Raw genomic sequence first — 44,262 nt, forward strand, 5'->3', positions numbered from 1 at the left:
TTTCTGCCCCTCAAATGTATGTGCCGTAGCCCGGCGCCAGGGCGGGGGGTTTTTGGGGGGCTTGGGGCCTGATGGGTTTTGGGTGGGGCCCCCGCGGGGCTTGGCCGGGCGCTACCGGTGGTGGTGGGTGCCGACCGATCCTGGTGGGTGCCGACCGTTGGTCGGCACGGACACGCCACCCGCTCATGACCCCGCACCACCGGTCACGGTATCCTGCACGACGGAATCGAGTTCAGAGGTAGTCCATGGCGGGAGCCAAGCGCGGGTGTCTGTTCGTGGTAACGCTGCTGCTGGTGCTGGTCGCCGTTGTGGCCGGCGCGGGCGCTTGGTTCTTCTACCAGCAGACCCAGTTCGCCGATCGCCACATCACTCCCTCCGCCGAAAGCATGGTCATCGCCAGCGGCGATGGCATGAACACGGTGCTGCGCAAGCTGCGCGATGCCGGCGTGGATGAAGGCCAGGATGCGCAGTGGCAGCTGCTGGCGCGCCAGCTGGATGCCGCCGGCAAACTGAAGGTGGGCGAGTACGCGCTCAGTGGCGAGCTGACACCGCGCGAACTGCTGCTGCGCATGCGCGCCGGCAAGGTGCTGCAGCACCGCGTCACCATCATTGAAGGCTGGAACATCCGCCAGCTGCGCGCCGCGCTCAAGCGCGCCGAGCCGCTGCTGCACACCACCGACGCGCTCGATGACGCTGCACTGATGGATCGCCTCGGCTTCGGCGGCCAGCACCCGGAAGGCCGCTTCCTGCCGGAAACCTACGTCTACCAGCGCGGCGACAGCGACCTGGACGTGCTCAAGCGCGCCCACGGCGCCATGGAAAAGGCGTTGGACGAGGCCTGGGAAAGCCGCGCGCCGGACCTGCCGATCAACACGCCGTATGAACTGCTGACGCTGGCCTCGATCATCGAAAAGGAAACCGCGCTGGCCAGCGAACGCCCGCAGATTGCCGGGGTGTTCATGCGTCGCCTGAAGATCGGCATGCGCCTGCAGACCGACCCCACCGTGATCTACGGCATTGGCGCAGCGTATGACGGCAACATCCGCCGCCGCGACCTGACCACCGACACGCCGTACAACACCTACACCCGTTCCGGCCTGACCCCGACCCCGATCGCCATGCCCAGCCGTGACGCGCTGATGGCCGCCGCGCAACCGGCGCCCGGTGACGCGCTGTACTTCGTGGCCGTGGGCGATGGCAGCGGCGCACACGTGTTCTCGCCCAGCCTGGAAAAACACAACGCCGCCGTAGCCCGCTATCTGCAGCAGCTGCGCCAGCAACGCACCAAGGAGACCCCGGCGCAATGAGTCCCGCGCTGCTTCGCCATCCCCGATTCGTCAGCCTGGAAGGCGGCGAAGGCGCGGGCAAGACCACTGCCATCAACGCGGTGCGCGAGTGCCTGCGCCGGCACGGCCACGAGGTGGTGCTGACCCGCGAGCCGGGCGGTACGCCACTGGCCGAGCGCATCCGCGGCCTGGTGCTGAAGCCCGATGCCGAGATCGCCGCCGAACCCCTCAGCGCCGAAGCCGAGCTGCTGCTGGTGTTCGCCGCACGTGCCCAGCATGTGCGCCAGGTGATCCAGCCGGCGCTGCAGCGGGGTGCCTATGTGCTGAGCGATCGCTTCACCGATTCCAGCTACGCCTACCAGGGCGGCGGCCGCGGCCTGGACCCGCAGTGGATTGCCGACCTGGAACGCCGCGCCGTGGGCCTGCTGCCGGGCCTGACCCTGCTGCTGGATGTGGACGTGGCGGTGGGCCGTGCGCGTGCCAATGGCCGCGACCTGTGGCCGGACCGCATCGAGAGCGAGCAGGACGATTTCTTCCAGCGTGTGCGCGCGGTGTTCCGCAGCCGCGCCCAGCAGGACCCGCAGCGCTTCGCGCTGATCGACGCCGGCCAGGTACAGGAACGCGTGGCGGCCGATGTGGTCGCGCAGGTCGAGCGCTGGCTGCAGGACGGGGAGGGCGCATGAGTACCTTCACGCCCTGGCAGCAGCGTGCGTTTGATCAGACCGTTGCGGCGCTGGATGCGGATCGGCTCGGCCATGGCCTGCTGATCTGCGGCCCGGCCGGGCTGGGCAAGCGCGAGGTGGCGCTGGCCCTGGCCGACCATGTGCTGGCGCGCGGCGATGCCGCGCATGCTACCCGCACCCGGCAGCTGATCGCCGCGGGCACCCATCCGGACCTGCAGCTGATCAGCTTCATTCCGAACAAGAGTGGTGACAAGCTGCGCACCGAGATCGTTATCGAGCAGGTGCGCGAGATCACCAACAAGCTGGCACTGACCCCGCAGTACGGCGTGGCGCAGGTGGTGATCGTCGACCCGGCCGATGCCATCAACCGTTCGGCGGCCAACGCGCTGCTGAAGACGCTGGAAGAGCCGCAGCCCGGCCGCTATCTGTGGCTGATCAGCAGCGACCCGGCGCGCCTGCCGCAGACCGTGCGCAGCCGCTGCCAGCGCCTGGAATTCAAATTGCCACCGCGCGAGGAAGCCATGGCGTGGCTGCAGCAGCAGGGGCACAGCGAAGCGGCCGCGCGCGAAGCGCTGGACGCGGCGCGCGGGCACCCCGGGCAGGCCGACAACTGGCTGCGCGAAGACGGTCTGAGCCTGCGCCGCGAGGTGGCACAGCAGCTGGAACAGTTGGCTGCGGGCAAGACCGGCGCGGTGGAGCTGGCACAGAAGTGGTGTGGCGATGACAACGCGGCGCTGCGCCTGCGCTTTGCCGCCGACCTGGCACTGGCCCAGGCCAGCACCGATGCCTTGACCACGCCGGAGCGATTGCACAAGCTGGCAGCCTGGTTCGATGCGGCCAACCGCACCCGCGACCTGCTGCGCACCACGGTGCGTGCAGACCTCGCAGTGGTCGAGTTGCTGCTGGCCTGGAACAAGGTGAACGAGCGGCCTGCCGCAAGGGGAAATCGATGAGTGCCAGCAACGCCCGCCAAGGCATCCTGTCCTTGGCTGTGAAGGACAAAGCCGCGCTGTACAGCGCGTACATGCCATTCGTGAAGAACGGCGGAATCTTCGTGCCCACGCCCAAGCGCTATTTCCTGGGCGATGAGGTGTTCCTGCTGCTGACCCTGCCCGATTCCAGCGAGCGCCTGCCGGTGGCCGGCAAGGTGATCTGGGTGACGCCGGCGGGCGCGCAGGGCAACCGCGCGGCCGGCATCGGCGTGCAGCTGGCCGACGGCCAGGAAGGCGAGACCGTGCGGCACAAGATCGAGACGATCCTGGCCGGCCTGACCGGTTCGGACAAGCCGACCCACACGATGTGATTCCGGTAGCGCCGGGCCATGCCCGGCGGCGTGTGGAAACGCGCGTGAACACGAATGTGAAAACTGTTGACGACCTCTGAAAAGCCCCTATAATGAGCGGCTCAGCAACACACCGGGCGGTTAGCTCAGCGGTAGAGCATTGCCTTCACACGGCAAGGGTCACAGGTTCGATCCCTGTACCGCCCACCATGTTGCAGAACGAAAGAAGCCTCCAGCAATGGGGGCTTTTTTGTTGCCTGCGATTATTTCGCCCTTCAGCCATCGCTGCCCAGCAGTTCGCGCGCGATCATCGCCGCGCCATCCAGCAGGTCATGGCCACTGCCGGCGTGCACCACCACACTCAGCAGGCTACGGCCCACATCGGCATTGCCGCCGCTCAGTTCCATCTCGCCTTCAAAGCACAGATCGCCCAACCATTCGTGCGCCTGCAGCAGCCCGCGCTTGCGGACGCGGCGGAACTCCGAAAGCAGCTTGGTCTGACCGGCTTCGTGCTCGCCATCGGCAAGCAAGCCGATGGCACCGCCGTGCGCCGCGCGCCAGACGGCTGGCAGCGGACGACCGTTCGCGTCCACGGCCTCCGCTGCAAACTGCGCGCAGTACATTTCGTAGCGTTTGCCGGCCGTGCTGGCCGGTACCACGCCGGACTCGGCGAGCAGGCGCTCGGCTTCATCGAGTTTGCTGAACTTCAAGCGCAGCAGCGCAGGGCGGCTCAGCTGCTGGGCCAGCCGCGGCTGGTTGGCGGCGAACCAGATGTTCCAGCCCACCTGCGCGCGGCCTTCCAGGGCGGCTTTGAAGTACTCCAGGTGTTCGGCGTCCATGGCGGTTTCCTCCGTTCCCTGCCCGATTGTAGTCAAGCCAGTGAGGCTGCGCCGCCTGTCAGGCAATGGCTGGCCTCGCGCACCAGTTGCCGCGCCGCCACGATCAGGCCGTCGGTGTGGAAGTCGCCCAACTGCTGGTCCGCCCCACCGCCCACGCGTACACGTTCGGCAGCGTGCAGGAGGTCCAGCACCACGCCCAGCGCGGATAGCGAACGGCTGAGGGACGCGTGGTCGCTAGTGCCAAGTACGAGACCACGACAGGGCTGTCCGTCTTCGCCATCAGCGTGGTGGATGGCGTTGAGGCAGGACAGGAACGTGGACGACTGCGAGGGCAGTCCTTGTTCCTGCAATGCGCATTCGAGTTCGCGTGCGATGGCTGCGGGAACCTCATGCATGACGTCGCCGATCAGGGCATGCAGGCGCGGGTGGGAGATGCTTCTGTTGGTCATGGTGTAACCCTCACTGGCGTGGGGCCACCTTCCGAAGCGAAGGTGGCGGACGGTGCGGGTTGGCGTGCCGGGCGAAAACACACCCATGTGAGAAACACCCGGCGGATCTGGTGATCCCCACGCACCGTCCGCCATGAAGGCCGTCGATGCATTCTTTCGGCTGCACTGAACTTGGCAACCATATGGGTGTGTTTATTTGTACGAGACGCCAATCCCGGCCCAGGCAAGCTGCCTCGGCGAAGCGATCATCAAGCCGGGTAATCACATCGGTCTGTAAGGAAAGTTCTCAACTGTCCCTAGGCAGGTCAGACGTTTCCCGTTGTGTGCCGTCCAACACCTGCGAGTAGTGCCGCCCATCACTGATGGCGTAAATCGCCGTCCATGCTGATCGTGCGCATGACGACTCCAGGGCGGCGGCGGTACGGCAATCGCGTCACCCCGCGCAACGCGGGCGGGATCATGCCACGGGTGGAGGCAGAGGGTTCCATCCCTGTGCTGTCCCGCCGCCCTGGGCAGGCGTAGTCTCAGCCCGTTGCCGTGCCCATCCACTGTGGAGTGCCACCATGCCGCTCGCCCGCATCGATCTTCGCAAAGGTAAATCCGCCGACTACCTGCAACGCGTCGGCGAAACCATCTACCAGGCCATGCGCGCAGTCGGCGTGCCGGAAGACGATCGCTTCCAGATCTTCCAGGAGCACGAGCCGGGCACGCTGATCTACGACCCGGGCTACCTGGGCGTGGACCGCACCGACGACTTCCTCTGCATCCAGATCACCTGGAACGAAGGGCGCACGCTGGAGCAGAAGAAGGCGCTGTACCTGGGCATTGCCGATGGCCTGCATGCGGCAGTGGGTATCCGCCGCGAGGATGTGTTCATCAACCTGGTGGAAGTGAAGCGGGAAAATTGGTCGTTCGGTAATGGTGTGGCCCAGTACGTGAGTTGATGGGCGAAAAGCATCCACGCATGGCGTGGATCTACTGAATGGAGGGCGTGCGCGGGGGAGGGCAGCCCTGCGTCACCGTGTCGCAGGGGGCCAACCCTGAACGCGGTCCAAGGTTGGCCGTGGCCCCGTAGAATGGCGGCGTGCGTCGTTCTGCTCTCCACCGCCGGTTCCAGGCCCTGGCATGGCTTGCCATGCTGCTGGTGCTGCTCGCCCCGCTGGTGAGCCGCTGGCTGGCGCATGGTCACGTGGCTGCCGCTGCGGCGGTGGCGGCGATGGACCACGCAATGCATGCAGAGCATGCGCAGCACGCGATGGACGGGCACCACGACCATCACGCGATGGCGATGCCGCACGGCGAGGCCGCAAAGAAGCCGCCTGCCGATCCACATGCCGATCATGAGATGGGCGTGGACTGCGATTACTGCCTGATCGCTGCACGGTTGATTACCCTGCTGGTGGCCGCAGTGCTGCTGTTGGCGCCGATGGCACCGGTGTGCCGCGCGCTGCGCGGTGCGGTGCGGGCGTTGCCGCAACGGATCAGCGGCACATTGGGAGCGCGTGGGCCGCCGGCCTTGATGGCCGTCTGAGCCGCACGCGCGTTGCATTGATCTACCTTCCATGAGGTTGCCGGCCACGGCCGGTGCCCGCACGCGCGTGTTTGTCCCTTTCTGATTGCTGCCCTGCCATTGCGGGGTGGCCTTGCATGCCGTGAACAAATGAAAACGAACCCCAACTCCGCGCACCTGCGCCGGGCGACGCTGCCTGTTCTGTGCGCGTTGCTCCTGCACGCCGCGCCCCTGCTTGCCGCCGACGCCGCACCACCCACCACGCTGGATACCGTGCACGTGGTCGACACCCGCAGCGGTGAACTGTCTGCCACCGCCAGCGCCGGTTCGGCACTGGGCCTGAGTGTGCTGCAGACCCCGGCCAGCCTGACCGTGATTTCGCGCGAACAGCTGGAGCAGCGCGGCGACACCAACCTCAACGATGCGATCAGCCGGGCCGGCGCGATCAGTGCGATGCCGCACCCCGGTAACGGGCTGAGCGCGCTGTCCAGCCGTGGCTTCACCGATGGTGCCTCGGTGATGCGCCTGTATGACGGCCTGCGCCAGTACGGCGGCGTGGGCATCACCTTTCCATTCGACACCTGGTCGATCGAGCGCATCGAGGTGTTGCGCGGGCCGGCGTCGGTGATCCATGGCGATGGCGCCATCGGCGGGGTGATCAACATCGTGCCGAAGAAGCCTTCGCGCGGTGCCATCGAGAACGAACTAAGCGTGACTCTGGGCAGCGAGGACACCGCGCGTCTGGGCGTTGGCAGCGGTGGCGCGTTGACCCCGGAGCTGGCCTACCGGCTGGATGTGAGCGGCAACTACAGCAGTGGCTGGGTCGACCGTGGCCGCAACAGCGACGCCACGTTCTCCGGTGCGCTGCTGTGGCAGCCGCGCACCGATCTGCAGCTGACCCTGACCCATGCGCAGGGCTACCAGCAGCCGATGCGTTACTTCGGCACGCCGCTGGTGGACGGGCGTCAGCTGGACGCGCTGCGCCGCCAGAACTACAACGTGGCCGACAGCCAGATCCGTTTCCGCGACCGCTGGACGCAGCTGGATGCACTGTGGACGCCGAACGCGAACCTGGAATGGCGCACGCGCGTCTACCAGATCGACAGCCAGCGCGATTGGCGCAATGCCGAGGCGTATGTCTACAACGACCGCACCGGTCTGGTCGACCGTTCCGGCAATACCCAGATCACCCACAACCAGGACCAGACCGGACTGACCTCGACGCTGCGTATGCAGGGCAATGTGGGCGGTTGGGCGAACAGCTTCGCGGTGGGGCTGGATGCCAACCGTGCGCACTTCAAGCACACCAACAACACGTATGCGGGCAGCTCAGGGCCGGTGGATCCGTTCCATCCGGTGCCGGGGCAGTTCACCAGCGATGCGCCGAACCTGCCGCGGTATCGCAACAGTGCGGAGCAGGTGGCACTGTTTGCGGAGGATCGCGTCGCGCTGAGCGAACGCTGGTCGCTGTTGGCCGGTCTGCGCCATGACCGCGCGCGCATCGACCGTACCGATCTGATAAGCGGACAGCCTGCGTTCTCCAGAACCTACAACAGCACCGGCTGGCGCGCGGGCACCGTGTTTGCCGTGCAACCGTCGCTGACGCTGTACGGGCAGTATTCGCAGGCCGCCGATCCGGTCAGTGGTCTGTTGATGATCAGCCCGGCCAACGGTGCGTTCGATCTGGCCAAGGGCCGGCAGATCGAGGTGGGCATGAAGCAGGCCTTCACCACCGGCGAGTGGACGCTGGCGGCCTATCGCATCCGCAAGACCGGCCTGCTCAGCCGCGATCCGTTGCAGCCTGACCGCCGCGTGCAGGTTGGCGCGCAGACCTCCAAGGGCATCGAAGCCTCGCTGAACTGGAACTTCGCGCCGCACTGGACGCTGGACGCCAACGCCACCGTGTTGAAGGCCGAGTTCGAGGACTTCCTGGAACCCACCGGTTCGCCAGCGATGCTGGTCTCGCGCGATGGCAACGTGCCGCCGAACGTGGCCGAACGCCTGGCCAACGTGTGGCTGAGCTGGCAGTTCCTGCCGGATTGGACCGTGGCCAGTGGCGTGCGGTACGTGGGCAAGCGTTATGCCGACAACGCCAACACATTGGAGCTGCCCGGCTACAGCAGCACCGATCTGGCACTGAGCTGGCAGGCGGCACCGCGCACGCGGCTGACCGCGCGCATGTTCAACGTGTTCGACAAGGCGTACTACGCCACCGCGTACTACACCAGCACGCAGTGGCTGCTGGGTGCGGACCGTCGCGTCGAGTTCACCCTCGACCAGCGCTTCTGAGGGCACCGGCCATGTCGCTGCGATCCACCGCCAAGCGCTGGACTTACCTGGTGCACCGTTGGCTGGGTATCGGGGGCTGCCTGTTGATGCTGCTGTGGTTTGCCAGCGGCATGGTGATGCTGTTTGTCGGCTACCCCAAGCTGACGCCGGGCGAACGCCTTGCTGCATTGCCTGCGTTGCAGGACGGCGGTGACCTGCGCGGGCTGACGGTGCTGCCGACGCGCCTGCAACGGGAACCGGAAGCGCTGGCGCTGACCACGCTGCGCGGTGAGCCGACCTACGTGGTGCGCAGCGGCAGCAGCCCGGGTGCGTGGTCGGCGCGGACCGGCCAGGAACTGCTGCCTGTTTCGGCGCAGCGCGCTGAAGCGGCGGCGGCGCAGTTCGCTGGCGGCCCGGCCTTCGTGGGCGCGACGCAGGTAGACGAGGATCGCTGGACGCATTCGCGCGCGCTGGATGCGCACCGGCCGTTGTACCGGGTGGGCGTAGGCGGCACACAGCCGGGCGATGTGTATGTGTCCTCGCACACCGGCGAGGTGGTACTGGATGCACCGCATGCGCAGCAGCGCTGGAACTACGTGGGTGCATGGCTGCACTGGTTGTACTTTCTGCGCATGCAGTCGGTGGACCCGGTGTGGACGTGGGTGGTGATCGTGCTGTCGGCGCTGTGCACGCTGGCAGCGGTCAGCGGCATCGTGGTGGGTGTGTGGCGCTGGCGCTTCCGTGGGCACTACCGCTCGGGCGCGAAGACACCGTATGTGGAGCCGTGGATGCGTTGGCACCACTTGATCGGGCTGGTAGCTGCGGCGTTCGTGTTCACCTGGATCTTCAGCGGGCTGATGTCGATGAACCCGCTGGGGGTGTTCAATAGCACGCGCGCGGCGATGGATACCGCGCGCTACCGCGGTGGTCCGGTGGCGGTGGATGGTGGGCTGGGTGATCCTTCCCGGCTGCTGGCTGCGTCGGCCGAGGTTGGCTTCGTACCGGTGGAGATCCAGTGGCGACGCATCGGCGGTGAACTGTTTGCCGTGCTGCTGGACGCGCAGGGCGATACCCGCATCGTGTCCGGCAGCGACGGGCACCTGCACATTGCACGGCTGCTGCCGGGGGCATGGCTGCAGCAGAAGGCCAAGGCGATGTCCGCTGCGCCGATGCAGCACTTCACGATCCTTCAGGCAGCGGATGCGTACTTCTATCCGCGCGCGCCGGAGGCGATGAACGGCGCGGCGGTGCGGCGCTTTCCGGTGGCGGTGGCCCGGTTCGGCGATGGTGAAGCCACGCGGGTGTACTTCGACCTGGCGACGGGCGATCCAGTGCTGACGATGGGGAAGCGTGAGCGGGTCGGGCGCTGGCTGTTTTACTTCCTGCACAGCTGGGACCTGCCCGCCATGCTGCGCCAGCAGAACATGCGGCTGGGTGTGCTGCTGGTGCTGAGCGCGGCTGGCACGGCACTGTGCGCCACCGCTACGGTGATCGGTTACCGGCGCCTGCGGATGAAGGTGCGGCGTCGGCGGCCTTAGCACGCTGACGCTGGCCTGGCGCGTATGAGACCATCGGGCGTTCCTGGCCATGAAGGCTGCGGCCCGATGTCGACGGCCAGGGAAGTGCAGGGGCTCAACGCTTGCAAGGGTGCAACGGAGTCCCTGGATAGGATTTCCACACAGCGTAAATGGAGCAAGGATGAATTACGTTTCGATGGGTGTTCTCGCAATTGGAATTGCAGCGGCGTCTTCAAGCGTTCAGGCCAAATCATTGCCGCGCCTGTACAGCTTTCCAACCACAACGACCGCGTCTGTTTCCAATGCGCTGCCGGCACCGGGGCAGGTGATCCAGCTGTCTGCGCAGGTCGATGGCCAAGCACTCGGGCTGTATCACATTCCGGGCAATGAGCAGATCGGCGGCTTCGTCGAGTTCAAGGTAAATGGCCAGGCGGTAGGCAAGGTGCAGGTCAGTACCGCCAATACACCGGTGGTCGGTCTGGTGTCCGATCTGGACAAGAATTGCTGGGGCGCGGTCCGCGATGTGCAGTTCTGTACGCACAAGTACGCCTACGGTCAGCCGGGCCGGGTCGCAGTCAACTACACCGTCCCTGCGGGCTTCACCACGGCCTCGATCACCGCCACCTTCAGCGGCGATGGCCAGTTCGCGCTGGGTTCGGTATCGGCACCGGTCAACCTGCGCAACATTCCCACGTTTGGTGAGATCCGCGGCATGGGCAACAAGTGTCTGGATGCCGAGGGTGCCAATACCGCCCCCGGCACTGCCATCCAGGTGTGGGACTGCACACCGGGCACCCCGCAGCAGCTTTGGACGGTGAAGCCCAACACCTCGACCATCACCGGCGTGCCCAGCAACCGCGTGCTCGATATCGTCGGCTATGGCACCAGCGACGGAAGCCGGATCCAGCTGTATGACGCGCACGGTCAATGGAACCAGTCGTGGAAGTTCTCCAATACATCCATCGTCGGCGTGGCCGACAAGGTGCTTGATGCCACCGGCGCGTCCAGTGCCAATGGCACCAAGATCCAGCTGTACAGCAACGCGCAGACCAGCAACCAGAAGTGGGAGTTCAATCCGGCCAATGGTTCCGTCGTTGGCGTAGGTGGCAAGTGCCTGGATGTTGAAGGCGCCAACACGGCAGATGGCACGCGCGTACAGCTGTGGGACTGCACCGGCGTGCCGCAGCAGCGCTTCGAGCTGGGTGCCGATGGAACGATCCGCGGGCTGGGCGGGAAGTGCCTGGAAGCGGCTGACGGTGCGAGCCATGACGGCAATGCGATCCGGATGTGGTCGTGCAATGGCGGCGCGCACCAGTCCTGGCGACTGATCGGCGAAATCCGCAACCCGCAGACCAACATGTGCCTGGACGATCCGGCCCTGGGCAACACCAATGGCTCCAAGGTGCACATGTGGATGTGCCATGGCGGTGACAACCAGCGTTGGGAGTTCTCTTCCTACTGAGCCCTGCCGGGCTTGATATGCCGTCGTGAAACCGTGCGCCTTCGGGCGCACGGTTGTTTACGCGCTGGGCGGCAGCCGCAGGCTAGATCCGCAACCAGCGCGTAGACACCGCCACCAGCAACAGCGCCACCGCCACGCCGATGAAGGCGGCGATCAGGCCGAAATGATTGGCAGCAAAGCCGATCAGCGCCGGGCCGGCGAGGATGCCGGCAAAGCCCAGCGTGGATACCGCGGTGATTGCCAGTGCACCGGGCATGCGGGTCTGGTGCCCGGCCAGCGAGAACAGCGCCGGTGCGATGTTGGCGCAGCCCAGGCCGACCAGCACATAGCCCGGCAGCGCCGCCTGCCAGGGCGTAACCAGGGTCAGCAGCAGCACGCCAGCGGCGGCAAGCAATGCGCCGAACACGATCGCACGCTGCCGGCCGATACGCTGCACCAGATGGTCACCGAACAAGCGGGCGACAGTCATGGTCAGGGTGAAGATGACATAGCCGATGCCGGCCAGACTGGCGTCAACCCGACGCACGTCGCTGAGGAACACCGCGCTCCAGTCCAGCATTGCACCCTCGCCGAGGAAGGCAACGAAGGCGAGCACACCGATGAACAGCACGATGCCGTGCGGCAATGCCAGCATCGGCGTGTCGTGCGGCATGCGCTCGCGGTGCCAGTACGCGGCCGACAGCAGCATCGCCAGCAGCATGCCTGCCACGCCGATCAGCACCGCCACCAGCGGAGGCACCTGCGCGGACAGCAGCACGGTCATGCTGGCTGCGCCGAGGAAACCGCCGATGCTGAAGAACGCATGGAAGCCGGACATCATCACCCGCCGCGCGTCGCGCTCGACGGCCACCGCCTGCACGTTCATCGTGCAATCCATCGCGCCCACGCCGGCACCGAACACGAACAGCACCAGCCCCAGCATTCCTGCCGAACCGGCCCAGGCCGGGCCCGGTACCGTCAGGCAGATCAACAGCGTGCTGGCGATCATCACACTGCGGCAGCCCAGGCGCGCGGCGAGCACGCCGGACAACGGCATCGCCAACAACGAACCTGCGCCCAGGCACAGCAGTACCAGCCCGAGTGTTGCGTCGTTGATGCCGGTGCGGGCCTTGGCAAAGGGCACCAGCGTGGCCCACAGCGCGGTGGCGAAACCGGGAATGAAGAATGCGGCGCGGGTCGCGTGCTGTTCGGCACGCGCGCGGGAAGCGGAGGACATGGGGCGTTCCGGAATCTGTCAGGGCGGGGTGGGGTGCACTGCGATGCCAGCGGCGCGGAAGCGGGCTGCCAGTGCAGGGGGGGCCGAGGTGGTCAGCACCAGATCGTCGATCTCTTCCAGGCTGGCAATCTGCCAGTTGCCGCGGGCGCCGAGTTTTTCGCTGGTGGCAGCGACGATGACTCGGCTGCTGCACGCCACCATCGCGCGCTTGAGCGTGGCTTCTTCCGAATCCATCGCCCACACGCCGGTATCGCCGTCCACCGCGCACGGGCCGGGCAGGTAGACGTCGGCGCGCAGGCGCTGCACCTGCGCCAGTGCCTCGGCACCCACCGCGCCGCCGCCGCTGGCCAGGCGGCCACCGATCAGCAGCACCGTGGTGGCCTCATGCAGGCTGGCGGCGGTGGCGATCTGCGGCGCATTGGTGATCACCGTCAGCCCGAGCGCGGCAGGAAGCTGCTGGGCGATGGCCAGGTTGGTCGAACCGGCATCGAGCAGCACCACCTGGCCCGGCTGCAGCAGCGCGCAGACACGGGCGGCCAGTTCGGCCTTGTCACCGCGGTCGCGGGTCAGGCGCTCACGCAGCGGGCGCTCCTTGGGCGGGGGCAGCACCGCACCGCCATACACGCGCTGGCACAGGCCCTGCGCGGCCAGTTCACGCAGGTCGCGGCGGATCGAATCTTCGGAGACGGCATAGCGGCGCGCCAGTTCGGCGGCGACAACGCGACCCTGTTGGCGCAGTTCCTCAAGGATCTGGCGGGTGCGCTGGGCGGGGAGGGGGCTGGGACCGGAGCTCATGACGACAAGTGTGCATGTTCGTGCATAAACGTGCAATAACGGGCAGTCTCCCTGTGTGTACACAGCACGGCTGGATCCGTGGTGAATCATTCCCCGTGCAGGTCTATGGAACACCCCGGCAGCCGGGCATCATGGCGGAGCCCCCGGCATGGATCTGCAGATGTCCTCCAACGTTCACCGCGCGCTGCGTATCGGCGTGGATCAGTACACCGGCCACACAGTGGTTGACCAGCAGTTCCATGACTGCGACTTCTCCGGCACCGACCTGACCGCCACTGAGTTCATCAACTGCAGCTTCTACGATGCCGACACGCGCAGCGGCTGCCGGTTCAACGGTGCCACGCTGAAGGAGGCCAGCTTCCGCAACTGCGACCTCAGCCTGTGCCAGTTCAACTTCATCAAGGCGCTGGGCCTGGAGATCAGCGAGTGCCGTGCGCAGGGCGCCGACTTCAGCAATGCCAGTTTCATGAACCAGATCACCACGCGCAGCTGGTTCTGCAGCGCCTTCATCAAGAAGTCGAACCTGCGCTATGCCAACTTCTCGCGGGTGACACTGGAAAAGTGCGAGCTGTGGGAGAACCGCTGGGACGGTGCCAATGTGAGTGGCGCCAGCTTCGCCGGTTCGGACCTGTCCGGTGGCCAGTTCGAGGGCATCGACTGGAACAGCGCCAACTTCACCGACTGCAACCTGAGCAACTGCGAGCTGGGCGAACTGGACGTGCGCACGACCAATCTGCGCGGCGCCACGCTGGATGTGCAGCAGGTGGCGCTGCTGATGCAGCGGATCGGCATCACCGTGGTGCCGTGATGCCGCCGTGCGTGTTGCATCACGCTGCGTAAGCCACCCAGCCCCTGAAACTGAAGCCGGCATAGAACAGCTCCACATTGGCGAAGCCGGCATCCTGCAGCAGCGCGACCTCCTGCTCGGCTGACAGCAGCGGCAAGCGTTCGGCGATGGCTGCGGCCGCGCGCTGCGTATCGGCACGTGCAATGCCCGAAGCCTCGCCGAACGCGGCATAGCGCTGCAGCCAGCGATGCTTGCCGGCGGCATCCTGCGGCACGCAGTGGTGGGCCACCACCAACGGTGCACCGGGATGCAGGCGCCTGTGCAGCTCGCGCAGGGTGTGCAGGCGCTGCTGCGCATCAAGAAGATGCAGGGTCAGCAGGCAGCTGGCGCCATCGAAGCGCAGATCGGGTGCATCGTCGATGTAGCCCTCCAGCAGCGTGACCTGGGCCATCAACGGCCCCAGTGTCTGCTCGGCCAATGCCAGCATCGGCGCGGCCGGGTCGACGCCCAGCAGCTGCCAACCGGGGTGCGCCCCGGCGAAGGCTTTCAACTCCAGCCCGCCACCCGCGCCCAGCACCAGCACCTGGCCATCATCGGGCACGTGCTCGGCCAGCAGCAGGTGGGTCATCTGCTGCAGCCCCAGGAAACCGGGCACCTGGCGTAGCGGGCCTTCGGCGTAGTGGGCGACAGACTGGGGATCGGAGAAGGACATCGGTGGGTTCCTGCAGCAGCGGCCAACATCCACTGTACCGTGCCGCGCAAGGGGGGCGATTGCAGCGCGGCACGCCATTGCCTAACGTTGGCGTTTGCCTGTACTGCCGGATGCCGAGAATGAAACATCGCCCACTACCCGCACCCTCGGCGGAGAGCGTTGAACGCGCGCTGTTCCTGCTCGGCCGGGAGGATGTGGACCAGGACCAGGCCGAGCAGGATCTGGCCGAACAGGGCATCGGCGAAGACGTGGCGCGCCGCCTGCTGCTCTGGCTGCCGGAAGCGTTCGCCATGACCCTGGTCGGGCACATGGACCTGGGTCTGGTGCTGCCGCGTACCTTCACCGCACACGATGCGCAGGGTGACCTGCATGAATTGCCATTTGACTGCGAGCCGGTGTTCGCCGAAGGCGTGCGGCGCGCGCAGGTGATGTACCACCAGGGGCCGCGCGCCGCGTTCAAGGCGATCTGCGAACGCAGTTCCTCGCTCAACGCCATCGACAATGCGCTCAATGCCGGCGCCGATCTGCACGGGGCCACGTTGTCGGGCCCTGAGCTTCTGGACATTCCGGCCGAGACCTATCTTCCGGAATGAACGCCAGCCATCCTGCCGCTCAGCCGGGCTGCTGCAGGGCCTTTCCCAGCACCTGCCAGATACGCCGGTCCTGGCACTGCGAGACGTTGAAGCGCAGGTAGTCGGCCGCGCTCTGTGACTGGCTGAAGGCATTGCCCGGTGCCAGCACGATGCCTTCGCGTAGGCACTGCCTGGCCAGGGCCGCCGCGTCGCGGCCATCGGGCAGGCGGCACCACAGGAACAGTCCTGCGTCCGGTTGCAGCCACGGTGTGATGCCCAGCGTGTGCAGTTGCCGCAGTGCGTGCCTGCGTGCGTCGGCAAGACGCGTGCGCACCGCCTGCATGTGGCGGCGGTAGCCGCTGTCGGTCAGTGCGATGTGCATCAGCTGCGCGGCCAGATGACCGCCGCCGAAGCTGGTGGCCAGCTTCAGATCGGTCAGCGCTTCGATCCAGTCGCCGCGTGCGGCGATGAAGCCGCAGCGCGAGGCGGCCGAGAGCGTTTTGGAGAAACTGCCGACGTGGATCACCCGCGACAGGCCATCCAGTGCTGCCAGGCGCGGTGCTGGCTGCAGTTCGAAGTCGGCGAAGATGTCGTCCTCGACGATCACCAGTTCGCTGCGCTCGGCCAGGCCCAGCAGGCGGTGCGCGGTGCTGGCCGAGAGCACCGCGCCGGTCGGGTTGTGCAGGCCGGAATTGGTGATGTACAGCCGCGGCGAATGTGCCTGCAGCGCGCTGGCGAACGCGTCCAGATCCGGACCGGTGGCGGTGTAGGGCACGCCGATCGCCTGCACCTGGTGCGCCTTCAGCAGTGCGTGGTAATTGAAGTAACTGGGGTCATCGACCAGCACGCAGTCACCGGGCTTGAGCAGGAAACGGCAGATCAGATCGACCGCATGGGTACCCGATTCGGCCAGCAGCACCTGTTCCATCGGCGCATCGATGCCCAGCGTGGCGGCGCGCCGCTGCAGCAGTTGGCGCAGCGGTGGCAGCCCGAGCGGGCTGGCGTAGTCGACCAGATGCGAGGCATCGACACGTGCCAGCCGACGCAGGCCGCGGCGCACGCCGTCCTGGTACAGCCAGTCGCTGGGCATCCAGCCGCAACCCGGCTTGAGATGGCCTGCCGGCGTTTCCAGCGATTGCCGCGACACCCACAACGGATCGACCGCGCGTTCCAGTCGTGGCTCCATCGCCGACAGCGCCAGCGGTGCAGCCGGGCCACTGACATAGAACCCCGAGCCGGCCCGTGCGCTGATCACGCCTTCGGCGGCCAGCCGTTCGTAGGCTTCCACCACGGTGGAGACCGACACCCCCATCGACGCCGCCTGTGCGCGTACCGAAGGCAGGCGGGAGCCGGGGCCATCGACGCGCGCACTGATGCGCGCGCGCACGCGCTGGATGACCGAATCAATGCGGGTAAGCGGGCGGGACATGGCGGACTGTAGTGGAAGTGTGGGCAGTACAGTTACTTGCGACTGTACTGGATTGTAGCTGGGGCAACCGGCGGTGCGGGTGTTTCCATGGCTGCATCCGCCGGGCGCCGCCCGGCATTACAGGAGCGCAGGCGTGGAACGGTCGGCAAGCGGGTGGATCAATGGCTTCATCGGTGTGGTGATCTTTGCCGGCTCGCTGCCGGCCACCCGGGTGGCGGTGCAGCAGCTGGATGCGGGTTTCGTCACTGCCGCGCGCGCCAGCATCGCCGCGCTGCTCGGGCTGGCACTGCTGCTGATGCTGCGACAGCCGCGCCCGCTCCGGCGCGATCTGCCCGGCCTGGCGCTGGTGAGCCTGGGGGTGGTGGTGGGATTCCCGCTGCTGACCGCGCTGGCCCTGCGCCATGCGTCATCGGCGCACACCATCGTGTTCCTTGGCCTGCTGCCGCTGAGCACAGCTGTATTCGGCGTGCTGCGCGGTGGCGAGCGCCCGCGCCCGGCGTTCTGGCTGTTCTCGCTGCTGGGCAGTGCCTGCGTTGTCGGCTATGCCGCGCGCAACGGCATCGAGGCGTCGCTGCAGGCCGACCTGCTGATGCTGGCCGCGATCGTGGTGTGCGGGCTGGGCTATGCCGAAGGTGGTCGACTGGCGCGGCATCTGGGTGGCTGGCAGGTGATCAGCTGGGCGCTGCTGCTGGCGTTGCCGGTGATGCTGCCGTTGATGATCGTGATGCGCCCGGTGTCCTTTGCGGCGGTGCCAGCGCCGGCGTGGTGGGCGCTGGGCTACGTGGCGGTCTTCAGCATGCTGATCGGCTTCCTGTTCTGGTACCGCGGCCTGGCCCAGGGCGGCATCGCTGCGGTCGGACAGCTGCAGTTGCTGCAACCGTTCTTCGGGTTGGCACTGGCCGCGCTGCTGCTGCACGAAACTGTCAGTGCCGGCATGTTGCTGGTCACCCTGACCGCGGTGGCGTGCGTGGCAGGCGCGCGCCACTTCAGCCGCGCGTGATACCGCCTGCGTATCGTGGCGATGCCTCAATGGTATTGGCCGCAGGCACGCGCCGTGGCTGATGCTGGGCCGATGAAACCGAATGCGAGTATTACCTTCGAAGGCCAGGTTGGCCTGATCACCGGTGCCGCGGGCGGCCTCGGCCTGGCCTACAGTCGCCTGCTGGCCGAGCGTGGTGCGCACGTGGTGATGCATGACGTCGGTGCCGGCACCGATGGCCGTGGCACCGATCCGCAGCGCATCCTGGGCAGCGTCGCGGCGCTGCAGGTGCAGGGCTTGTCAGTGCAGGCCGCCAGTGGCCCCATCAATCATCGCGCGGGTTGCCATGCGCTGGTGCAGCAGCTGCTGCAGCAGCATGGCCGGATCGATTTCCTGATCCACAACGCGGGCTGGGTCGAGTACCAGGCGCTGGAAGCCATCGAGGACGACGCGCTGGAGCAGATGCTGTGCCTGGCCGCGAAGGCGCCGCTGTGGTTGGCACAGGCGGCGTGGCCGGCGATGCGCGAAGCCGGTGGTGGGCGCATCGTCATCACCACGTCCGACCGCGCGCTGTACCCACAGTACGCGCAGCGTGGATTGTCTGCCTACGCGATGGCGAAGCTGGCGGCGCAGGGCCTGGTCAACGTGCTGGCGTTGGAAGGCGCCGAGCACGGCATCGTGGTCAACGCGGTTTCGCCGGTGGCCAAGACCCGCATGTGGGGCGTGCAGGGTGAGCCTGATGAGCTGCATCCGGATACGGTGGCACCCGGGGTGGCGTTCCTGGTGTCCACCCGCTGCCAGCAGGGCGGCTGGACCCTGCGTGCCAGCAACGGCCAGTTCCATGCACTGCGCCTGCAGGAGGCCGAGCACGTTGCCTATCCGCGCGATCTGCGTGCGGTGGCTGCCGACAGCATTGAATCGGTGGCCCTGCAATGGCCGGTGATCGCACGGCCGAGTGTCGACGCGCGCGGCTGAGCGCGTACCCTAGGCAGATCTTCCGCTGCCTGCATTGACATGATCGACCTGCGCCTGCTCCGCCAGTTCGTGGCGGTGGCCGAAGAACTGCACTTCCATCGCGCCGCCGCGCGCCTGCATATGTCGCAGCCACCGTTGACGGCGGCAATGCGGCGCCTGGAAGACGCCATTGGCACCGGACTGATCGTGCGCGGCAACCGCACGCTGGGCCTGACCACGGCCGGACAGACGTTGCTGGTGGAGGCGCGCGCAACGTTGCAACAGGCCGAGCAGGCGTTGCAGCGCACGCGTGAATCGGCGGCAGGACAGACCGGCAGCCTGCGCGTGGGCTATGTGGGCAGCGCGCTGTATGGCCGACTGCCAGGCCTGATCCGCCGCTTCCGCCACGCGTTTCCCCACGTGCAGCTGCATCTGCAGGAAGCCACGTCACGGCAGCAGCAACAGCGGTTGCGCGATGGCGGGATCGACCTGGGCGTGCTGATTCCACCGATCGTGGCAACCGATCTGCACCTTCAGGCGTTCGACCACGATCGTCTGGCGATCGCCTTGCCACGTGCGCATCGGTTGCTGGAACGTGCGCACCTGGACGTTGCCGCATTGATCGATGAACCCTTCGTGTCGTGGCCGTCGGTCGAAGGCATCGGCTTCCACGCCCAGGTGCTGGGGCTGTGTACCGCCGCCGGATTTACCCCGCGTGTGGTGCAGGAAGCGCAGGGCATGCACGCGGTGTTGTCGCTGGTGGCGGTGGAGGCGGGCGTTGCGATCGTCCCCGCCAGCATGGCCGGTTTCCGCCCGGACGAAATCGCCTATCGGCCGATCGATGGTGAACAGGCGACGTTCGAGCTGCAGTTCTGCACGCGCCCGGAATCACCGTCGCCGGTGCTGCGCAACTTCATTGAAGCGGCAGCGGCCGCGAACTGAACCCATGGATGCGCTACGCCTCGGCGCCACCGAACAGATGCGCAACGGCGTAGTCGATGAACACCCGCAGACGTGCGCTGGGGTGGCGACCACCGGGCCACAACAGTGAGAACTGGCCTTTGTGTGCGGGCAATGCGGGCAGCACCTGTTGCAGGCGGCCATCGGCCAGCGCGTCGGCCGCGAGGAAGTCAGGCATCCAGGCCAGGCCCATGCGACCGATCGCAGCGGCCAGCACTGCTTCCATGTTGTTGCAGGTCATCGCTGTTGGTAGGCGCGCTCCGGCATCGCCGTCGATACCCGGTAGCTGCCACGGATGCAGCTTTCCGGTGGTCGGGTAACGGAAGCGCAGTGCGGAATGCATGCGCAGCTCGTCCACATCGCCGGGCGTGCCATGCGCCTGCAGATAGGCCGGCGCCGCACAGAGCATGAATCGAAAGCCGCCCAGCCGCCGTGCGGTCAGGCTGGAATCGGCCAGTTCACCACTGCGTATCACCGCATCGAGGCCTTCGCTGACCACGTCGACGATGCGGTCGTTGAAGTCCAGTTCCAGCTGCACCTGCGGGTAGCGCTGCTGGAAGCCGGGCAGCACCGGCAACAGGAAGCGGTAGCCGATGGTGGGCAGGCCGATGCGCAGCAGTCCACTGGGGGCGTGCTGTCGTTGCGCCAGATCCGCCTGCGCTTCGGAAAGTTCATCCAGTGCCCGCCGGCAACGCTGCAGCAGCAGTTCGCCTTCGTCGGTGAGATGCACGCGGCGGGTAGTGCGCTGGAACAGGCGTGTGCCGAGTTCCTGTTCAAGGCGGACGATGCGCTTGCCGACCGCCGATGCGGACAGGCCGAGCACGCGAGCGGCGCCGACGATGCTGCCAGCTTCGGCGGTACGGACGAAGGCGAGCAGGGCAGAGATGGAGTCCATGTGGGACATGATTGCGGAACATGTGGCCGCAATCAACGTCCATCGACCCTGTTTTTCAGAGATAGCGGCCTATCCATCATCAATGCCCCTGATGGATGGAGGCCCACATGGCCCCGGTTTCGATGCTCCCTGTACGTGTCCACACGCAGCGGCGCTGGACGCTGCTTACCGTCTGCCTGGCCGCCCTCGCGTTGCCGTTGTCCTTCTCGGCCGGTGCGGTCGCGGTACCGGCGCTGGCCCGTTCCGCGACGGCGTCGCCCACTGCGCTGGCCTGGGTAACCAATGCCTTCATGCTCACCTTCGGCAGCCTGTTGCTCGCTGCCGGTGGCCTGGCCGACCGCTACGGCCGGCGGCGGCTGTTCCTGCTGGGTACGGCGGGCTTCACTGCCGCCACGGTCGTCGTTTGTCTTGCCCCTACGCTGCTGTGGCTGGATCTGGCGCGCGGGCTGCAGGGCGTTGCCGCTGCAGCGGCGCTGGCATCGGGCACGGCTGCGCTCGCGCATGCTTGGCAGGGGCCGGCGCGTGGCCGTGTGTTCGCCCTGCTGGGCACGACGTTCGGTGCGGGGTTGGCGCTGGGGCCGCTGATGGCGGGTCTGCTGTTGCAGGCACTGGGATGGCGCAGTGTGTTTGCCGCCGGTGGTGTGCTGACGTTGGCGGCCTTCGCGCTGAGTGCGCACGTGCTGCCCGAAAGCCATGGCGAGCGCGCAGGACTGGATGTCGGCGGCATGCTGGGCTTCAGCCTGATGCTGGCGGCGTTGACCCTGGCCCTGCTGTGGCTGGGTGAATTCGGCCTGCATGCCATGCGCGTGCAACTGGCGCTGCTGGCCACGCTGCTGTCGGGCGTGGCGTTCGTCTGCATCGAGCGCATGCACCGTTCACCGTTGCTGGACCTCTCACTGTTCTCGCAACCCGCGTTTCTGGGCGTACAGCTACTGCCGGTGGCGACCTGCTTCGGCTACGTGGTGCTGCTGGTCGTACTGCCTCTGCAACTGCTGGGCGTGCATGGACAAAGCGCGACCTTGGTCGGGCTGCAGATGCTGGCCCTGTCCGCGCCGATGCTGGTGCTGCCGATGCTGGCCGCACACTGGGCACAACGCGTCGGAAGTGCACGGCTGTGCACGTTGGGGCTGCTGGTCTGCGCGTGCGGGCTTCATCTGTTGTCGCACCACGCGTCGCACCCTTCACCCTCGCAGTGGGTGCCGTTGCTGATGCTGATCGGCGCAGGAACGGCCTTGCCGTGGGGCTTGATGGATGGGCTGTCGGTGAGTGTGGTGCCGGTGCAACGCGCGGGCATGGCGGCCGGCATTTTCGGAACCGTGCGGGTGGCCGGCGAGGGCATCGCGTTGGCTGCGGTGACTGCCTTGCTCGCGTTGCTCATTGGCCACCAGCTGCAGGGGGCGTCCTCCGCGTCGCTGGCGCGTGCCAGTGCTTATCTGGCGACAGGGGCGCATGCTCAGGCGCAGGCACTGCTTCCGGCGATGAGCGGCGCACAACTGCAGCAGGCCAGTGCCGAGGCGCTGGCGATACTGCTGCGTGTGCTGGCGTTGCTGACCGCCGCATGCGCTGTGATGTTGCACCTGCTGCTGCCGCGGTCGTCGGTGGTTGCCACCAGGAGCAATAGCTGATGCTGCCGGGCCAGCGTCGATGTCGCCAACAGCTACACGTGTGCCGCGGTGATGCGACATACGTACCGGTTCCTCAGGGAGAGAAATCGAGCTTTCCCCGTTCCTGACAAACAACTGGGGAAACCACCGATGGTGCGCGTCATCCACAATCGCGACCATGACGCCCTGCCAGCCATCCTCGGTTGGCGGGGATTGGCGTCTCGCAGGTAACGCTGTCGCACTCTTCGATAAACGTCATGGAAGGCGCTATCGATCAGCGCGACCCGTTGTCCGTGGCGGGCGAAGTATGGGGATCACACTGGTCCGCCCGACATGTCCAGCGTTGCCTGGAGTGCCAAACCGCATCGCCCGTCACCGGTCCGCGTTTACCTCGGGGGTTGGGCGCAGTGCGCCAGCAGATCGGCGGCGGGCGATGCATCTACGTCTTCAGGCCGGGCAGGGAAATGCCCGGCAGGGGCCGCGTTCAGAAGCGATAGCTGAGGGTGCCGGTAACCACGCGTGGGTGGCCGGCAAAGCAGTCACCGCAGTTCCGGCACGGCGCAAAGCAGTGCTTGCCGGTGAGACTGGTGATGTTCAACGGCATCGTCTGATGCCCAAGTGCGGTTGTGTTGGACCGGCCGGCGTCAGGGCAGGCCGTCTGCCGCAGCGCGGATGCTCATCCAGGCGCCGCCCTCGGGGCTGCTGCCGGCGCGCACCCGGAAGCCGTGCAGGCCGGCGATGGCGGCCACGATCGACAGGCCGAGCCCGAACCCGGGGCCCTGGCTGGCGCTGCTGCTGCCGCGGTAGAAGCGCTGGTAGATCAGGGTGCGGTCCTGCGGTGGAATGCCGGGTCCGTTGTCGATCACATCGATCCTGGGGGCGCCGTGGTCGTCCACCGCGCGCAGCAGGATGCGCCCGTGGGCAGGGGTGAACTGCAGCGCATTGGACAGCAGGTTGGCCACTGCTTCGAACAGCAGCTCGCGGTCGCCACGCAGCAGCCCGACCTGCGGCTCCACCTGCAGTTGCAGCAGTTGCTGCTTCTCTTCGGCCAGTGGCAGGTAGAACTGGTGCAGCTCCTGCAGCAGGTCGGCGATGTCGACCGTATCGAACGCCGAGCGGCGCTGGTGGCTTTCCAGCTCGGACACACGCAGCAGCGCGGCGAAGCGCGCCATCAGCATGTCGGTCTCGACCAGTGCCCTGTCCAGTGGCTCGGCATACGCGTTCTGTTGGTCCAGGCCCACTCGCATGCGGTACAGATGCGCGCGCAAGCGGGTCAACGGCGTGCGCAGATCGTGGGCGATGCTGTCGCAGACTCCTTTGACTTCAGTCATCAGCTGTTCGATGCGATCCAGCATCGCGTTGACGATGCTCGACAGGCGGTCGATCTCATCGCGGCGGTTGGATACCGGCAGGCGCTGGCCGAGGTCGCCGGCGATGATGCGATTGGTGGCCGCTTCGATCTGCTGGATCCGCTTCAACGGGCGCCGGCGCAGGATGTGCCAACCCACCAGCCCGGGGATGACGGTCAGCGACACGCCCCACAGCAGTGCATCGAGGATGATGCTGTTGACCGCCATGAGCTTGCCGTTCTGGCGCACGAATACCAGCGTCCGCCCATCCCGGGTCACCACGCCGAGCGCACTGCCACCGTTCTCGTGCCGGCCATCGGCAAGCGTCCAACCGTCCACCGCATGCGAGTTGCCATCCAGCGGCAGTCCCCCGGGGATCGCTGTCAGCGGGCCCGCCATCGGCATGCCGGCCTTGTCGAACAGTCCATAGGTATAGACCTGGTGCAGGTCGAAGCGCTGGCTGTCGCGCAGTGCGTCGTCCAGTGCCTTGCCCTCGAAGCTCATGAACAGATGGGCGCGCTGCTGCAGGCCCGATTCGGTCATGTCGGTCAGGTAGTCCGAAATGCGCCAGTACATCACCCCCAGCAGCAGGCTCGACCACGCCACGAACAGGATGCAGTACAGCCCCAGCAGGCGGCTGCTGGAGGAGCGCCACTGGTCAGGCGTGCGCGTCGAAGACATAGCCGGTTCCACGTACGGTGGTGATCGGCTGCGGGCGGCCGGGTTGTTCGATGCGCTTGCGCACGCGTCCGATATGCACGTCGATCAGGTTGGTGCCGGGGTCGAAGTGGTAGCCCCAGACCTCCTGGAACAGCATGCTGCGGGTGACCACCTGGCCGGCATTGCGCACCAGGAATTCGAGCAGCTTGAACTCGGTGGGCAGCAGCGCGATCTCCTGGCCGCCACGGCGTGCCGAGCGGGTCATCAGGTCCAGTTCCAGATCGCCGGCGCGCAGCACGTTGTCCACCGCGCCGGCCTGGCCCTGGCGCCGGATCAGCACTTCCACGCGCGCGGCCATCTCGTCGGAGGCAAACGGCTTGGTCAGGTAGTCATCGCCGCCGGCACGCAGGCCACGCACGCGTTCATCCACATCCGACAACGCGCTGATCATCAACACCGGGGTGGTGATGCCTTCACGGCGCAGCGCGGTGACCAGTGCCAGGCCATCGAGGCCGGGCAGCATGCGGTCCAGGGTGATCACCGCATACTCGCCGCAGCGGGCCAGGACCAGGCCGCTGCTGCCGTCGGCCGCCACGTCGACCTCGAAGCCGTGGCTGCGCAGTTCGGTGGCGATTTCCTCTGCGGTGACAAGGTCGTCCTCGATGGTGAGTACGCGTGGCATGGGCCATTGTGCAGAGTGGGACACGGCCATCCTCGCAACCGCGGCCACCGACTGCAAATGAAAAATGTTTCATGCGGCATTTAGCGGGATCGTACCGCTGCGTCTTCTATATTCGGCGCCGAACGCTCCCCCACGCGTGGAATCCCATCGCCGATGATCCTGCCCAACTCCCCCCGCCGGTGCCGTGCCTGGCCGTTGCCGCGAACCGCTGGCCTGCTGCTGGTGCTTGCCGTGGCCGGCCTGCTCAGTGCCTGCGGCAAGGACGCGCCCAAGCCGGGCAGTACCGTGCCGGAAGTGACCGTGCTGACCCTGCGCAGCCAGCCACTGGCGCTGCAGCAGGAACTGCCCGGGCGCACCGTGGCTTCGCAGGAATCGGACGTGCGCCCGCAGGTCGATGGCGTGCTGGTAAAGCGCCTGTTCGAACAGGGCCAGTGGGTGAAGGCCGGGCAGCCGCTGTTCCAGATCGAGCCGGCGTTGTACCGGGCCGCGTTGAACGAGGCGCAGGCGAACGTGAAGACCGCCGAGGCCGCTGCGGTGACCGCCCGGCTGCGCGCGCAGCGCATGCAGGCGCTGGGCAAGGACCAGCTGGCCGCGCGCCAGGACGTGGATGATGCGGTGGCCAGCGACCAGCAGGCGGCCGCTGCAGCGCAGGCGGCACAGGCAGCCCGCGATACCGCCAGCACCCGGCTGGGGTTCGCCACGGTGACCTCGCCGATTGCCGGGCGCATCGGCCGCGCGCTGTTCACGCCGGGGGCGCTGGTCACCTCCGGCCAGGCCGATCCGCTGGCACGGGTGCAGCAGATGGACCCGATGAACGTGGACATCACCCAGTCCAGCAATGAGTACCTGGCACTGCGCCGCGCCATCGCCGACGGTGGCGTGCAGGCCGATACTGCGCCGGTACGGCTGCGCCTTTCCGATGGCACCGATTACCCGCTGACCGGCACGCTGGAATTTGCCGATGTCGATGTGCAGCAGGAAACCGGCAGCATCACCCTGCGCGCGCGCTTCCCCAATCCTGACGGCCAGCTGTTGCCGGGCATGTACGTGCGTGCACAGGTGGGGCAGGGCACCCGTCAGCAGGCGCTGCTGGTGCCGCAGGCGGCGGTGGACCGCAGCGCCAAGGGCGAGGCGCAGGCATGGCTGGTGGACAAGGACGGCAAGGCACGGCTGCGGCTGTTCCGCACCGCGCGTGCGGTTGGCGAGCAGTGGCTGGTGCTTGATGGCCTGGCGGCCGGCGAACAGGTGGTGGTGGCCGGTGCACAGGGCCTGGCCGATGGCATGCCGGTGCGGGTGAAGCCTGCGCCAGCACCCACCGCGAAGGACTGAGCGCATGCTGCCGCGCTTCTTCATCCATCGCCCGGTATTCGCCTGGGTCCTGGCGATCTGCATCATGGCCTTCGGCACCATCGCGGTGACCCAACTGCCGGTGGAACAGTATCCGGACATCGCACCGCCGCAGGTCAACATCACCGCCAACTACACCGGCGCCTCGGCGCAGACGGTGGAAGACAGCGTCACCCAGGTGATCGAGCAGCAGATCAAGGGCATCGACCACCTGCTGTACTTTTCCTCCACCAGTTCCTCGTCCGGGCAGGCGCGCATCACGGTCACCTTCGACCAGAGCGCCAACCCGGATATCGCCCAGGTGCAGGTGCAGAACAGCGTCAACCAGGCCATCAACCGGCTGCCGCAGGAAGTGCAGCAGCAGGGCGTGACCGTGGCCAAGTCGCAGGGCGACTCGCTGATGGTGGTGTCGCTGTACGACACCAGCCGGCGCATGGAACGGGTGGACGTATCCGATTTCCTGGTCAGCAACGTGCAGGACCCGATCAGCCGCATTGCCGGCGTTGGCGAGATCAACGTGTTCGGCTCGGCGTATGCAATGCGGGTGTGGCTGGACCCGCACAAGCTGCGCGCCTATGACCTGATGCCCTCTGACGTGCGCAGCGCGATCCAGGCGCAGAACACCCAGGTGACCGCCGGCGAGCTGGGCGCGATGCCGTCCAGCCCGACGCAGAGCCTCAACGCCACGGTGACCGCGCAATCGCGCCTGCAGACCCCCGAACAGTTCCGCGCGATCATCCTGCGCACCCTGCCCAGCGGTGCCGCCGTGCTGCTGGGCGACGTGGCGCGGGTCGAGATCGGCGCGGAGAACTACCAGACCAGCAGCTATCTCAATGGCTATCCGGCGGCCGGCTTCTCGGTGACCCTGGCATCGGGCGCCAACGCGCTGGCCACCGCCGACGCGGTGCGTGCGGAGATCGAGCGGCTGCGGCCGACCTTCCCGCCGGGCCTGCAGGTGGCCTATCCGCGTGACAGCACGCCGTTCGTGCGGGTGTCGATCGAGGGTGTCATCCACACGCTCATCGAGGCCATCGTGCTGGTGGTGGTGGTGATGTTCCTGTTCCTGCAGAACGTGCGCGCGACGCTGATTCCGGCGATCACCGTGCCGGTGGTGCTGCTGGGAACGTTTGGCGTGCTGGCCGTGGCCGGCTTCACCATCAACACGTTGACGTTGTTTGCGATGGTGCTGGCAATCGGCCTGCTGGTCGACGATGCGATCGTGGTGGTGGAGAACGTGGAGCGCATCATCCACGAAGAGCATCTGCCACCGCGCGAAGCGACTGAAAAGTCGATGGGCGAGATCACCGGTGCGTTGATCGGCATCACCGTGGTGCTCGGTGCGGTGTTCCTGCCGATGGCGCTGTTCGGCGGTTCCACCGGCATCATCTACCGGCAGTTCTCGATCACGATTGCATCTGCCATGGCATTGTCGGCGCTGGTGGCGCTGACGTTGACACCGGCGTTGTGCGCCACGCTGCTCAAGCCGTCTTCGGCGCAGAAACCGCCCGGCCGCTTCTTCCGGGCATTCAACCGGGGCGTCGAGCGCAGCCAGTCGGCCTACCAGGGAAAACTTGGTGGCGTGGTCGCCCGGCCGCGGCGCTGGATGGCGTTCTACCTGCTGCTGGTCATCGCCATGGTCGCGCTGTACGCACGCATGCCGACCGGCTTCCTGCCGGTGGAGGACCAGGGCCAGGTAACGTTCCAGTTCTCCACGCCGGAAGGCACGCCGATGGCGCGTACCGAAGCGCTGGGCGAGCAGATCAGCCGCTACTTCATGCAGCATGAGAAGCAGAACGTGGACGTGGTGTTCGTGGTGGTCGGCCGCAACAATGCCGGCACCGGCCAGAACGCGGGGCAGGGCTTCCTGGCACTGAAACCGTGGGATGAGCGCACGGGCGACAACACTGCTGCGGCAATCATCACGCGCGCGAATGCCTACTTCCGCAGGTTGCCCGATGCCAAGGTCAATGTGCTGGCACCGCCGGCGGTGCGTGGGCTGGGCCAGTCCAGCGGTTTCGAGCTGTGGCTGCAGGACACCAGCGCGGCCGGGCGCGTGGCGCTGCAGGCGGCGCAGCAACAGGTGGTGCGTGCGGCCGGCGAAGACGATGGACTCACCTCGGTGCGCTTGAACGGGCTGGGCGACAAGGCCGAACTGCGGCTGGACATCGACCATGCGCAGGCCAGCGCGCTGGGCCTGGCCCAGGCCGACATCAATGGCACGTTGTCGGCGGCGTGGGGCGGCAGCTACATCAACGATTTCCTCGATCGTGGCCGGGTCAAGCGTGTCTACATGCAGGGCGACCAGCCCTACCGCAGCGTGCCCGACGATATCGGCCAATGGTACGTGCGCGGCGGCAACGGCCAGATGGCCTCGTTCGCCAGCTTCGCCAGCAGCCACTGGGCGCGCGGCCCACAGCTGCAGCAGCGCTTCAACGGCCTGCCGGCGATGCAGATCCAGGGCAGTGCCGCCGAAGGCCACAGCTCGGGCGAGGCGATGCAGCGCATGCAGGCGCTGGTTGCCGATCAACCCGGGTTCGACCTGCAGTGGAGCGGCCTGTCCTACCAGGAACAGCTGGCCAGCAACCAGACGTTGTGGCTGTACACCGCCTCCATCGCCTTCATCTTCCTGTGCCTGGCCGCCCTTTACGAGAGCTCGACGGTGCCGGTGGCGGTGGTGCTGGTGATTCCGCTGGGTGTGATCGGTACGGTGCTGGCGACCACGGCGGCCGGGTTCGTCAACGACATCTACTTCCAGGTGGGTCTGCTGACCACCATCGGCCTGTCAGCCAAGAACGCGATCCTGATCGTGGAGTTTGCCGAAGCCCGCTATCGCGCCGGCAGTTCGGCGGTGGAGGCGGCGCTGCAGGGCGCGCGCCTGCGCCTGCGGCCGATCGTGATGACCTCACTGGCGTTCGTGGCCGGCGTGATCCCGCTGGCCCTGGCCACCGGTGCCGGTGCGGTCAGCCGGCGTGAGATCGGCATGAGCGTGATCGGCGGCATGCTCTCCGGCACCGTGCTGGCGGTGGTGCTGGTGCCGCTGTTCTTCGTGCTGGTGCGGCGATTGGGCAGGGCGCGGCCAACGCAGTGACGGCAGAGCCGCTGTCATCTGCCTGCCGCAGGGCCCTCACCCGGTCTTGGCCTGGGCATCGGTAGGGTAGGTCGTCCCCGTCCCCCACGGAGACCTGCCATGTGGTTGCTCACCCGGCTATGGCCCTCACGCCCGCTCGCTGCGGCAGATCCGCCGCCGCCGAACGCTGGCCTGCCGATGCGACGGACCCTGCTGAAGCGCCCGCTGCGCATGGGGCGGGCCAGCATGGCGCCCTGGCAGAAGGTCGCCCCTCCCGCCGGACGCCGCCGCCACTAGGCGATGCGGTCGGCGGGATGGTTGACCCCGTCGTTGACCGGAATCACCCCCAGCGCGAAGGGATCGATGCCCTCCAGGCAGGCCACGTTGTAGCCGTACTGGTCGGGGTTGGAGCGACGCCGGTGGTGGGTATAGATGCCGCATACACCGCAGAAGTAGTGTTCGGCCACATGGGTGTTGAACTGGTACAGCCGCAGGTGCTGCTGCCCGCTTACCACCTGCAGGCCCTGGCGGGTCACGCTGGCGGCGATGGCACCGCGGCGGCGGCACATCGAGCAGTCGCAGCGGCGGGGTTCGACAATGCCCTTGGGCAGGTCCAGCAGCAGTTCCACGGCGCCGCAATGGCAGGTGGCGCGATGTTGCGGCTGGACCGCGACGCCGGCAACGGAGGTGATGCCCATCGGTACTCCCAGTGCAGTGCGGGGACGCCAGTATGCCCCCGGTCGCGCCAGCCTGAACCGCTTGTGGATGTCGCCGTGCGGCCGCTTGTGGCTAACTATGCCGCCACAACACATGCGACAGGGTGCCAGTGAAAGCCGCAGGACGATGGATGACAGGATGTTTGATGCTGCTGCTTGCCCTGTGGGTGGCCGGTCTGCTGACCTACCAGATGCCCGGGCCGGGCTGGCTTGGCGCCGTGGCCGCACTGGCGTGGTTGCTGGCCGCCGGCTGGATGGCCTGGCAGGTGGCGCGTGGCCGCGGTGCACGCCTGCCGCTGCGGGTGTTCGCCGCAGGCCTTGGCCTGGCGGCACTGTGGTGGCTGCTGCTCACCCCACGGCAGGATCGCGACTGGGCCGACGACGTCGCCCAGCGACTGCACGTGGAATCCTTTGACGGCCGGCACGTGGTGCTCGATAACGTGCGTGACTTCACCTGGCGCAGCGAAACCGACTACGACGCGCGCTGGGTGCGTCGCAGCTACGACCTGGACCAACTGCGTTCGGCCGATCTGGTGCTTTCCTACTGGATGGGACCGGCCATCGCCCACACCCTGGTTTCGTTCGGTTTCGAGGATGGCCGCCACGTGGTGTTCTCGCTGGAGATCCGCAAGGAACGCGGTGAATCGTTCTCGGCGCTGGGCGGGTTCTTCCGCAAGTTCGAGATGACGCTGGTGGCCTCCGAAGAGACCGACATCATCCGCACCCGCACCAATGCACGCGGCGAGGACGTCTATCTCTATCGCCTGCACGGGATGGATCGAACGCAGCTGAAGGAACTGTTCGCAGCCTACATCGAGCAGGCGCGGCAACTGGATGCCAAGCCGGGCTTCTACAACACGCTGACCAGCAACTGCACCACCATTGTCTTCGACCTGGCGCGGCACATCGCTCCGCGCCTGCCGATGGATTATCGCCTGCTGCTGTCCGGCTACCTGGCCGAGTATGCACAGGAGGTGGGCGTGTTGACCCCGGGCGTGCCGTTCGCGGAACTGCATGCCAAGGGCCGCATCACCCAGCGCGCGCTGGACCTGGGTGGCGGCGACCATTTCTCCACCGTGATCCGCCAGGGCATTCCTGGTACCGAGCAGGACCCGCACTGATGCCTCATCCTTTCCTGTCCCGCTGGCGGCGCCTGCTGCCGGCGTTGCTCGCTGGCTTCCTGCTGCTCGGCAGCAGCGGCTGCGCGATGGTCACCGTCAAGCAGGTGTCCTCCGGCGACTACCTGGCCAACAAGCGCACCGACGTGCTCAATACCGGCAAGCTCAGTGCGGCCTCGCGCGAGACGTTGAGTGCAGCTGGCCTGGACGAATCGCAGTGCGACAAGGACTTCGTGGTCTGCCGCAGCACGCTGCTGATGACCGACGACCTGAATGTCGAGCAGCGCCTGTCGACACTTTCGGAACTGTGGGTGAAGGCTGCGCTGGCTCTGACGCCGAAGAAGCAGGCTGCCAACGAACCGCCGATGAGTGACGCGGCGCTGGATGCGTGGCTGGAGGCCGCGCGCTACGCCTATGCCTACCTGTTCTACAGCGGCCGGTCGCCGTCCGACCGTGCCTTCGAAGACCGGCAGACGCAGGTGCGCGATTACTACAACTACGCCGCCGAAAAGGCTGCCGTGGTGCTGTTCGTGCGTGCGCGTACCGCCGCGCTGGCCGGCGAGGACTACACCAAGCCGGTATCGGCAGGCAGCTGGACGCTGGCATCCAATTACCAGCAGCTGCAGTTGAAGAGCATCCCCGCGCAGCTGGTGCCGGCCGGGTCGGTCAGTTTCGTCGGCCTGCGCAGCACCTATCGCCGCGACGGCTTTGGTGCCGAGCTGGTGATGGTGATGGACCCGCCGAAACTGGTGACGCCGGTGATCGCAGCGGATGGACCGAAGGTGGAGAACACGGCTGATGCCGATACCGATGACAGCCACCGGGGACGTCGCCACCGCCATGACGATTCGGTGCCCGAGTACAGCGAGATGTCCTCGATCAATGTCACCGCGCTGCTGCGTTTCGAGGGCTCAAGCCTGGACGATGTGATGCGCACGCGCCGGGTTGAACTGGATGCCTATTCGCCCGAAGCGACCGAGCGCATCACCCTGCACGGTGAGCAGGTGCCGCTGGCTGGCAACTTCACCGCGGCCTATGGCCTGTGGCTGGCACAGAGCGGATTTGCGCGGCAGTCGCTGCGCACGCTGTTTGGCATGAGCGAAGGCATTGGCGAGCCGCACATCTACCTGATGCAGCCCTGGGATCCGAACCGACGCATCATCTTCATGCTGCATGGCCTGGCCAGCAGCCCTGAGGCGTGGGTGAACCTGGCCAACGAGATCATGGGCGACCCCGAGCTGCGCCAGCAGTTCCAGGTGTGGCAGGTCTACTACCCCACCAACGCGCCGATTGCCTTGAACCGGTATGAGATCGCCAATGCATTCAACGATACGTTGAAGCACTTCGATCCCAACGGAAGCACCCCTGCATCGAAGGACATGGTCTACATCGGCCACAGCATGGGCGGGGTGCTGGCCCGGCTGCTGGTCAGCGATTCCGGCGAGGTGCTGTGGAATGACCTGCTGGCCAGCTATGACCTGAAAGGCGAGCGGCTCAAGCGCGTGCAGTCCAAGCTGGGGCCGCTGCTGCATTTCAAGGCACAGCCCAATGTGGAACGTGCGATCTTCATTGCCGCCCCCCACCAGGGCACCGATATCGCTGGCAACAAGGTCGGCCGGCTGATCGGCCGCCTGGTGCGCCTGCCACTGACCATCCTGGGCAAGTTCGAGGATGTGTTCCTCGCGCTGGCACAGGCCGAGCAGCAGGTCGACGGCACCGCCAAGCCGAAGATTCCCAACAGCATCGACAACCTCAAGGCCAGCGATCCGTTCGTCAAGGCCAGCGCGCAGCTGCCGATTGAAGCGGGCCTGAAATACCACTCGATCATTGCCCAGCGCAAGCCGGAACTGCCGGTGCAGAAGTCCGATGATGGGCTGGTGCCGTACTGGAGTTCGCACCTGCCCGGTGCGCTGTCGGAGAAGGTGATCATCTCCGGCCACAGCGTGCAGGAAACCCCGCAGGCGGTACTGGAAGTGCGCCGGATCCTGCACCAGGACATCGATGAAGCAGGGGCTGCTGCCACGCCCTGACCGCTGCGCTCGCCGGGCATGGCCCGGCGCTACCAGCGCGTCCCTGTGCCGGGCGCCGCGGTGCCCTGATCCGTACCCTTCGGTAACGCCGGGCCATGCCCGGCGGATGGGCGGTCCCGGCCTACACCCGCCGTGCGATGACGGTGGCGAGCATCGCCAGGCCCACGGTGATTGCAAGGCACAGCACATAGCCGGTGTGCGGCGCGTGTTCCACGAACAGTGCGAACAACGCGCCGGATACCGCCAGGGCAGTGGTCACCGACAGCGCTTCGCTGAGCTGCAGGGCCGATGTATTGGCGCCCTGCTCATGCGGCGGTGACAACGACAGCGTCAGCACCGAGAGGCTGGCGTAGATCATGCCCATGCCGAAGCCGGTCAGCGCCCAGCCGACCAGCGCTACCGCCAGTGGCACGGCGGGCAGCAGCACGGCCAGGGTTGCCGTGATGCCGATGGTCATCAGCGGGGTGCCCACCCGCAGCAGTTGCTGGCGCGACCAACCGCGCTGCTGATGGCCCTGCAGCCACGAGCCGGTGAACCAGCCCAGAGCGCCCAGGCTCAGCACGGCGCCGGCCCAGCTGGGCGACAGCCCACGTTCGCGCTGCAGCAGCAGCGGCAGGTAGGCTTCGCACGCGAAGAAGGCCGCCGCAGCGATGCCGCGCAGTGCAATGACGCTGGGCAGGCCGCGGCGCAGGCGCAGGGTGCCGGCCGGCAGCAGGCGGTGCACGCAGAACAACAGGGCCAGCATCGCCACGCCGATGCACAGCAGTGCCGGTACGCCCCGTTGCTGCCCACCCAGATACAGCAGCAGGGCGGCCAGGGAGGCGCCGCCAGCCCAGCGCACGGTGTTGCCGCGGCCATCATCGGCAACACCGGTGGCGGGAGCCTGCATGCGCGCCAGCGCCGGGCGCAGCAGCAGGCCGGCCGGTATCGCCAGCAGCGGCACCGCCAGGAATACCCAGCGCCAGCCCAGGTGCTGGACGATCACCCCGCTCAGTGCGGGGCCGATCATCGACGGCACCACCCAACCGGCAGAGAACGCAGCAAACACCTTGGGCCGCAGATGCTCGGGATAGGTGCGGCCGACCATCACGTACAACGCGACCGAGATCGCGCCGGCACCCAGGCCCTGCATCAGCCGGCCGGCGACCAGCATGCCCATGCGCAGCGCGAAACCGGCCAGCAGCAATCCCAGCACGAAACAGGCCAGGCCCCACCACAGGGGCCGCGCCGGGCCATGCCGGTCTGCCCAGCGTCCCGCCAGCGTCATGCCGATCACGCTGGTGGCCAGGGTGCCGCCGAAGGCCAGCGCGTACAGGCGCAGGCCATCCAGCGCTTCGGCCACGGTCGGCATTGCCGCGGCCACGGCAAGTGCCTCGAAGGCATGCAGCGACACCAGGGCAACCATGCCGATGGTGGTGGCGCGGTAGCGCGCGGACAGGATGGACGTATCGTCCGGCACCCGGGTGCCGGACGTGGGTAGGTAGTGGGTCATGCGGGGGGGCGGGCAGGCCGCGCTTGTCATCTGCAGGGGATGGTAGCAGCATGAAGCCTCAACCAAAGTTCAGGTCAAGCGATGCAGGCAGTGGAAATGAGCGTGGGCGACGTGGCTCGCCGTAGTGGGGTGGCCGTGTCTGCGTTGCACTTCTACGAGCGCAAGGGCTTGATCAGCAGCCTGCGCACATCGGGCAACCAGCGCCGCTATGCGCGCGAGGTGCTGCGGCGGCTGGCGGTGATCCGCGTGGCGCAGCGGGTCGGCATGCCGCTGGAAGCGGTGGCCCGCGCCTTTGAAGCCCTGCCGCAGGGACGCGCACCGACCAAGGCCGACTGGGCCAAGCTGTCGGCGCGCTGGCGGGCCGAACTGGAAGAGCGCATCCACATGCTGCAGCTGCTGCGTGACGAGCTGACCGGCTGCATCGGCTGCGGCTGCCTGTCGTTGAAGCGCTGCCGGCTGGCCAATCCGGACGATGTGCTTGGCGAACGCGGCGACGGCCCCATGCGCTGGGACTGACCGCGCTGGCAGGTGCCGACCCTGGTCGGCACGCGTGTTACCAGACGGTAATCGTCTCGCCGCTCTGGATACCCTCCACCGCACGCTGGAACGCCAGCGCTGCACGCTGTGCGGTCACCGCCTCGAAGCCGGGGAAATAGGGGCCGTAGGCCTCCATCGATTCCACCAGCACGTTCGGGCTGACCACGTTGATGCGCAGCCCGCGTGGCAGCAGTTCCAGTGCCGCCGCGCGCACGAAACCTTCCAGTGCATGGTTCACCGCGGTGGCATTGGCACCGTCGCGGATGGGCTGTGCGCTGACGATGCCGCTGGTCAGGGTGATCGAGCCACCCGCGGTGAGGTGGTGCTGGGCGGCCAGCGCCAGCCGCACCTGGCCAAGCAGCTTGTCCTGCAGGCCCAGATTGAACTGCTCCGGTGTCATCTGTTGCAGCGGACCGAAATGCAGCTTGCCGGCGGTGGAAATCACCGCGTCGACCGGGCCGGTCTGCGCAAACAGCTCGCGCACGCTGGCGTCGTTGGTGAGATCCACGCGCAGTTCGCCGCTGTGGCGGCCGGCCGCCAGGATCTGGTGCTGCTGGCCCAGGTGGCGGGCCACCGCCTGGCCCAGGGTACCGCTGGCGCCGACGAGGAGGATCTTCATGGCATGTCCTTGGCTTGGGGAATGAGCGCAGTCTGCGCCGTCACTGCCAGGTTGGGTAAGTGGCTTATGATTCAATGATTCCAAACTCAGGGTTTGCAATGGATACCTTGCGCTGCATGCAGGCCTTCGTCGCAGTGGCCGAGCACGGTAGTTTTTCCGGTGCCGCCAGCCACCTGCAGGTCTCGGCTGTGATGGTCGGCAAGTACATCCAGCAGCTGGAAGCGCATCTGGGCACCGCGCTGCTGCAGCGGAACACCCGCCGCCAACGCCTGACCGAAGCCGGCGCTGCCTACCTGGCCGGTTGCCGGCAGGTGCTGGAGCAGGTACAGCAGGCCGAGGCGGACGTGGCCGGGCTGCAGGTGCAGCCGCGCGGACTGTTGCGGGTCAGTGCGCCCACAACCTGGGGCAGCTGCGTGCTGGCTCCAGTGTTGAGCGAGCTGCTGCGGGCACAGCCGCTGCTGAACATCGAGCTCGACCTCAGCAACCGACGCGTGGACCTGATCGAGGATGGCGTTGATGCGGCCATCCGGGTGGGACCGTTGCCGTCGCAGGAAGTGGTGGCACGGCCGTTGCCGCCGTACGCCATGAGCCTGTGCGCCTCACCGGCCTATCTGCGCCGGCGTGGCACACCGCGTACGCCTGCCGACCTGGAAGGACACGACTGCCTCAGCCATCTGGCCTGGCGCGGCGGCCACGGCTGGCAGCTGGCCAATGGCCAACAGGTGGAGTGGGAAGCGCGGCTGAGCAGCAATGATGGCTACGCATTGCGCGAAGCCGCCGTGGCGGGTGCGGGACTGGTGCTGCAGCCGACCGCGCTGCTTGCCGGTGAAATCAGTGCAGGACGATTGAAACCGCTGCTGCGCGACCATCTGCCCGAGCCACGGCCGATGCACCTGATCTACCTGCCCGACCGTCGCCCACGACCCCGGCTGCAGTGTTTCGTTGATTTCGTCATGGCCACATTGGGACGTTGACGGCGCATCACGGTGGGTGCCGACCGTTGGTCGGCACAACTTCACACATGGGATCAATCATTGGCCGCTGACAATGCCTGCCCCCGCACCTGCGCCGCACGCAGTGCCGTCTCAACCAATGCTTCAAATCCGCCGGCCTGGAAGCTCTCGATCGCCGCCTGGGTAGTGCCATTGGGCGAGGTCACCCGGCGGCGCAGTTCGGCAGGGCTTTCACCGGCTTCATCCAGCATGCGCGATGCACCCAGCAGTGTCTGCACCACCAGCGTGCGCGCCGCTTCTGCAGGCAGGCCCTGTGCGATACCCGCCGCTTCCATCGCTTCGGCCAGCAGGAACACATAGGCCGGTCCACTGCCGGATACGGCGGTGACCGAATCCATCAATGCCTCATCGTCGATCCACACGGTGCGGCCTGCACTGGCCAGCACGCGCTCGGCCTGTGCGTGTTGCTGTGCATCCACCGAAGGCGTTGCGTACAGGCCGGTGACCCCGGCGCCCAGCAGGGCAGGGGTGTTGGGCATCGCGCGTACCACCGGCAGATCGCCACCCAGCCAGCGCTGCAGTTGCGCACTGGTGATGCCGGCGGCAATGGACACCACCAGCGGTGCCGTGGCCTGTGCCACCGCCTGCAGTGACTGGCAGACCTCGCGCAGTACCTGCGGCTTCACTGCCAGCAACCAGGTGCCCCCCTGCGCAGCTGCCGCGCCTGCGTTGTCATGGGTGTGCACGCCGAAATCGGCCGCAAGCGCGTCGCGCAGCGCCGCCACCGGCTCGGCGACGTGGATGTGCGTGGCGGGCACGCCGCTGCCGATCAGGCCGGCAATCAGGCTGCGGGCCATGTTGCCGCCGCCGATGAAGGTGATGGAATCAGCTGCCATGGGAATCTCCTTGCAGGTATCAGGCCGGGCGCGGACGCGCGCCGAACAGGGCGGTGCCGATGCGCACCAGGGTGGCACCTTCGGCAATGGCTTCAGCGTAGTCGCTGCTCATGCCCATCGACAGGGTGTCCACCTGCGGATGGCGCGCGGCCAGCATTTCGAAAAGCGTGCGCATGCGCACGAAGGCATCGCGGCGACGCGCAGCCTCGGGCCACGGCGCGGGAATGGCCATCAGGCCACGCAGGCACAGGCCGGGCTCGGCGGCAATCGCGGCAGCCAGCGCACCCACGTCCTCCGGCGCGCAGCCGTGCTTGCTCGATTCATCATCGATGTTGACCTGGATCAGCACATTCAGCGGGCCACGCGCAGCCGGGCGGTAGCGGGCCAGGGCGCTCACCAGCTTGGGCCGGTCCACGCTCTGCACCCAGTCGAAATGGCTGGCCACCGGCTCGGCCTTGTTCGACTGCAGGTGGCCGATCAGGTGCCATTCCAGGCCCAGGCCCGGCAAGGCCTGCATCTTGGCCAGCGCTTCCTGCACGTAGTTCTCGCCGAAGGCGCGCTGGCCCTGCGCTGCCAGCGCAGCCACGGCCTCGGCCGGCTGGGTCTTGGATACCGCCAGCAGCCGCGGCGCTGGCCGCCCGGCGGCCTCGGCGGCGTTGTGCAGGTTGCTCAGGATCTGGGGCAGGGGAGTGGCCACGTAACGCGCTCGGTTCAATCAGGACGCTATACTGCCGCCCGGGGAAAGATCCTTCCAGTCGAAGCCGTTATTGGGGAGTAGCCGCTCATGGATATCGCCGAGCTGTTGGCGTTTTCCGTAAAGAACAAAGCGTCCGACCTGCATCTGTCCGCAGGCCTGCCGCCGATGATCCGCGTGGACGGCGATGTTCGCCGGATCAACATCCCAGCCCTGGACCACAAGCAGGTCCACGCGCTGGTGTACGACATCATGTCCGACAAGCAGCGCCGCGATTACGAGGAATTCCTCGAGGTCGATTTCTCGTTCGAGATTCCGTCGCTGGCGCGCTTCCGTGTCAATGCGTTCAACCAGAACCGCGGTGCCGGTGCGGTGTTCCGCACCATTCCCTCGGAAGTGCTGACCCTGGAAGACCTGGCCTGCCCGCCGCTGTTCCGCGAGGTGATCCAGCAGCCGCAGGGCCTGATCCTGGTGACCGGCCCGACCGGTTCGGGCAAGTCGACCACGCTGGCGGCGATGATCGACTACATCAACAAGAACGAATACGGCCACATCCTCACCGTCGAGGATCCGATCGAATTCGTGCACACCTCGCAGAAGTGCCTGATCAACCAGCGCGAAGTGCATCGCGATACGCATGGCTTCAATGAAGCACTGCGTTCGGCACTGCGTGAAGATCCGGACATCATCCTGGTGGGCGAACTGCGTGACCTGGAAACCATCCGCCTGGCGTTGACCGCCGCCGAAACCGGCCATCTGGTGTTCGGCACCCTGCACACCAGCTCGGCGGCAAAGACCATCGACCGCATCATCGACGTGTTCCCCGCCGGTGAAAAACCGATGGTGCGCTCGATGCTGTCCGAATCGCTGCGAGCGGTCATTTCGCAGGCGCTGCTGAAGAAGGTGGGCGGCGGGCGTACCGCCGCGTGGGAAATCATGGTCGGCACCCCGGCCATCCGTAACCTGATCCGCGAGGACAAGGTGGCGCAGATGTATTCGGCCATCCAGACCGGCCAGCAGTACGGCATGATGACCCTGGACCAGCATCTGCAGGACCTGGTCAAGCGCAGCCTGATCACCCGCAACCAGGCGCGCGAATACGCCAAGGACAAGCGTCTGTTCGAGTAAGGCGAGGCAATGGCGGGGTGGTGCGCGCGAAGGCGCCGCCAACCCCGCGCTGTTTCCTCCACCGACCGATTCCTGGAGCCTTTCGTGAACACCACCGCCACCACCATCGATTTCACATCGTTCCTCAAGCTGATGGCGCATCAGCGCGCCTCGGACCTGTTCATCACCGCAGGCATGCCGCCGGCGATGAAGGTCAACGGCAAGATTTCACCGATCACCCAGACCCCGCTCACGCCGCAGCAGAGCCGCGACCTGGTGCTGAACGTGATGACGCCGGCGCAGCGCGAAGAGTTCGAGAAGACCCACGAGTGCAACTTCGCCATCGGTCTGTCCGGTGTCGGCCGCTTCCGCGTGAGCTGCTTCTACCAGCGCAACCAGGTGGGCATGGTGCTGCGTCGCATCGAGACGCGCATTCCCACCGTAGAAGAACTGAGCCTGCCGCCGATCATCAAGACACTGGCGATGACCAAGCGCGGCATCATCCTGTTCGTCGGCGCCACCGGTACCGGCAAGTCGACGTCACTGGCGGCGATGATCGGTTACCGCAACCAGAATTCGACCGGCCACATCATCACCATCGAAGACCCGATCGAATTCGTGCACAAGCACGAAGGCTGCATCATCACCCAGCGCGAAGTCGGCATCGATACCGACAGCTGGGAAGCGGCGCTGAAGAACACGCTGCGACAGGCGCCGGATGTGATCATGATCGGCGAGGTGCGCACCCGCGAAGGCATGGATCACGCCATCGCCTTCGCCGAAACCGGTCACCTGGTGCTGTGCACGCTGCACGCCAACAACGCCAACCAGGCGATGGACCGTATCGTCAACTTCTTCCCGGAAGACCGCCGCAACCAGCTGCTGATGGATCTGTCGCTGAACCTGAAGGGTGTGGTGGCGCAGCAGCTGATTCCTTCGCCGGATGGCCGTTCGCGCAAGGTCGCGATGGAGATCCTGCTGGGTACGCCGCTGGTGCAGGATTACATCCGCGATGGCGAGATCCACAAGCTGAAGGAACTGATGAAGGAATCGGTCCAGCTGGGCATGAAGACCTTCGATCAGAGCCTGTTCGAGCTGTACCAGGCCGGCGAGATCAGCTACGAGGACGCACTGCGTTATGCCGATTCGCAGAACGAAGTGCGCCTGCGCATCAAGCTGAGCCAGGGTGGCGATGCCCGCACCCTGTCGCAGGGGCTGGATGGCGTGGAGATTTCCGAGGTGCGTTGATCGCGATGCCCTGACAGGAGATGCATATGGATATGCCGCTGGCCCGCAATGTCATCCTGATCGACTATGAGAACGTGCAGCCTCCTTCATTGAAGGAGCTGCTGGCGCCGGGGTTCAGTGTCCTGGTGTTTGTTGGCGCATCGCAGGCCAAGATCAGCATGGATGTTGTCGAGGCGATGCACGCGCTCGGTGCACAGGGCCGCTATGTGCGCTGCAATGGTCATGGCTCCAACGCACTGGATTTTCATATCGCGTTCTACATCGGTGAGATGGCTGCCACCGATCCGGGAACGTATTTCCACATCGTATCCAAGGACACCGGTTTCGATCCGCTGCTGTCGCATCTGCGCTCGCGTGGCCTGAAGGTTGGTCGAAGCACGTCGGTGGCGGCGTTGCCGATGTTTCGTGCCGTGGCGCAGAGCGCTGCTGCGGTGCCGCCGCCAAAGAAGCCATCCCCGGCGCCGACGCCGCCAAAGCCGAAGCCGAAGCCTGCGCAGTTGAGTGAAGCGTTGCGGTTGCAGCATGTGTGTGCGCAGCTTCTGAAGCAGGGAAAGGCCCGACCAACCAGGCTCAAGTCACTGGGAAGCGCCGTTCACAGCATGTTCCAGAAGACCTTGCCGGACAGTGACGTCACCGCGCTCATCCACACGCTGCAGCAGAAGAAGTGGATCGTGCTGGAAGGCGAGGCGGTGCGATACCAGCTGCCAGCCAAGGCACCCTAGGCATTCCGCGTCGGCCCGTCGGCATGGAGGTCGCAGCCCGATGCATTCATGAAATCCAGTCATGACCGACTGCCATCCAGGCCGTTCAATCCGCGCACCCTGCAGGCGTATCGTCAGCGCTCCCCTACTGGAGCACGACGATGCAGACACGTGAACTCGGCCGCAGCGGCCTGAAGGTTTCCGCCCTCGGCCTGGGCTGCATGGGCCTGAGCCACGGCTATGGCCAGCCGGTGCCGCGCAGCCAGGGCATCGCGCTGCTGCGGGCGGCCGTCGAACGCGGCGTGACCTTCTTCGATACCGCTGAGGTGTATGGCCCCTTCACCAACGAAGACCTGCTCGGCGAGGCGCTGGCGCCGTACCGCGACCGGTTGGTCATCGCCACCAAGTTTGGTTTCAAGGATGCACAGGTGGACACCGGCCTGGACAGCCGCCCCGAGAACATCCGTGCGGTGGCCGAGGCCAGCCTCAAGCGCCTGCGTACTGATCATATCGACCTGTTCTACCAGCACCGTGTCGACCCGAACGTGCCGATCGAGGATGTCGCCGGCACCGTTCGCGACCTGATCGCCGAGGGCAAGGTGGGTCACTTCGGCTTGTCCGAGGCCAGCGCTGCGACCGTGCGTCGTGCGCATGCCGTGCAACCGGTGGCCGCCGTGCAGAGCGAGTACTCGCTGTGGTGGCGCGAACCGGAGCGCGAGCTGCTGCCGACGCTGCAGGAGCTGGGCATCGGCTTCGTGCCGTTCAGCCCGCTCGGTCGTGGTTTCCTCACCGGCGCGATCAACGCCGACACCACCTTCGATGCCAACGACTTCCGCAACAGCGTGCCGCGCTTTGAAGTGGAGGCGCGCCGTGCCAACCAGGCACTGGTCGACCGCATCAGCGCGATTGCTGCCGCCCGCGGTGCCAGGCCGGCGCAGGTAGCGCTGGCCTGGCTGCTGGCGCAGGCACCGTGGATCGTGCCGATTCCGGGCACGACCAAGGTCCATCGTCTGGAAGAGAACCTGGGCGCAGCCCCACTGCAGCTGGCACCGGAAGAGCTGCAGCGCATCGCGCAGACACTGGAGGAAATAGCCATCGTCGGCGAGCGCTACAACGCGCAGCGCGCGGCACAGGCCAAGGGCTGACCGCCGGGTCACCCTGCCTCTGGTAGGTGAGGACCGAGGTGGGTGCGGACCGTCGGTCCGCACTCCCCACTTCATCCAGCCATCGGCCCACGCAGGGCATCCAGCACCGTCCGCATCGCCACCGTCACGTGCCGCCGCGACGGGTAGTACGCGTAGTAGCCATCGAAGTGCGGGCACCAGTCGTCCAGCACCGATAGCAGGCGGCCGTCGTCCAGCATCGGCTGCACCTGGTCTTCCGGCAGCCAGGCCAGGCCGCTGCCGGCCAGCGCCGCAGCGCGGGTCATGCCCATGCTGTTGAAGATCCACTGCCCGGTCACGCGCACGCTCAGCTCGTTGCCGTCCTGGCCGAAGTCCCACGGCATCAGTCCGCCGTGGGTGGGCAGGCGCAGGGTGACGCAGTTGTGCCCGGCCAGGTCGTTCGGATGCCGTGGCACCACGTGCTGGCGGAAGTAGCTGGGTGCACCGACCACGCGCATGCGCAGCGGCGGGCTGACCGCAACGGCGATCATGTCGCGCGCCAGCCGTTCGCCGAGGCGGATGCCGATGTCGTAGCGTTCAGCGACGATGTCAGCCAGGCCGTAGTCTGCGGTCAGTTCCACCTTCAGGTCGGGGTACTGCTGCAGCAGCGGTGCCAGTCGCGGCCAGGCGATGTACTCGGCGGCATGCCCGGTAGCGTTGATGCGGATCGTGCCGGCCGGGCGTTCGCGGTACTCGGCCAGCGCGGCCAGCTCGTCCTCGATCTCGGCCAGGCGCGGGGCCAGTGTCTCCAGCAGGCGGGCACCGGCTTCGGTGGTGGATACGCTGCGGGTGGTGCGGGTCAGCAGTCGCACGCCAAGGCGCGCTTCCAGCCCCCGCATGGCATGGCTGAGCGCGGACTGGGAGACACCCAGCTGGGCGGCGGCCCGGGTGAAGCTGCCCTCGCGGGCGACGTGGACGAAGGCCTGCAGGTCATTGAGATTTTCGCGGGGCATGAAGGGATGATACGGCGGGGCTGCGCCCGGCACCTGCCGAAGCGATGTCAACGTCAACATCAGCGTCAACGGCAAAAGCTGGCTTCCTGTGGGAGGCTGGGTGGTTCAGGTTGCGGGGGACGTCGCAAGTACGTCCATGGAGCCTCGGCCGCGCCATCGATGGCACTCACGCCCCCGAAACTGAGCCACCCCGCCTTCGACAGTGTCCCGCTGCTGTTGGTGGGGGCCGATCGGTGGTCGGCACGGCGTCGGATGTGCGGGGATGTCGATTTCAACGTCTGTGGTTCGTCGAATGGATGACTTTCAACAGGAGCTGCACATGAACACCGATACCAAGCCGAAAGGTCCTGCTTCGTACTTTCCCTCCATCGAGAAGACCTACGGGCAGCCGGTGGCGCATTGGCTGGGCCTGCTGGCGAAGAAGCCGGGCCTGAAGCACATGGAACTGGTCAGCTTCCTGAAGGCCGAGCATGGCCTGGGCCATGGCCACGCGAACGCCCTGGTCGCCCACCACCTCAACACCCAGCGCTGAGACAACTGCTCCACCGAGCGCAGCGACCCGCTTCTGCTCTTTTTTATCTCTTTACGTGGCTGGACGCGCACGGAAATTGTCCGGGGCCGGGGGGGGGGGGGGGGGGGGGGGGGGGGGGGGGGGGGGGCGGGGGCGGCGCCCGCCCCCACGCGGGGGGCGGGGCGCGCGCGGGCGCCCCCCACCCACCCCCGCCCGCGCC

General features: G+C 66.8%; 41 protein-coding genes and 1 tRNA gene. 27 read left to right on the top strand and 15 right to left on the bottom strand.

Annotation, left to right across the window (positions count from 1 at the left end; translation table 11 throughout):
- The first annotated feature begins 245 nt into the window (after positions 1-245).
- The 5 genes from mltG (at position 246) to ACVOLJ_RS16165 (ending at position 3,461) form a co-directional block, all read left to right on the top strand.
- Complete coding sequence (gene mltG, locus ACVOLJ_RS16145; RefSeq protein WP_481564586.1) at positions 246-1,307, top strand: endolytic transglycosylase MltG; 1,062 nt, start codon at positions 246-248, stop codon at positions 1,305-1,307.
- The gene (tmk, locus tag ACVOLJ_RS16150) at positions 1,304-1,969 is read left to right on the top strand and encodes a dTMP kinase (protein WP_475277566.1); all 666 of its coding nucleotides are present in this window, start codon (positions 1,304-1,306) and stop codon (positions 1,967-1,969) included. The genes mltG and tmk overlap by 4 nt, the downstream gene beginning before the upstream one ends.
- A complete protein-coding gene (locus ACVOLJ_RS16155; RefSeq protein ID WP_481564587.1) occupies positions 1,966-2,922 on the top strand; it encodes a DNA polymerase III subunit delta' in 957 nt (318 codons plus the stop codon). Before tmk ends, ACVOLJ_RS16155 begins: the two co-directional genes overlap by 4 nt.
- Positions 2,919-3,272 carry a PilZ domain-containing protein gene (locus ACVOLJ_RS16160; protein WP_099819207.1) on the top strand — a complete coding sequence of 118 codons (354 nt, stop codon included), beginning with the start codon at positions 2,919-2,921 and terminating at the stop codon, positions 3,270-3,272. Before ACVOLJ_RS16155 ends, ACVOLJ_RS16160 begins: the two co-directional genes overlap by 4 nt.
- Positions 3,273-3,386: 114 nt before the next feature.
- Positions 3,387-3,461: transfer RNA gene (locus tag ACVOLJ_RS16165), tRNA-Val, on the top strand.
- Positions 3,462-3,526: 65 nt separating this feature from the next.
- On the opposite strand, the gene ACVOLJ_RS16170 is transcribed toward ACVOLJ_RS16165, so the two are convergent.
- Together ACVOLJ_RS16170 and ACVOLJ_RS16175 are read right to left on the bottom strand one after the other, a co-directional pair.
- Positions 3,527-4,090 (bottom strand): PDDEXK family nuclease, encoded by a 564-nt coding sequence (locus tag ACVOLJ_RS16170; RefSeq protein ID WP_481564588.1) that lies wholly within the window; start codon positions 4,088-4,090, stop codon positions 3,527-3,529.
- A gap of 32 nt (positions 4,091-4,122) precedes the next feature.
- Positions 4,123-4,539, bottom strand: a complete 417-nt coding sequence (locus tag ACVOLJ_RS16175) for a hypothetical protein (protein ID WP_475277569.1) — start codon at positions 4,537-4,539, stop codon at positions 4,123-4,125.
- A gap of 563 nt (positions 4,540-5,102) precedes the next feature.
- Between ACVOLJ_RS16175 and ACVOLJ_RS16180 the strand changes: the two genes are divergently transcribed.
- The 5 genes from ACVOLJ_RS16180 (at position 5,103) to ACVOLJ_RS16200 (ending at position 11,296) form a co-directional block, all read left to right on the top strand.
- Complete coding sequence (locus tag ACVOLJ_RS16180; protein WP_475277570.1) at positions 5,103-5,483, top strand: tautomerase family protein; 381 nt, start codon at positions 5,103-5,105, stop codon at positions 5,481-5,483.
- Between the two features lie 191 nt (positions 5,484-5,674).
- Positions 5,675-6,070 (top strand): DUF2946 family protein, encoded by a 396-nt coding sequence (locus ACVOLJ_RS16185; protein WP_481564607.1) that lies wholly within the window; start codon positions 5,675-5,677, stop codon positions 6,068-6,070.
- A gap of 129 nt (positions 6,071-6,199) precedes the next feature.
- The gene (locus tag ACVOLJ_RS16190; protein WP_481564590.1) at positions 6,200-8,338 is read left to right on the top strand and encodes a TonB-dependent receptor; all 2,139 of its coding nucleotides are present in this window, start codon (positions 6,200-6,202) and stop codon (positions 8,336-8,338) included.
- Between the two features lie 11 nt (positions 8,339-8,349).
- Positions 8,350-9,855 (top strand): PepSY domain-containing protein, encoded by a 1,506-nt coding sequence (locus ACVOLJ_RS16195; protein ID WP_481564592.1) that lies wholly within the window; start codon positions 8,350-8,352, stop codon positions 9,853-9,855.
- 304 nt (positions 9,856-10,159) lie between these two features.
- Positions 10,160-11,296 (top strand): RICIN domain-containing protein, encoded by a 1,137-nt coding sequence (locus ACVOLJ_RS16200; protein WP_475277573.1) that lies wholly within the window; start codon positions 10,160-10,162, stop codon positions 11,294-11,296.
- A gap of 82 nt (positions 11,297-11,378) precedes the next feature.
- Here the strand turns inward: ACVOLJ_RS16200 and ACVOLJ_RS16205 are convergent, their stop codons facing one another.
- On the bottom strand, positions 11,379-12,512 hold the full coding sequence (locus ACVOLJ_RS16205; protein ID WP_481564593.1) for an MFS transporter: 1,134 nt from the start codon (positions 12,510-12,512) through the stop codon (positions 11,379-11,381).
- An 18-nt stretch (positions 12,513-12,530) separates the two neighbouring features.
- On the bottom strand, positions 12,531-13,307 hold the full coding sequence (locus ACVOLJ_RS16210) for a DeoR/GlpR family DNA-binding transcription regulator (RefSeq protein ID WP_481564594.1): 777 nt from the start codon (positions 13,305-13,307) through the stop codon (positions 12,531-12,533).
- A 160-nt stretch (positions 13,308-13,467) separates the two neighbouring features.
- Here ACVOLJ_RS16210 and smqnr point away from each other — a divergent pair, with 160 nt between their 5' ends.
- Positions 13,468-14,115 carry a SmQnr family pentapeptide repeat protein gene (smqnr, locus tag ACVOLJ_RS16215; protein WP_481564595.1) on the top strand — a complete coding sequence of 216 codons (648 nt, stop codon included), beginning with the start codon at positions 13,468-13,470 and terminating at the stop codon, positions 14,113-14,115.
- Between the two features lie 19 nt (positions 14,116-14,134).
- On the opposite strand, the gene ACVOLJ_RS16220 is transcribed toward smqnr, so the two are convergent.
- Complete coding sequence (locus ACVOLJ_RS16220; protein ID WP_481564596.1) at positions 14,135-14,806, bottom strand: class I SAM-dependent methyltransferase; 672 nt, start codon at positions 14,804-14,806, stop codon at positions 14,135-14,137.
- A gap of 119 nt (positions 14,807-14,925) precedes the next feature.
- Here ACVOLJ_RS16220 and ACVOLJ_RS16225 point away from each other — a divergent pair, with 119 nt between their 5' ends.
- The gene (locus ACVOLJ_RS16225) at positions 14,926-15,399 is read left to right on the top strand and encodes a hypothetical protein (protein ID WP_481564597.1); all 474 of its coding nucleotides are present in this window, start codon (positions 14,926-14,928) and stop codon (positions 15,397-15,399) included.
- Positions 15,400-15,418: 19 nt separating this feature from the next.
- Here ACVOLJ_RS16225 and ACVOLJ_RS16230 read toward each other — a convergent pair whose 3' ends face one another.
- Positions 15,419-16,807: an aminotransferase-like domain-containing protein gene (locus tag ACVOLJ_RS16230; protein WP_481564598.1), complete on the bottom strand. Its 1,389-nt coding sequence runs from the start codon at positions 16,805-16,807 to the stop codon at positions 15,419-15,421.
- Between the two features lie 133 nt (positions 16,808-16,940).
- Between ACVOLJ_RS16230 and ACVOLJ_RS16235 the strand changes: the two genes are divergently transcribed.
- The 3 genes from ACVOLJ_RS16235 to ACVOLJ_RS16245 all read left to right on the top strand — a co-directional run bounded on the left by ACVOLJ_RS16235 (position 16,941) and on the right by ACVOLJ_RS16245 (position 19,682).
- Positions 16,941-17,807: a DMT family transporter gene (locus ACVOLJ_RS16235; protein ID WP_481564599.1), complete on the top strand. Its 867-nt coding sequence runs from the start codon at positions 16,941-16,943 to the stop codon at positions 17,805-17,807.
- Positions 17,808-17,879: 72 nt separating this feature from the next.
- Positions 17,880-18,761, top strand: coding sequence for an SDR family NAD(P)-dependent oxidoreductase (locus ACVOLJ_RS16240; RefSeq protein WP_481564600.1), 882 nt, complete (start codon positions 17,880-17,882; stop codon positions 18,759-18,761).
- Between the two features lie 39 nt (positions 18,762-18,800).
- Positions 18,801-19,682 carry a LysR family transcriptional regulator gene (locus tag ACVOLJ_RS16245; RefSeq protein WP_475277582.1) on the top strand — a complete coding sequence of 294 codons (882 nt, stop codon included), beginning with the start codon at positions 18,801-18,803 and terminating at the stop codon, positions 19,680-19,682.
- A 13-nt stretch (positions 19,683-19,695) separates the two neighbouring features.
- Here the strand turns inward: ACVOLJ_RS16245 and ACVOLJ_RS16250 are convergent, their stop codons facing one another.
- The gene (locus tag ACVOLJ_RS16250; protein ID WP_475277583.1) at positions 19,696-20,595 is read right to left on the bottom strand and encodes a LysR family transcriptional regulator; all 900 of its coding nucleotides are present in this window, start codon (positions 20,593-20,595) and stop codon (positions 19,696-19,698) included.
- A 107-nt stretch (positions 20,596-20,702) separates the two neighbouring features.
- Between ACVOLJ_RS16250 and ACVOLJ_RS16255 the strand changes: the two genes are divergently transcribed.
- Entirely contained in the window at positions 20,703-22,220 is a 1,518-nt protein-coding gene (locus ACVOLJ_RS16255; protein ID WP_475277584.1) for an MFS transporter, read from the top strand.
- Between the two features lie 623 nt (positions 22,221-22,843).
- On the opposite strand, the gene ACVOLJ_RS16260 is transcribed toward ACVOLJ_RS16255, so the two are convergent.
- Both ACVOLJ_RS16260 and ACVOLJ_RS16265 read right to left on the bottom strand, forming a co-directional pair.
- On the bottom strand, positions 22,844-24,229 hold the full coding sequence (locus ACVOLJ_RS16260) for a sensor histidine kinase (RefSeq protein ID WP_475277585.1): 1,386 nt from the start codon (positions 24,227-24,229) through the stop codon (positions 22,844-22,846).
- Positions 24,207-24,890 carry a response regulator transcription factor gene (locus tag ACVOLJ_RS16265; protein ID WP_475277586.1) on the bottom strand — a complete coding sequence of 228 codons (684 nt, stop codon included), beginning with the start codon at positions 24,888-24,890 and terminating at the stop codon, positions 24,207-24,209. The genes ACVOLJ_RS16260 and ACVOLJ_RS16265 overlap by 23 nt, the downstream gene beginning before the upstream one ends.
- A gap of 153 nt (positions 24,891-25,043) precedes the next feature.
- Between ACVOLJ_RS16265 and ACVOLJ_RS16270 the strand changes: the two genes are divergently transcribed.
- Complete coding sequence (locus ACVOLJ_RS16270; RefSeq protein WP_475277587.1) at positions 25,044-26,219, top strand: efflux RND transporter periplasmic adaptor subunit; 1,176 nt, start codon at positions 25,044-25,046, stop codon at positions 26,217-26,219.
- Positions 26,220-26,223: 4 nt separating this feature from the next.
- Positions 26,224-29,325 carry an efflux RND transporter permease subunit gene (locus ACVOLJ_RS16275; RefSeq protein ID WP_481564601.1) on the top strand — a complete coding sequence of 1,034 codons (3,102 nt, stop codon included), beginning with the start codon at positions 26,224-26,226 and terminating at the stop codon, positions 29,323-29,325.
- A gap of 272 nt (positions 29,326-29,597) precedes the next feature.
- On the opposite strand, the gene ACVOLJ_RS16280 is transcribed toward ACVOLJ_RS16275, so the two are convergent.
- The gene (locus tag ACVOLJ_RS16280; RefSeq protein ID WP_475277589.1) at positions 29,598-30,002 is read right to left on the bottom strand and encodes a GFA family protein; all 405 of its coding nucleotides are present in this window, start codon (positions 30,000-30,002) and stop codon (positions 29,598-29,600) included.
- A gap of 164 nt (positions 30,003-30,166) precedes the next feature.
- Here ACVOLJ_RS16280 and ACVOLJ_RS16285 point away from each other — a divergent pair, with 164 nt between their 5' ends.
- Positions 30,167-31,141: an Lnb N-terminal periplasmic domain-containing protein gene (locus ACVOLJ_RS16285; protein ID WP_475277590.1), complete on the top strand. Its 975-nt coding sequence runs from the start codon at positions 30,167-30,169 to the stop codon at positions 31,139-31,141.
- The gene (locus ACVOLJ_RS16290; protein ID WP_475277591.1) at positions 31,141-33,168 is read left to right on the top strand and encodes an esterase/lipase family protein; all 2,028 of its coding nucleotides are present in this window, start codon (positions 31,141-31,143) and stop codon (positions 33,166-33,168) included. Before ACVOLJ_RS16285 ends, ACVOLJ_RS16290 begins: the two co-directional genes overlap by 1 nt.
- A 121-nt stretch (positions 33,169-33,289) precedes the next feature.
- On the opposite strand, the gene ACVOLJ_RS16295 is transcribed toward ACVOLJ_RS16290, so the two are convergent.
- Positions 33,290-34,660 (bottom strand): MFS transporter, encoded by a 1,371-nt coding sequence (locus tag ACVOLJ_RS16295; RefSeq protein WP_475277592.1) that lies wholly within the window; start codon positions 34,658-34,660, stop codon positions 33,290-33,292.
- An 81-nt stretch (positions 34,661-34,741) separates the two neighbouring features.
- On the opposite strand from ACVOLJ_RS16295, the gene soxR reads away from it, so the two are divergent.
- Positions 34,742-35,176, top strand: a complete 435-nt coding sequence (gene soxR / locus ACVOLJ_RS16300) for a redox-sensitive transcriptional activator SoxR (protein ID WP_475277593.1) — start codon at positions 34,742-34,744, stop codon at positions 35,174-35,176.
- Positions 35,177-35,213: 37 nt separating this feature from the next.
- On the opposite strand, the gene ACVOLJ_RS16305 is transcribed toward soxR, so the two are convergent.
- Positions 35,214-35,816, bottom strand: a complete 603-nt coding sequence (locus ACVOLJ_RS16305; protein WP_481564602.1) for a short chain dehydrogenase — start codon at positions 35,814-35,816, stop codon at positions 35,214-35,216.
- Positions 35,817-35,914: 98 nt separating this feature from the next.
- Between ACVOLJ_RS16305 and ACVOLJ_RS16310 the strand changes: the two genes are divergently transcribed.
- On the top strand, positions 35,915-36,790 hold the full coding sequence (locus ACVOLJ_RS16310; RefSeq protein ID WP_481564603.1) for a LysR family transcriptional regulator: 876 nt from the start codon (positions 35,915-35,917) through the stop codon (positions 36,788-36,790).
- A 53-nt stretch (positions 36,791-36,843) separates the two neighbouring features.
- On the opposite strand, the gene proC is transcribed toward ACVOLJ_RS16310, so the two are convergent.
- Positions 36,844-37,665, bottom strand: a complete 822-nt coding sequence (gene proC / locus ACVOLJ_RS16315; RefSeq protein ID WP_475277596.1) for a pyrroline-5-carboxylate reductase — start codon at positions 37,663-37,665, stop codon at positions 36,844-36,846.
- A 19-nt stretch (positions 37,666-37,684) separates the two neighbouring features.
- A complete protein-coding gene (locus ACVOLJ_RS16320; RefSeq protein WP_475277597.1) occupies positions 37,685-38,362 on the bottom strand; it encodes a YggS family pyridoxal phosphate-dependent enzyme in 678 nt (225 codons plus the stop codon).
- An 87-nt stretch (positions 38,363-38,449) separates the two neighbouring features.
- Here ACVOLJ_RS16320 and ACVOLJ_RS16325 point away from each other — a divergent pair, with 87 nt between their 5' ends.
- The 4 genes from ACVOLJ_RS16325 to ACVOLJ_RS16340 all read left to right on the top strand — a co-directional run bounded on the left by ACVOLJ_RS16325 (position 38,450) and on the right by ACVOLJ_RS16340 (position 42,560).
- A complete protein-coding gene (locus ACVOLJ_RS16325; protein WP_004147099.1) occupies positions 38,450-39,487 on the top strand; it encodes a type IV pilus twitching motility protein PilT in 1,038 nt (345 codons plus the stop codon).
- Positions 39,488-39,571: 84 nt separating this feature from the next.
- Positions 39,572-40,714: a PilT/PilU family type 4a pilus ATPase gene (locus tag ACVOLJ_RS16330; protein WP_475277598.1), complete on the top strand. Its 1,143-nt coding sequence runs from the start codon at positions 39,572-39,574 to the stop codon at positions 40,712-40,714.
- Between the two features lie 32 nt (positions 40,715-40,746).
- Positions 40,747-41,436, top strand: a complete 690-nt coding sequence (locus ACVOLJ_RS16335) for a PIN domain-containing protein (RefSeq protein WP_481564604.1) — start codon at positions 40,747-40,749, stop codon at positions 41,434-41,436.
- A 140-nt stretch (positions 41,437-41,576) separates the two neighbouring features.
- Positions 41,577-42,560, top strand: a complete 984-nt coding sequence (locus tag ACVOLJ_RS16340; RefSeq protein WP_481564605.1) for an aldo/keto reductase — start codon at positions 41,577-41,579, stop codon at positions 42,558-42,560.
- 71 nt (positions 42,561-42,631) lie between these two features.
- On the opposite strand, the gene ACVOLJ_RS16345 is transcribed toward ACVOLJ_RS16340, so the two are convergent.
- A complete protein-coding gene (locus ACVOLJ_RS16345; RefSeq protein ID WP_475277601.1) occupies positions 42,632-43,531 on the bottom strand; it encodes a LysR family transcriptional regulator in 900 nt (299 codons plus the stop codon).
- Positions 43,532-43,850: 319 nt separating this feature from the next.
- Between ACVOLJ_RS16345 and ACVOLJ_RS16350 the strand changes: the two genes are divergently transcribed.
- Complete coding sequence (locus ACVOLJ_RS16350; protein WP_481564606.1) at positions 43,851-44,063, top strand: DUF4287 domain-containing protein; 213 nt, start codon at positions 43,851-43,853, stop codon at positions 44,061-44,063.
- Positions 44,064-44,262 lie beyond the last annotated feature (199 nt).

This window comes from Stenotrophomonas sp. STEN046, from assembly GCF_056759755.1.

What these genes read in the sequence shown, in the direction of transcription:
- mltG (WP_481564586.1), top strand. Translation starts at nt 246, where the DNA reads ATGGCGGGAGCCAAGCGCGGGTGTCTGTTCGTGGTAACGCTGCTGCTG.
- tmk (WP_475277566.1), top strand. Translation starts at nt 1,304, where the DNA reads ATGAGTCCCGCGCTGCTTCGCCATCCCCGATTCGTCAGCCTGGAAGGC.
- ACVOLJ_RS16155 (WP_481564587.1), top strand. Translation starts at nt 1,966, where the DNA reads ATGAGTACCTTCACGCCCTGGCAGCAGCGTGCGTTTGATCAGACCGTT.
- ACVOLJ_RS16160 (WP_099819207.1), top strand. Translation starts at nt 2,919, where the DNA reads ATGAGTGCCAGCAACGCCCGCCAAGGCATCCTGTCCTTGGCTGTGAAG.
- ACVOLJ_RS16170 (WP_481564588.1), bottom strand. Translation starts at nt 4,090, where the DNA reads ATGGACGCCGAACACCTGGAGTACTTCAAAGCCGCCCTGGAAGGCCGC.
- ACVOLJ_RS16175 (WP_475277569.1), bottom strand. Translation starts at nt 4,539, where the DNA reads ATGACCAACAGAAGCATCTCCCACCCGCGCCTGCATGCCCTGATCGGC.
- ACVOLJ_RS16180 (WP_475277570.1), top strand. Translation starts at nt 5,103, where the DNA reads ATGCCGCTCGCCCGCATCGATCTTCGCAAAGGTAAATCCGCCGACTAC.
- ACVOLJ_RS16185 (WP_481564607.1), top strand. Translation starts at nt 5,675, where the DNA reads ATGCTGCTGGTGCTGCTCGCCCCGCTGGTGAGCCGCTGGCTGGCGCAT.
- ACVOLJ_RS16190 (WP_481564590.1), top strand. Translation starts at nt 6,200, where the DNA reads ATGAAAACGAACCCCAACTCCGCGCACCTGCGCCGGGCGACGCTGCCT.
- ACVOLJ_RS16195 (WP_481564592.1), top strand. Translation starts at nt 8,350, where the DNA reads ATGTCGCTGCGATCCACCGCCAAGCGCTGGACTTACCTGGTGCACCGT.
- ACVOLJ_RS16205 (WP_481564593.1), bottom strand. Translation starts at nt 12,512, where the DNA reads ATGTCCTCCGCTTCCCGCGCGCGTGCCGAACAGCACGCGACCCGCGCC.
- ACVOLJ_RS16210 (WP_481564594.1), bottom strand. Translation starts at nt 13,307, where the DNA reads ATGAGCTCCGGTCCCAGCCCCCTCCCCGCCCAGCGCACCCGCCAGATC.
- smqnr (WP_481564595.1), top strand. Translation starts at nt 13,468, where the DNA reads ATGTCCTCCAACGTTCACCGCGCGCTGCGTATCGGCGTGGATCAGTAC.
- ACVOLJ_RS16220 (WP_481564596.1), bottom strand. Translation starts at nt 14,806, where the DNA reads ATGTCCTTCTCCGATCCCCAGTCTGTCGCCCACTACGCCGAAGGCCCG.
- ACVOLJ_RS16225 (WP_481564597.1), top strand. Translation starts at nt 14,926, where the DNA reads ATGAAACATCGCCCACTACCCGCACCCTCGGCGGAGAGCGTTGAACGC.
- ACVOLJ_RS16230 (WP_481564598.1), bottom strand. Translation starts at nt 16,807, where the DNA reads ATGTCCCGCCCGCTTACCCGCATTGATTCGGTCATCCAGCGCGTGCGC.
- ACVOLJ_RS16240 (WP_481564600.1), top strand. Translation starts at nt 17,880, where the DNA reads ATGAAACCGAATGCGAGTATTACCTTCGAAGGCCAGGTTGGCCTGATC.
- ACVOLJ_RS16245 (WP_475277582.1), top strand. Translation starts at nt 18,801, where the DNA reads ATGATCGACCTGCGCCTGCTCCGCCAGTTCGTGGCGGTGGCCGAAGAA.
- ACVOLJ_RS16250 (WP_475277583.1), bottom strand. Translation starts at nt 20,595, where the DNA reads ATGGACTCCATCTCTGCCCTGCTCGCCTTCGTCCGTACCGCCGAAGCT.
- ACVOLJ_RS16255 (WP_475277584.1), top strand. Translation starts at nt 20,703, where the DNA reads ATGGCCCCGGTTTCGATGCTCCCTGTACGTGTCCACACGCAGCGGCGC.
- ACVOLJ_RS16260 (WP_475277585.1), bottom strand. Translation starts at nt 24,229, where the DNA reads ATGTCTTCGACGCGCACGCCTGACCAGTGGCGCTCCTCCAGCAGCCGC.
- ACVOLJ_RS16265 (WP_475277586.1), bottom strand. Translation starts at nt 24,890, where the DNA reads ATGCCACGCGTACTCACCATCGAGGACGACCTTGTCACCGCAGAGGAA.
- ACVOLJ_RS16270 (WP_475277587.1), top strand. Translation starts at nt 25,044, where the DNA reads ATGATCCTGCCCAACTCCCCCCGCCGGTGCCGTGCCTGGCCGTTGCCG.
- ACVOLJ_RS16275 (WP_481564601.1), top strand. Translation starts at nt 26,224, where the DNA reads ATGCTGCCGCGCTTCTTCATCCATCGCCCGGTATTCGCCTGGGTCCTG.
- ACVOLJ_RS16280 (WP_475277589.1), bottom strand. Translation starts at nt 30,002, where the DNA reads ATGGGCATCACCTCCGTTGCCGGCGTCGCGGTCCAGCCGCAACATCGC.
- ACVOLJ_RS16285 (WP_475277590.1), top strand. Translation starts at nt 30,167, where the DNA reads ATGCTGCTGCTTGCCCTGTGGGTGGCCGGTCTGCTGACCTACCAGATG.
- ACVOLJ_RS16290 (WP_475277591.1), top strand. Translation starts at nt 31,141, where the DNA reads ATGCCTCATCCTTTCCTGTCCCGCTGGCGGCGCCTGCTGCCGGCGTTG.
- ACVOLJ_RS16295 (WP_475277592.1), bottom strand. Translation starts at nt 34,660, where the DNA reads ATGACCCACTACCTACCCACGTCCGGCACCCGGGTGCCGGACGATACG.
- soxR (WP_475277593.1), top strand. Translation starts at nt 34,742, where the DNA reads ATGCAGGCAGTGGAAATGAGCGTGGGCGACGTGGCTCGCCGTAGTGGG.
- ACVOLJ_RS16305 (WP_481564602.1), bottom strand. Translation starts at nt 35,816, where the DNA reads ATGAAGATCCTCCTCGTCGGCGCCAGCGGTACCCTGGGCCAGGCGGTG.
- ACVOLJ_RS16310 (WP_481564603.1), top strand. Translation starts at nt 35,915, where the DNA reads ATGGATACCTTGCGCTGCATGCAGGCCTTCGTCGCAGTGGCCGAGCAC.
- proC (WP_475277596.1), bottom strand. Translation starts at nt 37,665, where the DNA reads ATGGCAGCTGATTCCATCACCTTCATCGGCGGCGGCAACATGGCCCGC.
- ACVOLJ_RS16325 (WP_004147099.1), top strand. Translation starts at nt 38,450, where the DNA reads ATGGATATCGCCGAGCTGTTGGCGTTTTCCGTAAAGAACAAAGCGTCC.
- ACVOLJ_RS16335 (WP_481564604.1), top strand. Translation starts at nt 40,747, where the DNA reads ATGCCGCTGGCCCGCAATGTCATCCTGATCGACTATGAGAACGTGCAG.
- ACVOLJ_RS16340 (WP_481564605.1), top strand. Translation starts at nt 41,577, where the DNA reads ATGCAGACACGTGAACTCGGCCGCAGCGGCCTGAAGGTTTCCGCCCTC.
- ACVOLJ_RS16345 (WP_475277601.1), bottom strand. Translation starts at nt 43,531, where the DNA reads ATGCCCCGCGAAAATCTCAATGACCTGCAGGCCTTCGTCCACGTCGCC.
- ACVOLJ_RS16350 (WP_481564606.1), top strand. Translation starts at nt 43,851, where the DNA reads ATGAACACCGATACCAAGCCGAAAGGTCCTGCTTCGTACTTTCCCTCC.